This is a genomic window from Haloarchaeobius marinus, from assembly GCF_051207415.1.
Taxonomy (GTDB): domain Archaea; phylum Halobacteriota; class Halobacteria; order Halobacteriales; family Natrialbaceae; genus Haloarchaeobius.
On record NZ_JBPKGD010000002.1, the window covers coordinates 434559 to 492229 of the forward strand.

A 57671-nucleotide genomic window follows, 5' to 3' on the forward strand; every position below is an offset into this window, starting at 1 on the left:
CACTGTTCGGACGGGTCGCCGACGTCGTGTTCCACGTCGGTCGAAGTCTGCTTCGCCATACCAGCACCAACGGGGGCCAGTTGGATAGGATACCCCCTCCGTACGGCTATGCTTTTATGGGAAGTGTGTGATTATGTGACTATGTACGAGGCCGTGTTCCGCCTCGTCGGTGACGGACCGTACGAGGTCGCCACCGACGGGACCAGCACCACCATCGAACTGTGGTGTAACGACCACTGTGACCTGTTGCACGTCAGTGGCGAGGGTGGTGCGCGCGTGCTCGACGAGGTGGAACGGACCGTCGGCGTCAGGGAACGACTCTCCCAGGGCCGAGAGCAGGTGGTCGTCACCGGTGACTGTCTGAAGTCATACTTGGAGCACAACGTCGAGGGATACCTTTCCAGCCACGGTTGTCTCCTCGTCCCGCCGCTGAAGTACGTCGATGGGGCGAAACACGTTCGCGCGCTCGCCCTCGACGCGAAGTCGCTGTCGGCGGTTTACCGGGACCTCACGGGGGAGTACCGGGTCACTGTGGAGTCGAAACGGGAAGTCCGCTCCGTGACGCCCAACGCACCACTGCTCACGGTGGACGCGCTCTTGCCGGACCTCTCGGCGCGCCAGCGGGAGGCATTCGTCACCGCCTACGAACGCGGGTACTACGAACTCCCCAGGGGGACGACGACGGACGAGATCGCTGATGCAGTCGGGGTGCAGCGACGAACCGTAGAGGAGCATCTACGGCGAGCCGAGAAAAAACTCGTCGATTCGCTCGTCGAGTACCTATAGCAGGCCGAGCGCGTCGACGACGTGCGTGATTCCCGCGATCAGCGGAACGAGGATGACGGTCCGCATGACGAAAAGCGCCAGCAGGTCCCGGAATCGAATCGGAACGTCGTTGAACATGTCCATTATCATCGGGCCGACGCTGGAGAAGAAGATGAGCTGTGAGACGGCGAGGACGGCCACGAAGAACTTCGCCTTGGTCGCGGTCTCGGTCACCAGCAGCACTGGCACGTACATCTCGGTGACGCCGACGATGGTCGCAGGCGCGACAGCCGCAGCGTCTGGTATCCCGAGCGCAGCGATGACCGGCGTCAGCGGTTCGCCGAGCACGTCGAACACCGGCGTGTTCGCCGACAACAACGTGGCAGCCAACCCGACGGTGAGGATGGTCCCGAGTATCAGACTCGTCAGCTTCAGGCCGTCGACGAAACCCCGCTTCGCTGCCGCCCCGAACGAATCGCCTGCTTCGGCCTTCCCGACGGCCTCGCTGAAGGCCAGTCGTACGTAATCGACGGGCGAACCGGAGAACGCGAGTTCGGGGTCGGGCTCTGCGATGTACTCCTCCGGCGTCGTCGATATCGGCGGCACACGGACGAGTATTGCCGCGGTGACGACGACACAGACGAAGTACGCGACGAATATGAGCGGGAACAACGGGAGCATGTCCAACGTCGCCGCCACGACGCCCACGAAGCCGATGGACACCGTCGAGAAGCACGTGGCGATGGTGAACACGTCGCGCTTGTGGTACCCACCCTGTTCGAAGACGTTCCGGGTGACGTACAGGCCGACGCTGTAGGAGCCGACCCACGACGCGAGACTGTCCAGCGCGGCGCGACCGGGTACCTTGAACAGCGGTTTCATCACCGGCCGCGCCAGCGTACCGACGAACTCCAACCCGCCGAGTTCGACGAAGATGGTGATGAAGATTGCCCCGATAGGGATGATGATTCCGACGCTGTAAACCAGCGTGCCCCACATCAGTCCACCCGTCCCGGGGGTGTGCAGGTCTCCCGGTCCGAGCTTGAAGAACATGATGGGGGCGAGGACGAGTCCGAGAACCCGGAGTGCCCAGAACACGTACGAGGTTTCGAAGTAAGAGAGCTCGTACCCCGCAACCTCGCTATCACCGACCATCGCCAGCGACGTCAGGACGCCCCCGGCGACGATGATGGCCAGCGAGTAGACGCCGACGGCGTCCGGAAACGTCTCGGTTATCGTGCTCACGACGATGTCGAACGGGACGGTGACCTCTCCCTGGTACGGCACCGGCAAGAGGAAGAATACCCCGCCGATGAGGAACGCGACGACGAACTTCATCACCGGTCGCATCGCGAACTCCTGGAGGTCGACGTCGTCGATGCTCTGTGCTGTCGGTTCTGTATCGACCGTGTACGTGCCACCTGTTTCGGTAGACATTGACACACTATACAGAGATTCCCGGGATAGTCCTGAGACCACCGTTCGGAGTGGGTTTTATGTACCCGATGGCACCGGGCCGCGACGTCCGACCGTTTATCAGTCGTGACGGGACCAGAACCGGCACCATGTCATCGAACAGCACTCGCGGACGGGGGGCGTGACCGTGGGCCATCGGGCACTCGTCGCGTACGAACGGACGGACGGGTCGTACTCCTTGCATCACTCCCAGTGGGGTGCGCTGGGATACGTACTGCTCGACGAGCTCGACAGCGACCACCCGTTCGGGGCCGGCGAGGACTGGGAACGACGCGCGCACGAGACGATACTCGACGGCTCGGACCCCGCCGTGCCGGAGGCACACGACGCACGTGTCGACCCACGTCCGCGAGGGTCGGCCGACTCGCTCGACGCCCTCCCGGGTCGATTCGACTTCCTCGAGTACGAGGCGCTGTTCGTCGTCTCGACCACGGTTCTCGTGACGGCCTACCAGCCACTCTGGTTCGCCCGGGCACTCGACGATGCAGCACCGTCCGGGGACGGCGCGCTCGTCTCGATTCGACGCGGGAGCGACCCGGTTGCGGACGCAGCGCGAGTCACAGCCTGGTTCCGGGGGGTCGCCGACACGGTCCGCGCGATGCATGATAGTGGCACACTCTCAGCCGAGTCGGCACGCGAGCACCTGCGAAGTCGGGTGCTGGAGTGGGAAGCAGAGAGGCGGACGGTACTCGTCGGAGATTGACCGCAGGTCTCAGGAGGTTGGCCGTCCCGGGGGCACTGCTGGCACGTGCCGCTTTTATACCGTCGGGGCGCTACACCCGAGCGTGACCAGCGAGCGAACGGACGACGGCGTCGCGACGGTCGTCCAGCCGAAGCTCCCGGAGGCTTCCCAGGCCATCGAGGAGGCCCTCGACCGCGGCGACCTGTTGACCGTGTTCGGACGCTGCACCGTCGACTACGAGGGACGGGCGTCGAGCACGCTCGGTCCCGGCGACCGACACGTGACGTGCAAACCCGACGGGACGGTCCTCGTCCACACCGACGAGGGCCAGCAACCGGTGAACTGGCAACCGCCGGGGTGTACGCAGTCGGTCGAACTCCGGGACGGCCAACTCCTGCTGGTGAGCGAGCGCGAGACCCCCGACGAGGAACTCCGCGTCGCCTTCGACGCCGTTCGACAGGTGTCGGCGTTCGCCGTCTCCGACGCCGAGTCGCTGTCGCTGGTCGGGAGCGAGGCCGACCTCAAACAGTACATTCTCGACTCCCCCGCAGTGGTCGAACCGGGGTTCCAGCCGCTGGTGACCGAACGCGAGACGGCGGTCGGCGCGGTGGACGTCTTCGGCGAGGACGCGGACGGGAACGTGGTCGTCCTCGAACTCAAGCGCAAGCGCGTCGGGCCGGACGCCGTCGGGCAACTCGACAGGTACGTCGACGCGCTCGAACGCGACCTGCACGCGGCAGCGACGGTCCGTGGCATCCTCGTCGCGCCGTCGGTGACCGACCGGGCGCGCCGGATGCTCGCCGAGCGCGGACTGGAGTTCGTCTCGCTCGAACCGCCGACCGACCGCGCCTGAACCGCCGGTCGACCCGTCCCCGTCGGCCGGTTCGCCGCTTCACCGGGATTTTTCACGTGCCGAACCCCATGCCTTCGCATGGAAACGGTAGACATCGACGACGTGGAACCGGCGTTCTTCGCCGATTCGGACGTCGACCGACGTGGACTCTCCGACCACCTGAACACGCAGGACCTCTCGATCAACTACTACGCGCTCGAACCCGGCCAGTCGCTCTCCGGCGGGATGCACACCCACATGGATCAGGAGGAGGTGTTCTACGTGGTCGACGGTACCGTCACGTTCGAGACGCCCGACGAGGAGGTCGCCGTCGGCCCCCACGAGGCCGTCCGGTTCGCCCGTGGCGACTTCCAGACCAGCGTCAACGACGGCGACGAGGACGCCGTCGTCATCGCCCTCGGCGCACCACGCGACAGTCGGGACGTCCGCGTCCCGATGGAGTGCCGCGAGTGCGGGGAGTCGGACACCCTCCAGTTCGTCATGGACGAGGACGGCCAGCGCCTCCGCTGTCCGGAGTGTGGGAACGAGTTCGACGCGAACGTCTGAGACGGGCGCGAGAGAGTGCCCCGGCGGCGTCTCCGTCGCGGTCGACGTCGGAGCGGTCGACCACCGACGCCGGTGCGTCCAGCAGCAATCTGAGACGTGCGACCGTGTTCTCGAACGGGAACGTGCCGCCACTCGCTGCGACGACAGTCACTCGGACACTCGCTGACTCAACTCGTCGAGCAACTGGAGTGCCTGCATCGGCGTCGTCGCCGCCACGTTGACCTCGCGGAGGCGGTCGACCACGTCTGGTGGCAGGTCGCCTCCAGTCCCCCCGTCGGACGCTTCGCCGCCGTCGGTGACGCCGCCGGCCCTCTCTGCGGGCGCTCCCGCATCGGTCGGCGGTTCGTCGGTCCCGTCCCACACGTCGGACCCGTACCGGCCGTCCGTCGCCTCGGCGAGCAGTTCCCGCGACCGGGCGAGGACCGAGGCCGGGACGCCGGCGGCCCGGGCCACCTCGACGCCGTAGGACGCGGTCGCCGGGCCGCGACCGACCTCGTGCTGGAACCGGACCTCGTCGTCGGTCTTGGTCGCCGAGAAGTGGAGGTTGAACGCGCCGTCGAGGGTCCGTGCGGTCTCGGTGAGTTCGTGGTGGTGCGTCGCAAAGAGCGTCGTCGCCCGTAGCTCGTCGTGGACGTACTCGGTGACGGCACGGGCGATGGCGAGGCCGTCCGCCGTCGACGTCCCCCGACCGACCTCGTCGAGCAGGACCAGCGAGTCCTCGGTGGCGTCCCGGAGGATGTCGGCGAGTTCGGTCATCTCGACCATGAACGTCGACTGCCCGCCCGCGATGTCGTCGCTCGCGCCGACGCGGGTGAACACGCGGTCGAGGATGCGGAGGTCGGCCGAGGCCGCCGGGACGAAACTGCCCGCCTGCGCCATGATGCAGATGCAGGCCACCTGGCGCATGTACGTCGACTTCCCGGACATGTTGGGGCCGGTGACGACCGCGAGGAACTCGTCGCGGTCGAACGACGCGTCGTTCGGCACGAACGACTCCTGCGTCCGCTCGACGACGGGGTGGCGGCCGGCCGCGACGTCGATGCCCGTCTCGGAGAACGTCGGCCGACTGTAGTCGTACTGGGCGGCGACCGTGGCGAAGGAGACGAACACGTCGAGCGCGGCGACCCGGTCGGCGAGTGCCTGGACGCGCTCCGTCTCGGCGGCGACGGTCTCGCGTACCTCGCGGAACAGTTCGTACTCCAGGTCGTCGGCGCGCTGTTCGGCCCGGAATATCTCGTCCTCGCGGTCCTTGAGTTCGGGCGTGTAGTACCGTTCGGAGTTCTTGAGCGTCTGTCGACGCTGGTAGTCGTCGGGCACCCGGTCGAGGTTCGGGTTCGTCACCTCGATGTAGTAGCCGTGGACTTGGTTGTGCCCGACCTTGAGCGAGTCGATCCCGGTGCGCTCGCGCTCGGCCGCCTCCAGGTCGTCGATCCACGCCTTGCCGGAGCGTTCGGTCTCGCGGAGGTCGTCCAGCGTCTCGTCGTACCCCGCTTCGATGACGTCTCCCTCGGTCACCTCTATCGGCGGTTCCTCGCGGATGGCGCGACCCACGAGGTCGCGCACGTCGGCGAGGTCGTCCAGGCCTTCGCGCAGGTCGACCAGCCGGTCCGTCTCGAGGTCGGCCATCGTCTCCTCGAGTTCGGGGACCACGTCGAGCGTGTCCTTCAGCGACCGGAGGTCGCGTGCGTTGGCCCGGCCGCGGGAGACGCGCGTGATGAGTCGTTCCACGTCGTACACGTCGCGCAGGAGTTCGTGGAGGCGTTCGCGGGCGATCGGGTCGCGGACGAGTTCGCCGACGGCCTCGTGACGGCCGGCGATGCGGTCCGCGTCGACGAGCGGTCGTCGCAGCCAGTCGGTCAGGGTCCGTCGGCCCATCGCACAGGCCGTCTCGTCGAGGACGTCGGCGAGGGTGGCCCCCTGGACGCCGCGGACCGACCGTCGCTCGAACAGTTCGAGGCTGGCCAGTGCGGTCGGGTCCAGCACCATGTACTCACGGGGGTCGTACCTCGTGAGGTGGTTGAGGTAGTCCAGGTGACCGGACTCCGCGTCGGGGCCAGCGTCCGGGGCAGTCGCCTCGTCTCCGTCGGTCGCTGGGACGCCGGCCCCGCCACGTGCGTACTCGGCGTAGGCCAGCAGCGCGCCACAGGCGCGGACCTCGGCGTCGTCGGCCAGCAGGGCCTCCGGGTCGCCGAAGTACTCCCCCACCTTCTCGGCGGCGGCCCCGACCTCGAAGGCGGTCCGGTCGAACGGCGAGACCATGCAGTCAGTCGGGAAGACGTCCGTCGTCACCTCGGGGCCGACGATGGCCTCGGCCGGGTCGAACCGGCCGACCTCGTCGGCGACGGCGGCGGGCGAACCCGGCGCAGTGGCGTAGAAGTCGCCGGTCGAGACGTCGAGCACCGCGAACCCGTACGCGCCCCCGGTCCCGGGGTCGTCGTCGGAGTCGGCGCCCCGCGTGAGGCAGGCGACGAAGTTGTTGTCCGGCGACGCGAGCAGTTCGTCCTCGGTCAGCGTCCCCGGCGTGACGACCCGGGTCACGGCCCGGTCGACGACCCCGCTGGCGTCCTCGGGTTCCTGCACCTGGTCCGCGATGGCGACGCGATAGCCCGCGTCCAGCAGCGTCTCGACGTACGATTCGGCGTTGTCGATGGGGACGCCGGCCATCGGGTAGCGCCCCGTCGAGTCCTCGCGCTTGGTCAGCGTGACCTCGCAGATGCGAGAGGTGGCCTCGGCGGCCGCACAGAACGTCTCGTAGAAGTCGCCGACCTGGAAGAGCACGAGCGCGTCGTCGTAGCGCCCGGTCAACTCGAAGTACTGGCGCATCATCGGCGTCAACTCGTCGGCCTGCTCGGCCATCTTCTCCGGCGGTCCGAGCGCTCCGTTCATGCACGACGCGAGGCGGTCGAGTCGCAAGAAAGGACCGGTCTCAGAGCGTCGTCGGTCGGACGTGAACCGCCAGTTCGACCGGCCGGCGCTGGCCTTCGAGGTCGGCGACCGCCCGCGAGAGCACCTGCTTCGCCTCGCGTTTCGCCACAGGCTTGACCCGTCGGAGGAGCCAGTCCGTCGAGACCAGCGGTGGCAACTGGAGGCCGCGGGCCGACGACCGGTCCCGGTCGAACTCCACCCGGAGACGGATGCGGGAGGCGGGGCCGCCGTCGGAGGCGACCCCCGAATCGCCGGCCGCCGAACTGGCACTGTCCCCCGCGTCCACCTCCTCGACGGCCCAGTAGCCGTGGGCCCGGACGTCGTCGGGGACTCGCCAGTCGATGCGGTTCGGTCGGTCGAGGTCGGTGACCGCCGTCCGGAGCGTGTACGAGAGCGTCCACCACTGGAGCGTGATGTCGAACCGCGTCCCGACCGACCCGTCCCCACGCTGTGTCACGTCGGCGACGTACTCCGAGTACCGCCCGTAGTTGGCGACGTCCAGCAGGAACTCGAACGCTTCGTCACGGGGTGCGTACACGACCGCCGAGAGTTCGAGCGCGTCCACGGGGTCGCGTTCGCCCCGACCGGTATTGAAACTCCCCCCGGTTCACCCTCCCTTGACGAGGGACGTGACGCCCACTTCTTCGAGGACGAGCCAGACGACGAACAGCACGTACAGCCCGAACAGGAGTCCGGATTCGAGCGTGGAGAGGTGCATCTCGGTCCGCATGACTGTGAAGAGGACGACGGTGGCGAGCACGAGAAAGCCCATCATCGGGGCGGCCCGCGAGAAGTTTATCTGGGTCGCCCCGCCGATGAGGATGCCGACGGGGATGGCGACGAGCAGGTCGAACACGTTGCTCCCGAAGACGTTGGCCACGCTCGTCGAGTCGCGGCCGCCACGGGCGGCCTGGACGCTCACGACGGTGTCCGGGAGGCTGGTCCCGGCCGCGACGATGGTCAGTCCCCAGACGAACGACGGCGTCCCCAGCGCGTCGCCGAGTTCGATGGCGCTGGTGACGAGCAGTTCCACGCCCACGAGGATGACGGCGAGTCCGGCGAGCAGCGTCAGCCACTCCCGGGCGATGGCGACGTCCGACGGCGGGTCGTCGCCGTCGTAGTCGTTCGTGTCCTGGTACTGGTTGAAGACGTAGAGTCCGTAGAGCGCGATGGGGATGAGTGCGAGCGACCGGGTCATCGACCCGGTGAGGACTGCGCCCGTCTCGACCGGGTTGTAGATGACCGCGAACGAGAACGTGAGAAAGAGGACGGCGACGGCGAGCATGTAGAACTGCGCCTCCTTGTAGACGAGGTCGCGGTTCGCCGTGAGTCCGTCCTCGCCGTAGATGCCCGCGATGGCGGGGATGATGAGGATGTTGAACACGGCCGACCCGACGATGGCGGCGACGCCGAGTTCGAACTCCTGGTGGACGAGCGTCGAGACGACGACGCTCGACAGTTCGGGGAAGCTCGACCCGACGGCGGCGACGATGGCGCCCTGCACGACCGGCGGGAGGCCGTAGTAGGCGCCGATGCGACTGCTGGCCCGTTCGAGCCAGGTCGACCCGGCCCAGACGACGGCGGTACCGACGACCGCCACCCCGAGCAGTAACGCGATGCCTGTCATGTGGTCAGGGGAGTATCGTGACCGGGTAGGCGTTCGACTTGAGCACCGCCTTCGCGGCGCTCCCGAGGATGTACTCGTCGACGCCCTCGCGGCCGTGGGTCCCCATGACGATGTGGTCCACGTCTCGCTCGTCGGCGATGGCGAGCAGTTGCGCGCCGACCTTCGAGGCGTAGCGGAGTCGGGACTCCTGGCTGTCGGTCTCCGCGACTGCTTCGAAGGTCGCGTCGACGTCGTGACCCGCACAGACCTCGCGTGCCGTCTCGAGCAACTGTTCGGTCGCCTCGGCGTCCGGGTCGCCGACGTGGACCACGTCGAGGGTCCCGTCGAACCGCTCCGTGAGTTCGACGGCGAACTCCAGCGCGTGCAGACTGCACGGGGACCCGTCGACAGGTGCGAGTACGTGCATGTCGGAGGAACAGGTTGCACGACTGTTAACTGTTGCGTGATTCGGGGCAGTCCCGTGCCCGCACCTGACGCGTACCCGACGGACCGGACTCCCGAGTGCACAGAGACGGTACCGTCGGCAGGGTCGAGGAGTTCACGACGTGACCGCCGATTCGACACGGTCCGACCGCGCCCGGTGATAGCTGTCGGACATAAAGCTAAGGAGCCGTTAGTTCGCAGCGACGCGTGTATAACGACCGATTGCTGGGCCCTCGTGGATTCCAGGTGCGTATATAAACGTGTTGGCCATCCAAGGAGTAGAGCTATAGGGGAGGGCGGTCTCTCGAACGCTGGGGGAGAGTTCACGTGTCGTTAAGTACGCCTTCGCTACGGAGTAGTAACGCAACCAGTCATAGAACGAACAGACTGGACGAGGGGGAGATCCATTCGATACTCAGCAACGAGCGACGTCGGCTGGTGCTCAAGCACCTCCGACAGCAGGGTGGCGAGTCGACGCTCCGCGACCTCTCGGAGTGGATCGCCAGCGTGGAGACCGGGGAGTCTCCACCGCCTCGGAACATCAGGGATAGCGTCTACGCGTCGTTGCACCAGACGCACCTGCCGAAACTCGACGACCTCGCCGTCGTCGAGTACGAGTCGGCCACGAAGACGGTCACGCTCACCGACCGGGCGCGGGAGCTGATACCCTACACGACCGTCATGAGCGGGACCGGCCTGCCGTGGTCCCAGCACTATCTCTTGCTCGGACTCGCCGCGATGACCGCCGTCATCGGCGCCGGACTGGGAGTTCCGGTGCTGAACGCCGTCGGCCCGACCCTGCTCGCGGTCGTGTTCGCGGCCGCGATGGTGGGTTCCCTGGTCGTCCAGTGGACGACCGGGACGAGACCGCTCGCCCGACTCAGCGCCAGTCTGCGGGGTCGGCAGACCGACTGAACGACGGTACCGGAAAGCAACGTCACCGGGGGGAACGGTCTTGGTGGCCTGCTTCGATGTGACGGACGTCCGATGAGTGCGATTCGAACCGAGAACCTACGAAAGACGTACGGCGACGTCACGGCGCTGGCGGACCTGACGCTCGACGTGGACTCGGGCGAACTGTTCGGAGTGCTCGGGCCGAACGGGGCCGGCAAGACGACGACCATCGGTATCCTGACGGGACAACTGACGCCCGACTCCGGCACCGCAGAGGTGCTGGGCCACGACCCGGTCTCGGACCCGGTCGAGACCCGGCGCCACGTCGGCATCCTCCCCGAACAGGAGTCGCCGCCGAGTTTCATGACGCCACGGGAGTACTTCGACTTCGTCGCCACCGTCCGCGACGTCGACCAGCGAGTCCTCGACGAGGCGGTCGAGACGTGGGCGCGGCGCCTCTCGTACGCCGACAAACTCGACACGCTCAGCACCGACCTCTCCCGGGGCCAGCAACAGAAGGTGATGATAACGCAGGCGTTCCTGCACGAACCGGAGGTCGTGTTCATCGACGAACCGCTGGCGAACCTCGACCCCATCGTCCAGGAGCGCATGAAGCGCTTCCTCGTCTCCTACCGCGAACGGGGGAACACGGTCGTCGTCTCGACGCACCACATCGAGGTCGCCGAGGACATCTGCACCCGCGTCGGCATCGTCTACGAGGGCCGCCTCATCGCTGACAGCCGGCCCGCCGACCTCGGCGCGGGCGAGACGCTGCTGGACACGTTCGTCGCGAACGTCGACGACGGCGACGACTGGACCGAACCGGAGGCCGCCGTGAGCGATGACTAGTCTGGACCGACGGCTGTTCGTCGAGATGGTCCGCGAGGAGTGGCGCCTCCACAGCGAACTGTTCGGCGGCGTGCGCTTCGGCGCGTTCCCCGCCTTCGTCGCGTGCATCACCGCCGGAACGGTCTCCCTGTTGACGACCACCGGGACGGCCATGCACTCCATCGTCGCCGGCGTCCACGCACTCGCGTTCTTCTTCGGCCTCCACACCGGTTCGGTCGGGTTCGTCGGCCGCGACGCGATGCGCGACGTCCTCGGAGACGTGACGATGGTCGTCTTCAGCGCACGGACGCTCCCGATATCCCAGCGCAAACTCCTCGGCATCTTCCTCGTCAAGGACGCCGTCTACTACGCCCTGCTGTTCCTGCTCCCGCTCTCCGTCGGGTTCGCCCCGGCGGTGGTCACCGGCGGCGACCTGACGTGGCTCGACCTCCCGACGGCGTGGGCGACGACGACGGCCTCGTTCCTGCTCGGCGTGAGCGTCACGTTCGCCGCCATCGGACTGTCGACCCGTGGCGTGTCCGGGCGGGCACTCCTGGTCGGCCTCGCGGCCGCGGTCGGACTCGCCTACACCGGCGGCGTCGACGTCGTCCGGTTCACCCCCTACGGACTGTTCGACGGCGGCACCCTCGCGGAGTTCGTGGTCGCGCTCGTCCCGATTCCGGTGCTCCTCGGCCTCGGCGTCGCCGTCTACGACACCACCTACGTGAAACCCGCCCGGACCGGCGGTCGGACGTTCCAGCGCTGGCAAGCCGTGCTCCCGTTCGACCCGGACGGCCTGACGGTCAAGAGCCTGCTCGACGTCCATCGCTCCAGCGGCGGGTTCGTGAAGGTGCTGTTCTCGGGGGGCGTGCTCTTTGCCGTCTCGGCGTTCCTCATCGACCTCGCGGGGATCATCACCGGCGTCCAGCCGTCGACGGGAGTCTCGTTCGGGGCGATTCTCGGGCTCTCGGCGTTCACGACGTACAACTGGGCGACGCAGTTCGACGACGTATCCGAGTACCAGCACTATCCGGTCTCCGTCGCAGACGTCGTCCGGGCGAAGTTCCGGGCGTTCGCCGTCCTCGCGCTCCCGACGGGCGTCGGCTACTTCCTGCTCGCCCTGGCCTGGCGCGGGGCGCGACCCGCGGAGGCCGTCGTCGGCCTCGTCCTCCTGCTGGGCCTGGAGTGCTACCTGTTCGGCGTCACCGTCTCGCTCGCCGGCTTCGACCCCAACGAGTTCCTCTTCGATACGCTCCTGTTCGCCGGGTTCGGGCTGGCAGTCGCGGTGGTCCTGGTGCCCGTCCTCGTGGTCGGACTCGTCCTCGCACCGGTCTCGCCGACGCTCCTGGTGGCCCTCGGCGGCGTCGGCGTCGTCGCGGGAGCGGTCGGGTTCGGACTCTACCGGCGCTCCATCCCGAGGTGGGAGCGCCACTACCGGACCTGAGCCGCCGTCTCCCGTCGGACGGACCACCCGTCGACGAACCGCGACCCCGTCCCGCTGGGGCAGCTATATTCGTGTCGAAGCGCTAGCTCTTCACATGGCAGGCGACGAGATACCCGTCACCGCGGAACGCCCGGACAGCCCGGTCCAGACGACCGGAACGGACCACGTCACCCTCATCGGGAGCAACGAGGCGGACACGGTCGCGTTCTACCGCGACCTGCTCGGCATGCCACTGGTGCTCCGCCAACCGAACCTGGACGACCCGTCGCAGACGCACCTGTTCTTCGACACCGGAGACGGTCGCATCCTGACGTTCTTCGTGAACGACGAGCGCCAGTCCAACCCGGGTCCCCAGCGCACCGGCGTCGGTGCCGTCCACCACCTCTCGTTCAAGGTGGCCCCCGACCGCTTCGAGGAGGTCGTCGAGGCCATCGAGGCCGACGGCAGGGGGTACAACGTCTTCGACCGGGGCATCTTCCACTCGCTGTACACGACCGACAACAACGGCCTCGTCATCGAACTCGCGACGGACAAGTACGAGATACCCGACGAGCGCCGGGGCGAGGTCCTGGCGACGACCCAGCGCATCCGCGAGGAGGCTGGCGCCCGGTACGCGAAGGACGAACACCTGGAGGCGGCGCTCGAGGAACTCGGCATCGAGGTCGAGGCACACGACCTGCCCGACGCGGAAACCGGTGTCGGTGACGTCGACTGACGGGTCGATGTGGACGGACGGAATCGGATGGAAGTGGAGGCCCCACGCGCGCCAGCTCGTGAAGCCCGGTCCGACCGACGGTGGGAGGGTTTATGAAAGCTATCCGCCCAGCAACTGTTGCCGAGTGTCGCGTCCACGGACCGTATCCGAACGCTTACGGTGGGGTTGCCGGAACAGTCCAGACATGAGACGACTCGATAGCGTCCGGCCTTCCACGAACGGAGTGATGGCGACGTGAGCGGTAGCATCACCGCCAGCCTCATCGACCTGCTCGCCGTCTTCATCGTCGCCGGCGGCGTCGGCGTCTTCGTCGCGAAGGTCGGTCGCTTTCCTTACACCATCGCGCTCCTGTTCGCTGGCTTTCTGGTCTCCATCGTCGTCTCGCTGTCGGGCGGAGAGGGACTGTCGGCCCAGCAGGCGCTGAACGACATCCCGCTGTCGCACGACATCATCCTGCTCGTGCTCCTGCCGCCGTTGCTGTTCGAGGGTGCGGCGACGACCGACCTCGACGAGTTCAGGCTCAACTTCCCCATCATCGCGACGCTGGCCGTCTTCGGTCTCATCCTCTCCATCCTCCTCGTCGGCGTCGCGTCCAACGTTCTGCTCGGGTTCCCGCTCATCATCGGACTGCTCTTTGCGACCATCGTGCTCCCGACGGACCCCGTCTCGGTGCTCGCGCTGTTCGAGGACATCGGTGCGCCCGAACGACTCTCCGTGCTGGTCGAGGGCGAGAGTCTGCTGAACGACGGCGTCGCCGTCGTCATCTTCGTCGCGCTGTACGAACTGGTCCAGGAGGGCGCGAACATCGAGGAACTGCTCACCCTGGACGGACTGGCGACGTTGATCGTAGACATCGCGTTCTCCAGCATCGGCGGCGCGCTGGTCGGATTCCTGGCGGCGTACGCCGTGTACAGCGTGATGCGCGACATCGACGAGCACATGACCGAGATAGTGCTGACGTTCATCCTCGCCTACGGGAGCTTCATCCTCGCGGAACACTACGTCGAGCAACTGATCGGGTTCCCGTTCTCGGGCGTCATCGCGACGGTCGTCGCCGGCCTGTTCATCGGGAATCGTGGCGCCAAGGAGGCGATGAGCCCCCAGACGAAGATGTCCGTCTTCGACACGTGGGAGACGGCCGCGTTCATCGTCAACACGTTCATCTTCGTCGTCATCGGCGCGCGGACGCCACTCGACCAGATCGTCGCGAACATGGGACTGCTCGTGCCGGCGATACTGCTGGTACTGGTCGGACGCGCTATCCCGGTGTACGCCCTCACCAACGCGCTCAACGTCTTCCTCCCCAGGAAGAACGTCTCCGTTCCCTACCAGCACGTCATCGTCTGGGGCGGACTCCACGCCTCCATCCCGATCGCACTGGTCCTCGGTATCCCGGGGGGCGATGCGAGTCCGCTGCTCCAGTACGGGAGCGTGACGACGGAACAGCTACGGGTGGTGGTCTTCGGCATCGCCGCGTTCAGCCTCGTCGTGCAGGGGCTGACGATGAAGCCGCTCATCCAGCGACTGGGCATCATCACCACGAGCGACGCCGACGAGTTGTACCAGCTCCTCACCGGGCGCGCACGGGCCGTCGACGCGGCCCTGGAGGCGGCCGAGGAACTGCAGCAGCAGGGCCGCATCCCCACCTCCGTCTACGAGCGGTTCGAGTCGGAGTACCAGGCCGAGAAGGAGGAACTGGGCAGCGCCATCGGCGACCTGCTCGAGATGCATCCGGAGATACGGGACCGACAGCAGCTGGTCGGGGAGCGTCAGGTGCTCAAACGGGAGCAGAGTGCCATCAAGACCGCCGAACTGGACGGACTGCTCAGCACCGACGTCGCCGAACGACTCTCCCGGGAGGTCACGCTGAAACTCGACCGGGTCCACGAGGGCCAGTCGACGGTCACGCGCGACCCGGACGAGGAGGGGTACGCCGAGTTCTGGCGCCAGGAGGCCGAGGAGTTCGGACTCCGGGGTTCCGACCGAGAACCAGAAGACGAAGAGGAGGAGTAGGGGGCTGCACGGGGGCCGTTCCCCGCACCGTGGCCGCCATCCGGGCAGGTCGTCTCGCAACCCGAGAATCACCCCCCAAAGATAAGCCGTCCACCTGAGTAGCCAGTCGTATGTACGAGGTACTGCTCGCAGTCGATTCCGACGAGGAACGTGCACACTCACAGGCAGAGGCCGTCGCAGACCTTCCGGAAGCACCGAGCGCGGTCAGGGTCACGATATTCCACGTGTTCAGCGACAACCCAGAGGGGGCCTCCGTATCGCAGGTCGCCACCGTCCGAGAGGTGAAAGACGTGCTCGAGGAGGCCGGCATCGAGACGGACATGGCCGAATCGAGCGGGGACGCCGCCACGGAGATAATCGACCAGGCGACGGAGATGGACGCCGACTGCATCTGCGTCAGCGGTCGCAAGCGGTCGCCCGCCGGCAAGGCGCTGTTCGGGTCTGTCGCACAGGGCGTCATCCTCGACGCGGAGCGCCCGGTGCTCGTCGCACCACCGACGGAATAGACGGTCCGCCGACGCCGAACTTTTTCTTCGCAGACGTCACCCGACCAGAGCCCGGAATAATGTAATCTGGCTTACCGGACTACCGACAGAATAAAATGAATAGGGTCTGGTTTAAAAATTATGTCAGGGCATCGGTCGCGTGCGATGCGGAGCGGGGACGAGACGGCCGCGGATGGCGTCGGGTACGTCGCCGTCTCGAACGACGGCGTGGAGGTCCGGAAGGCAGTGCGAGACGTGGACTCGTCACTCCCGGTCGTCCGGTACGAACTGGCGTCGTCGGCCGACGACGAGGTGAAGGTCGTGCTCAGGGACACCGTCCCGGAGAGCCTGTCGCTGTCCGACGTCGGCTTCCACGCCGACTACGCCGGCGACCAGTGGCGAAAGACCAGCGACGGCGTCGAGTTCCGATGTTTGCTCGACCCGGGCGAACAGATAGCGACGGTGTACGGCATCCGGACGTCCGACCTCGGCGACACGGACGCGTTCCAGACCGAACCGGCGCTCGAGGTCGTGACGTCGACAGGTGACGACGCCGAGATAGAGACGGACTCCGGGGCGTCGTGGGAGCAGTCGATGGACCTCGGTCCGATAGAAGAGTCCTTCGACAGGTCGTCGGACGACAAAGAAACAGCGGCTGACGGTGCGACGACGACAGCTTCCGCCGGGACGGCTGGAGGCGGGAGCAGCGACGGTGGGTCGGACGACGAGGAGGACCCGATGACGCTGGACCTCGACGAACCGAATCCGTCCGGTGGAACGTCGGGGGGGTCGAAGTCCACCGACTCCGAAGACCTCGAACGGCTCCTCTCGAACGTCGAGTCCGCCAAGGCCGACCTCGACCGGATCGACGCGCTCGTCAAGGCGGTCGCCGAACTGCGGAGCAGGAAGGCGAACGTGGACGACCTGAAGACGGTCTCGGCCCGGGTGGAGGAACTCGGGAGTGACGTGGCGTCGGCCTCGAACGTCGAGCGTCTCACCACGGCCGCCAAGGAACTCGACGAGCGGAAGGCCGACGCCTCGACGGTGACGGAACTCGACGAGCGTGTCGACGCGCGCGCGAGGAAGCGCGAACTGGAGGAACTCCAGGAGACCGTGTCGGACCTGTCCGACCGGGTGGCCGCACTCGAGGACCGGTCCGTCGAGGCCGAGGAACTGGAGTCGGCGACCGACCGACTGGCGACGCGTATCGACGCCCTCCACGACCGGACCGCCAGCGAGAAGGACCTCCGTGGCCTGAAGACCGAACTCAAGCAGACGTACGTGACGAACGAGGACGTGAAGGCGGTCATCGAGAGCCGGTTCAGACGAGGCCTCGGACGAATCACGCTGCTCGGACTAGGGGGTGCTACGGTGCTGTCGAGCGCGTATCTGGGAGAGATGTACGGCCCAGAGCTCGGTGGCGGCGCGTTCGCGGTCGGAGCGCTGGTGCTCGTGGGCTGGTGGTACCTCGGGTAAAGAATCCGAGACGCCCGGTCAGGTGGGGGCTGACCGGCGTCGGCGACGTGCTGTCGGGTAATCGAGCGGACCGTCGACGTACCGTGGGTGGATGGCAGACGATCGTGACGACGTGGGCGATGCGCGAATCGTCAGCGTCGACGGCTTGCGGTCTGGGCAAGACCACGCTCGACCTGTGGTAGACTCCCCCAACCGTGGGTCGGGCAACCCACACGTGAGTAATCAGTCGACAGGTGGTTAGTTATTCACTCTATAATGCCGGTTCGACGGGCCGAACCCGGTGACCGGCCGAGCGAGACCGGGAGTTCGACCCATCAGTTGCTGGCCGGTCCCGTGACGACGGGCACGACCGACGGCGCGACGGGAAGCAGGGCGCTACCGTAACACCTGGGAGCTGCCGATTCGCGGGCGGGTGCGGCGAGGCGGGTGGAGAGCCGAGGGCAGCGGGGACCGTTATGCCGTCCGTAAATCCACGCACGGTTCGAAACCGCCGCCGACGACGGTCTCGGCATCGACGGCACGACGTTCGTACCGCTGGCGCTTCTGGGGCGGCACCGACTCCCAGCGGGTGGAGAGCCGACGGTTCGTCGTCGAGAGCGACCCGAGTTCGTCCCGGACGAAGCACTCGCCGAGTGCGACCGCCACCGCGGCGGGCGTCGAGCGAGCGAGACACGCGTGGCGTGCGGCGGCCTCGTTCACGTCGTCCGTCGGTCGGTCGTCGACGTCGACGCGCTCGGCGAGTCGGTCGCGGAGCCACACCTCCTTGCCCGACAGCGGGAGTCGCTCGACGGCGACGCGCGGGTCGCCGGTCCAGGCCGGGAACTGCGGCGCGCGCCGGTAATCGTCCCCGAAGGAACCGATACGGTCCGGGGAGTCGGCGTCCAGCAGGTCGTAGCAGGGCTCGCAGACGGCGACGAGGTTGCGGAGCGCCCACCCGTCGACGTCGGCGTCCTCTCGACCCGTCGTCAACTGGTAGAGGTAGGCGACCCCTGCCTCGTCGCAACCGGTGCCGATCTCTGCACTGCACCGGCCACAGCGGTGCCCGTAGAACTCGACGATGGCGGCTCGTCGAGCGCTGTAGTCCGGCGGCGCGTCCGCGACCTCTGTTTCTGCGTCGTCGACGCCGTCGTCGAACGAGGGGTCGACGTCGAACGAGTCGTAGAGGTGACTCCGGTCGTCGACGACGAAGGCGAGGTTGTACGGCGTGCTCTCTGCGTCTACCGCGAAGGTGAACTCGGTCATGGGTACGTGGGCTGTGTTCGTGACTGGTCGGTCGAACGTCGATGCGCCCACGCGCAGGCCGACGGAGCGAGGACTCCCGTCCGGTCGCTCGTAGGGACCACGCGCTGCCGACTCCCTCCCGGAAGCCGGCGGCCGGGATACTCGTCAGCGAGAAAGCGGCGTACCCGTCGCCGAGGTCGACGCTTCGTCTCCGTGAGCGGCGTACCGGTGGTCGCCACCGGTTCGCGCTTCGTTCCGCACGACGAGGCTACGGGTCATACACGTCGACGTTCGCATACATGCATCTTAAATTTTTCTATCGTCCAGTTGCATCCCTTATAAGTGGACACCGTCCAGTAGTCAGCCGTATTTCTGGAAGGCGTCAACCACGCCGCGTCACGGACCACGCCGAAAGAAACAAGTAAATCGTGGTATAGTTTCTACCGATGAGAGAGGCAGTCATCGTCGACGCGGTCCGGACGCCGTTCGGCAAGCGAGACGGCGCGTTCCGCGACACGCACCCACAGGAACTCGCGGCAGAACCGCTCCGGGCGCTCGAAGAACGGGTCGGCTTCGACCCGGGCGTGGTCGACGACGTCGTGTACGGATGTGTCACCCCGAAGGGCGACCAGGGGTCGAACATCGCGCGAATCGCACCGCTGGTCGCCGGGTGGGGTGGCGGGATAGACCCCGACGCCGGTCCCGGTGCGTCGTGGGAGAGTCGACAGGGACCGCCCGGCGTCCAGTTGAACCGGATGTGTGGCTCCGGCCAGCAGGCGGTGAACTTCGCCGCCGGACAGGTCGTCTCCGGGTTCCAGGACGTCGTCGTCGCGGGCGGCGTCGAACACATGACGCGAGAACCGATGGGGAGCGACGCGGGGTCGATGGCCGAGTCGTACTTCGAGCAGTACGACGAACTCGTCGGTCAGGGCGAGTCCGCGGAACGGATCGCCGAGACGTGGGGGTTCACCCGCGAGGACCTCGACGAGATAGCCGTCGACTCGCAGCGACGCTGGGGCGACGCGTGGGAGGCCGGCCGGTACGACTCGCAGGTCGTCCCCGTCGAGACGGAACTCGACGGCGAACCGACGACGGTCGACCGGGACGGCCACGCCCGACCGGAGACCGACCTCGACACCCTGGCCGGACTCCCGCTCTCGTTCCGCGAGGAGGGCGACGGCGTCGTCCACCCCGGGAACGCCTCGGGCATCGTCGACGGTGCGTCCGCACTGCTGGTCTGCTCGCGTGACGTCGCCGAGGAACGGGGCTGGGAACCGATGGCCCGCATCGTCCAGACGGAGGTCGTCGGCGTCGACCCGGTGATGATGCTGACCGGTCCGATTCCGGCGACCGAGCGCCTGCTCGACGCCGAGGACATGTCTGTGGACGACGTGGACCTGTTCGAGGTGAACGAGGCGTTCGCGAGCGTGGTCGCCGCCTGGCTCGAGGAGACGGGCGCGCCGTGGGAGCGCACGAACGTCAACGGCGGTGCCATCGCTCACGGTCACCCCCTCGGCGCGACGGGGGCGGCGCTCGTGACGAAACTCGTCCACGAACTGGAACGGACCGGCGCACAGACCGCGCTCTCGACCATGTGCATCGGGTTCGGGCAGGGCATCGCGACGTTGCTGGAGCGCGAGTAACGGGCCTCGGCCGGGACGTCACCACTCGACCGGGTCGCGGTCCCGCCAGAACCGTCCGGCGGGGCTCCCGGGTTCGAACGACGCCAGCCAGACGGGCGTGTCGGCACCTTCTTCGGGACTCTTCGGTGCGGCCTCGGACCCCATGTCGGTCCGGACCCACCCGGGACAGGCGCTGTTCGCGAGCAAGCCGTCGCTCCGGTACTCCCCGTGCAGGTACGCCGTCAGGCCGTTCAGTCCCGTCTTCGAGATGCGATACGGACCGTGGCCGCCGCCCATCCCACCGGTCAGCGCACCCATCCCGGAGGAGACGTTGACGACGCGTCCGCCACGTCGCTTCAGGAGGAGCGGGAGTGCGAACCGGCTCAGTACGACCGGCCCCCGGAGGTTCACGTCGAAGACGGCGTCTATATCCCCGACGTCGTTCTCGTGGAGTGGCCCGGTCGGGCCGCCGACGCCGGCGTTGTTCACGAGCACGTCGAGGCGACCGGTCTCCCTGTCGACGCGTCCGACGGCGTCGCGCATCGACTCGTCGTCGGTCACGTCGAGTTCGACGGGCCGCAGGTCCGGTGCCGTCACGGCGGTCGAGTCGCGCGTCCCGGCGTAGACCGTCGCGCCCCTCGACGCCAGCGCCGACGCTATCTCGGAACCGATGCCGCGGTTCGCGCCCGTCACCAGCGCGACCTGCCCGTCGAGGCTGTCGTACACGTCGACGTCCATACGTGCAGGTAGCGGTTCGCGTGGAAAATAACCGTGCTTGCGACTGCTATCGTGCGAGAACGGGAGCGTCACCCGTCAGTCCGGGCGACACCAGCCACGACCGAGGTTCAGGCGAGTCGGGCGAACGCGAGGGTCCCGCTGATGTTCTTGATGTATATCTGGACCACGTCGCCCTCCTGTGCGCCGGGGACGAAGATGGTGTACTTGCCCTTCTCCGCGACGCCGTCGCCCTTGCGACCGGTACCGGTTATCTTGACCTCGTAGGTGCGCCCCTCCTCGACCTCGTCGGGGTTGGCGGTCGCACTGGAGGTGCTCTTGCTCTTCGAGACCGGCTGGAAGGCACCACACGCCTCACAGCGGAGCATGTCGACGCCGTCCTCGGTGACGAGGTTGGTGTCCGGCAGGCCGCACTCGCCACAGGTGACGTACTCGTCGACGTACCGCTGGATGGCCTCGTCGAAGTCGGCGACCGAGAACGAACCGTTGTACCGGGCACGAGAGCCGTCGAACTGGCCGTTCGTGCCGAGTTCCCGCTGGATGGTCCGGTGGAGGTGACGGGGGTCACGCGAGAGCGCGTCGGCGATGGCCTCCAGGTTCGTCAGGCGTGTGAACGCCCCGTCGGTCTCGCCGGCCGGGTCGGGAATCGAGAGCCGGCTCCCTGCGTCCTGTGGTCGTTCGGGTAGTTCGTCGTGGGCTCGGTCGAGAAGAGCGTCGTATTCCATACACGGAGGAGGGGACCGCGACGTTTCAATGTTCGGAAACCGTGACCGGTCGAAAATCGCCGGAGAGCGCTCCTATCGACGGCCGAGTAGAGGCAGATGCCAACGTATAACACGGGGTTCGACCGCACGGTTTTCCCCGGTGGAGACCGTTCGCCCCCCATGAACGACGTCGAGGCGATCTCGGAGCGAGTCGAAGCCGCCGAGGAGGTGGTCGCGCTCACCGGGGCGGGACTCTCGACTGCGTCGGGGATACCCGACTTCCGGAGCGAGGGCGGTCTCTGGGACGAGTTCGACGAGTCCGCGTTCACCATCCGCCGGTTCCACGCCCGTCCGGAGGACTTCTGGCGGGACTGGCTCTCCCTCCACGACCACTTCTTCGAGGAGTCGGTGATGCCCAACCCGGCACACGACGCGCTCGCACGGCTGGAATCGGCCGGGCACCTCGACGCGCTGTTGACCCAGAACGTCGACGGCCTCCACGTCGCGGCCGGGTCGGACGCCGTCGTCCACCTCCACGGGACGGGCACCGAGGCCACCTGCCAGGACTGTGGCGCGTCGATACCCGTCGAACAGGCCCGCGAACGCGTCCAGAACGGCGAGACGCCCCTTCGCTGCGACTGCGGCGGCGCGCTGAAACCCGACACCGTGCTGTTCGGCGAGCGGTTGCCCGTGGCCGCGCTCCAGCGAGCGCGCGAGCGCGCCGAATCGGCCGACGTGTTCGTCGCCGCAGGCTCGTCGCTGACGGTCGAACCGGTCGCCTCGCTGCCCCGGACGGCGCTCCGCGCCGGCGCGACGCTGGTCGTCGTGAACCTCGACGAGACCACCTACGACGACCGGGCCGACCACGTCGTCCACGAACCGGTCGAGGAGGTCCTGCCGGCGGTCGCAGACGCCGTGCTCGACGTGCAGTAGCCGACGTCGGTGGGCAATCGGCCGCGTCGGTTGCCCCCGGTCCGTCCTCCGGTCGCCCCCGCCTGCAGTCCTACACGCACGCCGATTCCGTCAGAGCACCGATAGAACGATTAGCCACTGGCACCGACCCCATCAGCACGATGTGTCCCTCCAGACGAACGTTCCTGCGGACGGCCGGCGGCGGCCTCGGAACCGCCGGACTCGTCGGCCTCGCCGGCTGTTCCGGGCTGCTCGACGACGACAGGCGGGGGATCGACGGCACGCTCGGCGTCCCCCGGACCACGGACGTCGCACGCGATGCCGAGTTGACGGCCGTCGACCCACCGACGGACGGCGAGCCGACGTACGTCGAGTGGCTCCCCGCACCGGCGGCCCTTCCCACGTCCCGTGAGGACTACGCCATCTCGTACGTCTCGTTCGACGCGTTCCGGGACCACGCCGACCGGTTTCCGGTGGACGGGGGCCGACTCTGCACGACCTTCGACAGGACGCGCTGGTTTCGGTTCTATCTCGGCCTGTTCCCCGACGAGGTGACGTGCGTGACGGGGTTCGGTTTCAGCGTCGTCGTCGAAGGCGGGTTCGACGCGGCCGACGTATGCGAGACCCTCGAAGCGAGCCGGTTCGACCCGGTCGGCCGGTACCACGGGTACGACATCTACGAGAAATCGGTCGAGGTCGTCGGTGGCTCCGACTCGACCGCCGGCGTCGTCGCGGTGGGCGCGGACGCGGTCGTCTCCGACACCAGCACCAGGGCATCCGCACGCGATGTCGTCGAGACGGTCGTCGATGCGAAGCGCGGGGCCGTCGACCGGTACCCCGAGACCGACGACACCTGCGGGCGACTCGTCGAGGCCGTCGGAGCGCCGGCGTACGCCTTCGTCGTCCCCTACCAGTCGTCGGAGCCGACCCGGTTCGCGGCATCCACCGGTTCGGCGACCATCGTCTCCCTCGACGACGAGGGGTACTACGTGTCGTTGGTCCTCCCGTTCGACCCGGACGACGACCGACGGGGCGAGCGTGCGGACGAACTGACGGACGAACTCCGCGACCAGTCGCTGCTACGGGAGCACGCCGAGCAACGGGACGTCGAGACCCGTCAGTCGCTCGTCCGACTGGACGAGCGTACGTCGTACGAGGGCTACGCCGCCGAGGCGCTGGACTGGGACGCGCCCACCCGCCCGGTCGTGACCTGGGGGGTCGCGTACGACGCGACCGACCGGACCGTGACGATTCGACACGACGGCGGCCAGCCGGTCGCCGCCAGCAGGCTCGGCCTCGAAACCTCCATGGACGACCCCATCGAGACGCAGTTCGCCGACGAGTACGAGACGGTCGAACGTGGGGCCTCGGTCACGGTCGACGTGGCAGAACTCGGATCAGAGCCGACGCTCTCGCTGGTCTGGCGGTCCGAGTCCTCGTGGGTCCATCTCCTCGGGTTCACCCCGAACGAGTACGAGTGAGCGGCCGGGTCTGTCCGTGCGGTTCCGACTCGATTCGTCTCCCGTCCGGTCGGTCAACGGGTCGGGAGCGTCCCCGCTCCGGGTCACGGTCGGCGCCCGGTTCGCAGCGCCGACCCGTCGACGTCGTCGACGTCGTCGTACCCCGCCAGCGCGAGCGTCAGGTCCAGGTCCGCCAGGAAGTTCTCGCAGACCTCGCTGACGCCGTCCTGGCCGGCGATGGCCAGTCCGTACACCCACGGTCGGCCGAGCGAGACGGCGTCGGCGCCGAGCGCGAGCGCGACCAGCGCGTCGGACCCGCGTCGGATGCCGGAGTCGAACACGACGGTGGCCTCGTCTCCCACGGCGTCGACGACGGCGGGCAACTGGTCGAGGGCGGCCACGGCGCCGTCGACCTGCCGACCGCCGTGGTTGGAGACGACGACGCCATCGGCGCCGTGTTCGACGGCGGACCGGGCGTCCTCGGGGTGGAGGATTCCCTTGCAGACCACCGGCAGGTCCGTCAGGTCACGGAGCCAGTCCAGGTCGCCCCACGTCAGCGTCGGGTCCGAGAACACCTGGACGAACTCTTGGGCGGCGGCGCGGGGGTTCTCCGCCGGCGACTGGTCGAGTCGGTCCCGGAACGCCGGGTCGGTCACGTAGTTGGCGATGCCGTCGCCGTCGAGGAACGGGAGGAACCCCCGTTCGACGTCGCGCTCCCGCCAGCCGAGGTGGGGCGTGTCGAGCGTGACGACGAGCGCGTCGTAGCCGGCGTCCTCGGCCCGGGTCACGAGGCTCTCGGTCAGGTCGCGGTCCTCGCTCCAGTAGAGCTGGAACCACTTCGGGACGTCCCCGAGCGCGTCGGCGACGTCCTCCAGCGGTTCCGACGACTGCGTCGAGCAGACGTAGGGGAGGTTCCACTCGCTGGCGGCGCGTGCGCTCGCCAGGTCGCCGTCCTCGTGGAGGATGCCCTGAGCGCCGATGGGTGCGAGCAGGACCGGTACGTCGACCGTCCGACCCAGCAGTTCCGTCGAGAGGTCCCGCGTCCCGGTGTCTCGCATCACCTGGGGGACGATGCGGTAGGACTCGAACGCCCGCCGGTTCGCGTCGACGGTCGACTCCGAACCGGCGCCGCCGGCGACGTAGTCGTAGGCCCGGCCGTCGAGTTCCTCGCGGGCGCGTTCTGCGAGTCGCTCCGGTGCGACGGGCAGGTCCGGCGTCTCGCCGGTGAGCATCCCCGTCGTGTAGACGCTCGTCTGGCGGTACCGACCGTACGGTGTCGAGGCGTCCTCGTCGGTCATGGACCCGGATTGGGGCGGTCGTCGCTTGAGTGTAGGGGCTGGCACCCACGGCCCGGAGTCAGAGCGCGTCGAGGGTGTCCGGGGCGGACGGGTCGTGTCCCGTCACGACGGTCGCGTCGTGTCGTCGTCGGAGGTCGTCGAGCAGGTCGAGGCTGTCGTACCAGTCCGCCTTGCTCCAGAGGAGCGCGCCGCCCATCGGTCGGCGGTCGTCGACGTTCTCGTCCACGTAGCCCACGTCGCCGGCCAGTATCACGGTGTCGTCCGCCCGGTGGAGGACGGTGGCGACGATGCCAGGCGAGTGCCCGGGGAGGTGGACGAGGCAGACGTCGCGGAACGGCCACGCTCGTTCGCCGGAGACGAGCCGCCAGTTCAGGTCGTGGTCGAAGTCGCCGGCGACGTAGGCCTCGTCTCCGGCGTCGGTCTTCGCGCTCACGTACGCGAACTCGAACTCCCGCCGGTGGACGTATATCGGAACGTCGGTGCCCGCGAACGCACCGAGGCCCCCGGCGTGGTCGAGGTGGAGGTGGCTCGCGACGACGGCATCGACGTCGTCGAGGGCGTAGCCCGCCGATTCTAGGTCCTCGGCCAGCGGTCGGAGTCCCTCGTGGGTGAACGCGTCGTACAGTTCGGCAGGCCAGTGACCGTCGGCGGCGTCGGGGTGGGACCCCGTGTCCCAGAGGACCGTCGCATCGGGGTGTTCGACGACGACGTTGTAGACGGGGCGGCGGACCCGCCGGTGGTCCGGCGACGGGTTCGACCCCGAGGCGACGCCCACGTCCTCGAACAGGAACGACTCGTCGGCGACGATGTGGCCGCGCCGGACCGGTTCGAGCGAGATGTCGGTCATGGCCTGACACTCGTGACCCAGTGCCGTGAAAGCACTGTTCGGGTCCTCGTCTGTCCGCCCTCTCGTCGTTTCGGCACCGATTTCTACCACGGAACCGTGGGTCGAACCATGCTCGACGGATTCGACCACGCCGCCGGCGAACACTGTGGGTCCACCTCCCTCCACGACGTCGCCACCTTCCGGCGCTGGAACCTGTCCGAACCGGTCTGTTTCGGCGTCGGTTCGGGCCTCGGGTTCAGTTTCATCGAGAGCGACGACAGTCCGAGAAAGCAGTTCGTGGGTCGGACGCCGTGGCTCGAGACGGCGTTCCACGAGCACCTCGGCATCGCCACCGAGGAGCGACGGGGACAGTCGTTCGAGGACGCGTGGGCTGACGTGACCGCACACGTCGACGCCGGCCGCCCGGTCCTCCTGTTCGTGGACATCTTCTACCTGGAGTACTACGACTCCGACGTCCACTTCAGCCCGCACGTCGTCGTCGCGGTGGACTACGACGACGACGCCGTCGTGCTCGCCGACAGCGAGTTCGACGACCTGCAGCGACTCCCCCTCGACCAGTTCGGGGACGCGTTCGACTCTGACTGGGGGTTCTACGGTCCCACGAGGAACCACTGGCTGGTCGCGCTCGACGACCCGACGCGGTCCGTCGCCGAGGCCGCCAGGGACGGCATCGAACTGACGGCGCGTGCCATGCTCTCCCCCGACGCCGTCGACGGGTGGGGCGAGGCCGCGACGAACGGACTCGACGGCGTCCGGGCGTTCGGTCGGTCGCTCCCGTCGTGGCCGGACCTGCCGGACGCCACCTGGTGTACCCGGTTCGCCTACCAGAACGTCGAGAAGCGTGGCACCGGTGGCGGGGCGTTCCGCGGCCTGTTCGCGCCGTTCCTCGACGCGATGGTCGACGAACTCGACGCCGTGACGGCGGACCACGTCGCCGAGGCGTACGCGGTCGCCGACGACTGGTCGGCCGTCGGTCAGAGCCTCAAGCGAGCGGGCCTCGCCGGCGACGAGTCGGCCCGCCAGGCCGCCTACGACGCGGCGAGCGAGCAGGTGTTCGCCGTCGCAGACCGTGAGGAGCGCCTGTACGAGTCGCTCCTGGACCGACTCTGAGTCGTCGTCGACGGCCCGGAACGGCAACGAGTGGAATCGGAGTAAGCGTCTTCTTCTGGCCATATAGCGGTCCTAACGCGGGTTCCTTGTGAACCGATAACAGCATCTTTTATAATCCTCGGGTCGTTATGGCTGTATAACATGAAGCGACGGCACCTGCTCGGGGCGTTCGCCGGAACGGCGTCGCTCCTGAGCGGGTGTATCAGTGCTGTGAAGGCACCTCGGGTCGAGGAACCGGAGGCCTATCGTCGCATCCTCGAACGGGACGACTTCGTGGAAGACGCGAGTGACCGCGTTCGACGTCCGGACGAACTACCCCTCGTCTCGCTGAAGGCCGCCCCCTCGCCGCCGGCCGAGTCATCGGCGACGGGTGACTCCGGCGACGTCGGGACCGGAACGGATGGCGACTCGACGGCGACCGACTCGACCGACGGGTCACAGACACGCACCCAGGCGACGGCCGACGGCAAGGGGGACATCGGACCGGAACCGACCTCGACTCCCTCCGACGGCGACGGCCACATCGCCGTGAACGACGAGTACTGGCGACACCGGACCCACATCTCGTCGTACAGCATCGACCACGTCACGGTCGACGTGTACCCGAACCAGCCGGCGGCCGACACGGAACTGGCGAAGGTGTACGTGGCCGCGCTTCGCTACCCCAGACAGCGCGTCGTCGCCGAGACGACGAGCGAACGGTTCCGCCGGTCCGGGTCGCTGGAGTCCATCACGGTCGACCTCGACCTCACGGACGCACCGCGGAACGAGCGCCTCCACTACGTCGCCATCCTCATCCCCGGCGAGATGGACATCGAGGGCGTCTCCGACGACCGGTCGCACTTCGTCATGGAGACGGACCCGTTCCTCGTCTACGCGGGCGAGGACCGGATTCGACGGGCACCCCGGGAGGACGACCCCGTCGCGAGCCAGGGGACCGGCTTCAGCCGGGTTCCGATCGAGGGGGCGTTCCTCCAGACGCTCAGGTGGCGCGCCGAGGGCCGCGAGTACCAGGTGAACTTCCTGGCGTTCAAGTCGGCGTACGAACTCGCGTGGCGGGCCTCCCGCGGCCGGTCCAGGGAGGAGTACGTCGCCGTCGAACTGATGAACGGGACGGCGGGGGAACTCGCCAGTCTCCTGTGGGACGCGGCCGAGGCCTACGGGCTCGGCACGACGTACGAGAAGGTCGGGTTCGCACTCGACTTCGTGCAGTCGCTCCCGTACGTCTCCGACGACGTCTCCATGGGCTACGACGACTACACGAACTTCATCCTCGAGACGCTGGTCGGCCTCGAAGGCGACTGCGAGGATACCTCCATCATGTTCGCGGCGATCCTCGAGGCCGAACCGTTCAACCGCGACGCCGTCCTCATCCAGCCACCCGGGCACATGGCCGTCGGCATCTGGGGGCCGGAACTCGACGGCTACCAGTACCTGAAAGACGGGAAGCGCTACTCCTACATCGAGACGACCGGTGCGGGCTGGGGCATCGGCGACATCCCCGACGACTACCGGGGCGAGGACGCAGAGGTCCACCAGGTGTGAGGCCACGGCGGCCCGGAGCGAACCACCTCGACCGGGAGCCACGGCGACGGCGAATCGCAGCCGGGCGGGCGGACCACGGAAAGATACAGGTGCCCAGCGCGAAAGTATCACCTGAAACCGGGTATGAGCCAGAGGAAAGAGATCGTTCTCGGGGAGGCGGCGGACGGGTCGACGGTGGACGTGCCCGTCGTGGAACTGCTGACCGGTCGAGGCTTCGTGACTGGCAAGTCCGGGTCGGGCAAGTCGAACTCGGCGAGCGTCATCGCCGAGGAGTTGCTGGAGTCCGGGTTCCCGCTGCTCATCGTCGACACCGATGGCGAGTACTACGGACTGAAAGAGGAGTACGAACTCCTGCACGCCGGCGCGGACGAGGAGTGCGACATCCAGATCGCCCCCGAACACGCCGAACGGATGGCACACCTCGCACTCGAGGAGAACATCCCAATCATCCTCGACGTGTCGGGATACCTCGACGAGGAGCAGGCGAACGAACTCATCCTGGAGACGGCGAAACACCTCTTCGCGAAGGAGAAGAAGCTGAAGAAGCCGTTCCTGCTGGTCGTCGAGGAGGTCCACGAGTACATCCCCGAGGGCGGCGGGATGGACGAGACGGGGAAGTTGCTCATCAAGATCGGAAAGCGGGGCCGGAAGCACGGACTCGGCATCGTGGGCATCAGCCAGCGCCCGGCCGACGTGAAGAAGGACTTCATCACGCAGGCGAACTGGCTGGTCTGGCACCGCCTCACCTGGGAGAACGACACGAAAGTCGTCGGTCGCATCCTCGGGAGCGAGTTCGAGGAACGCGTCACGGACCTCGACGCCGGACAGGCGTTCGTGATGTCGGACTGGGCCGAGGCCGACATCGAGACGATACAGTTCAGGCGAAAGCGGACCTTCGACGCCGGGGCGACGCCCGGACTCGACGACTTCGAACGGCCGGAACTCAAGTCGGTCAGCGACTCGCTGGTCGGCGACCTCCAGGAGATAACCGAGGAGAACGACCGTCGGGAGAGTCGCATCCTCGAACTGGAGTCGGAACTGGAGACGAAGGAAACGCGCATCGAGACGCTCGAGACCGAACTCGAACGGGCGCGTGACATCTCGACGGCGGCCGAGCAGATGGCCGATGCGCTGGCCGGCAACACCGGCATCGAACCGCCTGGCGAGCAGTCGACGCTTCCGACGGCCGACCGGGACGACGCCGACCAGACCAACGCCGAGATAGAGGCCGAGCGCAACGAGTACAGGCGGCGGGTCCGGGAACTGGAGAGCGAGGTCGAACGACTGGAGGCCAGGAACGAGCGCCTCCACGAGGAGGCCGAGACACTCCGCGAGTCCGACGGCGACGCGGACGTGATCCAGAGCCAGCGCGACCGCATCGCCTTCCTCGAGATGGCCGTCGAACAGTTACAGCGCCGACTCTCCCCCGACTGACGGGCGGGCTCCCGTGACCGGACCCCGGACGGCGGGGTCCCCGAACTGGTCCACACCAAACCTGTGGCCGGGCGCATCGAACGGGCCATCGCGGAGGCGAACTGCAACGAGCAGTACACCTGGGGCGTGGTGACCGTCCTCGGCGAGACGGCGCCGATGACGGTCGACGGACTCGAACGGGTGGTCGGCACCGACGGCCAGCGCATCCAGAGCGCGCTGACCGAGTTGCGACGCGAGGGCGTCGTCACCCGCGAGAAGTCGAGCGGGGCGTCCCGACTCGACGGCCCCTCGCTCCGCTCTATCGTGACCGCACACCGCGAACGCGAGGCGGTCGCGGCGCTGACCGACCGTGGCGACCGGGAGCAGGCTACGCCAGCGTACCCACTTCGTCGATGGGCATCACGGAGTAGTCGACGGAGAGGATGTCCTGCGTGGCACGAATCTTCCCGACGAACGTCGAGATGTCCGAGAGACTCCCCTCGAGGATGAACAGTTCCATGCAGTAGTGGTCGCCGACGTGGTTGTGGACGTTCGAGGCGACGAGGTCGTCGTGTTCGTGCCGGAGGTTCATCATCCGGTGTTCGACGTTGGTGGACTCGTAGTCGAACAGGACCGTCACGACCCCCATGAGTTCGCGGTCCTCGAGTTTCTTGTCCTCGAACTCCCCGAGGAGGTTCCGGGAGGCCTCGCGGACGACTTCGCTTCGACCCGTGTAGCCGTGTTCGTCGGCGAACTGGTCGATCCGTTCGAGGAGTTCCTCCGGCATAGAGACACTGACGACCGTCATGTAATAACCTGCGGCGTCAGAAATATTAAGGATTCGTATATCCGGCGGCCCTGACCGAGTCAGTTGCTAGCACCGAGTGCATCGCGACGGTCACGGTAGGTCGCCGCGCTCTCGGCAGCGCCCGCGCGTTCGCACGCGGCGCTGAGTTCGTCCAGGGTCTCCCGGAGGTACCGCGTCGCCCCGAGCGCCTCGTACTGGTCGCAGGCCGCCTCGTACTGGTCGCAGGCCTCGGAGTGGTCCCCGCGGTCGTCGAGCGCACGGGCGAGTGCTCGCCGGACCCGGGCGAGGCCGGGCGTCCTGTCGACCGATTCGAGCGACTCGACGGCGGCTTCGAGCGACTCGACGGCGTCGTCCATGGCACCACGCGCGTGCTGGAGCTGGCCGCGCTCGGCACGGACGAGCGCCGAGTCACGCTCGTCGCCGACGTCGTCGGCGAGGGCCTCACAGGCGTCGAGGTGCGTCGCCGCCTCGTCGAGACGGCCCTGCTCCCGCCGGGTGGCCGCGAGCCCCCGGAGGCAGAGGAACTGTCCGTGCCGACGCTCGTCGGCACGGGCCAGTTCGAGGGCGCGTTCGAGCCGCGTGGCCGATTCGTCGAGGTCGCCCTTCCGACGAAGCACGTTCCCCAGCGCCCGACTCGTGTGCGCCTCGCGCTCCCGGGTCCCGAGCAGCTTGCTCTCCTCGATGGCGACGTGAAGCCACCCGACCGCGTTGTCGAGTTCGCCGCGGTCGCGGGCGACGACCGCCAGGTTGTTGGCGCTGTCGATGGCCATCATGCGCGCGCCGACCTCGCGGCGTCGTTCGTGGCACTCGCGGAACCGGTCGGCGGCGGCAGCGAGTTCCCCCCGCTCCCTGAGCTGGATACCCAGGTTGTTCAGCAGGTCGGCTTCCCCTTTCGGGTAGTCGAGTCCGTCGCGGTGCATCGAGAGCCCCTCGGTGAGGAGTCGCTCGGCCTCCTCGACGTCGCCGCGGAGCCACGCGACGACACCCGCCCCGTTCAATGTCCTGGCCTCCACGTGCGGGTGACCGGCCTCCCGGATTCGTTCGAGCGATTCGAGGACCAGTCGCCACGCACGGTCGAAGTCGCCCCGACGGTGGAAGACGAAGCTCTGGACGCGCAGGTTCCGTGCCTCCAGCACCGTCGCCTCGCGCTCGTCGTCGAGACTTGCAGCCACCCCGTCGATGTGTTCACACTCCTCGAGTGCGTCGTCGTACTCCCCGGCGTCCGCGTACATCCGGGCGCGGGCGACGAGTGCCAGCTGTCGAGTCGTCGTCGAGACCGACTCCGGGAGCCGTAGCTGACTGTGTTCGCCACGGCCGTACAGCGGTGCCAGCCCCGGTGCGTTCCGACCGAGTTCGAACACCCGGTCGACGACGACGTCGGCCCAGTGGTCCGGTCGGTCGTCGATGGCGGACACCGTGGGTGCGTCGCCTTGCCGGTGGGCGACGACTGCCTGCCGTCTGTCGGCCGACTCCAGGAGGGTGAACAGCGACCCGACGGCGCGTGCGAACGTCCGGTGCGCGCTCGCGTCGTCCCGGTCGGCGACCAGTCGCCGGAGGAAGGCGTGGGACCACGAACCGTGGACGGAGTCGCCCGCCCCGGTGTCGAAGATGACCCGTCCACGGAGCGACCGGAGCGTCGACTCGACTGCCGCCGGGTCGGGACCGTCCGGGTCGACGGCGATGGCGTCCACCAGGTCGCGTTCGACCGGGAGTCCGGTCGCGTTCAGGACGTTCACGAGCGTCGCGACGGCAAGGGCGTCACCGTCGGCGGAGACGGAGTCGTAGACCTCGTGGACGTCCTGCTGCAGGGAACTCACGCCGTGTCCGCCGTCGCCGTCCGAGGAGTCGGCGAACAGCCCGTACCGGTGCGTCAGCGAGAGCAACTCGCCGGCGCCGTCGTCCGTGGTGCCGTCGTCCAGCGTCGCGCTGTCGGTCAACTCTGCTCCCTCGGTCGAGACGTCGAACTCCGACCGCGGTGGCAGCGGTTCGGCGACCAGTCCGTCGACGTGGGCGTGGAGGCGGTCGCGCTCCCGGTCGTCGAGCCGTGGGACCGGCACCGTCTCGACGGCCTCCCGCCGGAGCGATTCGCGGCGGGCGTCGAGTGGGGCGGGCGGGTCGGACCACTCCGACAGTCGAGCGTCGAACAGGAACGAGACGTCGGCATCGGCGCCGACCTCCTCCAGCACCTCGAACACCGCGCTGGCGGTCGGTCTGACCGCGTCCTCGACGACGACGAGGACGTGTCCGTCAGTCGCATCGAGGACCGGGACGAGCGACCCCGGGTCGTCGAGGACGGCACGGGCCCCGCTCTCGCGGTAGCAGACCGGGCCGAGTCCCCGGTCGCGCCAGCGACAGGCGACCGCCTTGCAGGTCGTGCTCTTGCCCGACCCCGGCGGGCCGACGACGGCGACGTCCGTCCCGGCCGAGAGCGCGTCGACGAGGTCGACCGCGAACTCGCGCCTGGCGCCGTCGACGGAGTGCTCTCGGCAGAGCGACAGGCCCTCGTCGACGGCCGCGAGCGTCGGGCCGGTCCGGAGCATCGTCCCCACCGACTGGGGAGTCTCCCGTGCCAGCGTGGCGTCGCTAACCGGAACGAACCCGGCGGACCTGAGCGTCTCCCGGGCGTCCGGTGACCAGTCCTCGGTTCGGTGGTCCGCGGTGTCGGTCCCGTCGGCGGGCGCGTCCGACGCCAGTTCGGGCATCCCGACGTCCGCGAAGACGGACTCGGCCCACTGCACTGCGTCCGTGCCCCGGAGGCGGACGACGGCGTGGACGGTCCCGTGGTCGCCGTAGACGACGGCGAGTATCGTCCGACCGTCGGGCGTCCCGAGGTCGAAGACACCCAGTCGCGTCGGGACCGAGTCGTACTGGTCGACCCGGCAGGTCTCCGGCCCGTCGCACCCGAAGGTGCACGCGTCGACCGACTGGAGCGTGTCGGCGACGTCCCCGGTCACCGCGAGGGCGACGGGGCCTCCCTCGCTGGCGAGGGTCGCGACGGTCTCGACCGTCCGGTCGTCGCCGATGGTCGGCCAGACCCCACGGAGCGACGTCGCGCCCTCGATGCTCTCTCTGACCGACGCGGCGAGTTCGAACGACTCCCAGTCGCCGATGGACTCGACGTGGGCGTCCGGTAACAGCGCCGGGTCCAGCGGCGTGTCCTCCGGAAGCGGGTCCAGCGCCTCGGCGTGTTCCTGCACCGCGCCGAGGGCCGATATCTGGTCCTGGTACTGCTCCAGTGCGAGGGCACCGGACGTGGTTCTGACGTAGCCGTTGCCCGTGCGACGTGCCCACCCGACGTCCTCGAGTTCTCGCAACGCCCGGTTCACCGTCGACCGCGACACCTCCAGCGATGCGCACAGGTCCCTGACCTGCACCGGACTGGTGCCCAGTCGCGTCAGTACGTCCCGCCTGCGGTCGAGGACGTCGACCGTCGTCTCGGTGGCGTCGGGACACATGGTTTCGTACCCACTCACGTGTCAAGGTGATATAAAATTCACGTGGTGACACACTGGGTCAGCCGATGAGTTGAGTAGGGAGGGGTGTCTCAGGGTGAAATGGACCAGCGGTCGACGGTCACGCTGACGTGATGGGGGCTCGGGGGTCGGATCACCGCCTCTGACGTAGCCCCGACCGGTTCCGGGGGGATACCGGTCGCACTGCACGCCCCTGGTCCTATTTCCACCATCGAACGCCTGGACTTCGGGCCTGCCCGGTCCGAACTGACGGGTCGGATATGTGCCTGTCCCCACCGTCGTCCGGGTGTTTCGACTCGACACCAGTAGCCGGGAGAAAGCTGGCTCGCTTCACTGACTCGCTTCACTGCCCGTACGATTCGAACTGCTCCTCGACCGTCGCCAGCTGGTCGTCGGTCAGCTCGTGCGGGTCGCCGTTCGCCACCGCCTGAAGGTACACCTGCGAGAGGTTCTCGACGTGACCGGTGTTCTCGACGGCCGTCGGCAGGTTCCCGGCCGTGACGACGAGTCCGTGGTTCTCGACGAAGCAGGCCCGCGAGTCGGCCGCCTCCATGGCGTCGACGATGTTCCGGGCGAGTTCCTCGGTCCCGTAGGGCGCGTACTCTGCGACGGGCACCTCGCGTCCGACGGCGACGATCATGTAGTGAACCGGCGGGAGGGGTTCGTGCAGGACGGACATCGTCGTCGCCCACGTCGAGTGCGTGTGGACGACGGCCCCTGCGTCGAGGAACCGGTAGAGGTGGCGGTGCATCGGGACCTCGCTGGACGGGTCCAGCTCCCCCGCCAGTCGCTCCCCGTCGAGCGAGACGACGGGCACGTCCGCCGCGTCGAACTCGTCGTACGGGACGCCCGTCGGCGTGACGGCGAAGGCGTCGCCGTCACGGACGCTGAGGTTGCCGGTCCGGCCGGGCGTGAGGTCTGCGAGGGCGGGCGCCCAGTCGACGACGGCCCGACGCTGCGAGTCGAGCATCAACTCACCACCTCCGCGACGTCGGCGAAGGCGTCGACGCGGTGGTCGGGGCGACGACGGCTGGTCAGTCCCGTCTCGTCGTTGTTGAAGAGAACGGTCGTCAACCCGGCGGCGTTACCGCCCTCGACGTCGGCGGCCACCGAGTCCCCGACCATCACGGCCTCGCTCGGACGCAGGTCGAGTTGCGAGAGCGGGAGCGTGAACATGATGGAACTCGGCTTCTCGTTCCCCGTCTCCTCGGACGTCACGACGAGGTCGACGTACTCCTCGATGCCGAGGTGCTCGATCTTCTTCAGCTGAATCCGCGTCGTCAGGTTGCTGACGACGACGATGGAGACGCCGGCGTCGGACAGCGTCTCGAACACCTCGACGACGCCGTCGAACAGGTCCATCTCCTCGATGTAGGCGTCCCAGTAGGCCTCCCCGAGTTCGAGCGCGTGGCGGGACTTGTGCGTCCCGGTGTGTATCTCGATGACGCGCTTGAAGTAGAGAAAGCGCTCGTGGGCGGACGCCGTCCCGGCGAGTTCGCGTTTGACCTCGTTCCGACCCTCCTGGTAGACCGACTCGAAGGAGTCCCGGTCGAAGTCGTAGCCGAGTTCCCGGGCCGTCCGCAGTGCGCCACGCTTGCCCGCCTCGTTGCAGGGCGGATACGGGTAGAGCGTGTCGTCGAGGTCGAAGAAGACTGCCTCGTAGTCCATGACTTCCCCAACTGTCGTGCCCGCGCTACATTACGCTGTTCGTTCGGGACCGGACCGGCCGTCACGCACCTGCGCCTGCTGGACTCCGTCACGGGGGAGCAGTCCCGGTGACGGTGGCGTACAACCAGAGCATCCAGAAGAACCCGTAGAACCCGCCGACCCCCGGAACGACCGTCCCGAGTCGAAGCGGGACTGCGAGGGCGACGCCGAGCGGTCTGACCGGCCAGGGGAGCGCCCACGCCGTCTCCAGCAGCGAGTCGGTGTCGGCGTGACTGGGGAAGGCCGTGAGCGCGAGCGTGCCGCCGACCCACGCGAAGACGGGCCAGGCCGGCGTCCCGTCGAGCGCCCCCGCCGCGACGAACGCCGTCGCCGCGAGCACCGAGTTCACGACGAGGGGCGCGAACGCGATGACGGCGTCCGCACCGAACGACTCCACCGTCTCGTGGTCGACGTACGCTGCGTCGGAGACGGGGTCGAGGTAGGAACTCCCGAGGACGCGGACGCCGACCAGTCGGCAGCCGAGTTCGTGGGCGAACTCGTGGGCCACGATACCCGGTGCGAGGAGGACGGTCACCAGCAGGTTCGACCCGGCGGCGAATCGGGACACTGTCTTCGACTGAGGGTTGGTCTCGCAGAGGAAAACGGTTGCCATCCCGCGACAGTAGACCCTTGTGTACGGGCACTGAAGGTCAACGCATGACCCGCGGGCGCGACCTCTACGAGTTCCTGCAGGACCGGTCCACGCTGGCAGTGGTCTCCCACAACAACCCGGACCCGGACAGTCTCGCCAGCGCGATGGCGCTCGGAGAGGTCGCCGACGAGGCAGGCGTCGACGAGGTGGACGTCTTCTACAGCGGCGAGATAACCCACCAGCAGAACCGCGCCTTCGTCAACCTGTTCGACCTCGACCTGACGGCGTTCTCGGTCGACGCCGTCTCCGGGGCCGACGCGGTCGCGTTCGTCGACCACTCGACGCACGGACGGAACAACGACGTACCGGACCACGTCGAGGTGGACATCGTCATCGACCACCACACGGCCGACGAGGTCTCGGCACCGTTCGTCGACCACCGGGAGGAACTCGGGGCGACCGCGACCATCCTGACGGAGTACCTGACGGACCTCGAACTCCCCGTCGACGAGAGACTGGCGACGGCCCTCGTCTTCGCCATCCGGCGCGAGACGCTCGCCTTCCTCCGGGGTACCACGCGTGCCGAGTACGAGGCGGTCGCGACCCTCGACCCGAACGTCGACGACGAACTGCTCCGCACGCTCACCAACCCGGCCATCAGCGAGGCGACCGTCGACGCCATCGGCGACGCCATCGAGAACCGGAAGACGTACGGGTCGGCGCTCATCTCCCACACCGGCCGGACCACGGAACGGGACGCCCTCCCGCAGGCCGCCGACTACCTCTCCGACCTCGAGGGGGTCCAGACCACGGTCGTGTTCGGCATCATCGACGACGAGGTCGAGTTGAGCGGTCGCTCCGCCGACTCGCGAGTCCACATCGGGGACACGCTGCAGGACGCCTTCGGCGACGTCGGGAGCGCGGGCGGCCACCGGGAGATGGCCGGCGGGACCGTCCCGCTCGGCCTGTTCTCGGACTACTCGGACGACGACGACCGGCTCGTCGAGATGGTCGAACAGATCGTCACGCGACGGCTGGTCGAGGCGATGAACCTCACCGAGCGCGACACGACGGAGGAGTGAACCGCCCCGGGGTCGACCCCGGGACACTCGGCACTCGGCTACCTCGACCGCAGGCGTTCGGGACGCGACTCAGCTCTCACAGGCCGCACGCAGGGCCTCGAGGTCGGCCTCGGTGTCGACGTCGCGGTGGATGCCCGGGTCGTCGACCGGGACGCGCTCGACCGGGTAGCGCTCGAAGAGGACCCTGCCGCCGGTGTCGCCAGAGACGTCCTGCAGGCGGTCGAAGTGCTCGGCCCCGAACAGCACCGGGTTCCCCCGTCTCCCCTCGAACGTCGGCACGACGATGCCGGCGTCGCTCCCGTCGGCGGCGTCGAGGAGCGCCCGTATCGTCGCCGGTCGGACGCACGGCATGTCCCCGAGGTGGAAGACGGCGGCGGTGGCGTCGCGTTCGGCCGCGACGCGCGCACCGACGGCCACCGACGTCGCCTGTCCGGCCGCGTAGTCGGGGTTGTGGACCGTCTCGACGTCGAGGTCGGCGAGCGCCTCGGCCACCCGGTCCGCCTCGTAGCCGAGGACGGCGATCCGGTCGTCGACCGGTGCCGAAAGCAGCGCCCGCGCCGAGTGACGGACCACGTGGTCGCCGTCGAGGGGTGCGAGCAGTTTGTTCCGCCCGTCGAAGCGGGACCCGGTACCGGCCGCGAGCAGGACGCCGAGGACGCCGGGCATCGTGCGCCCGACTCACCCCATCTCGACGCCGCTCTCGCCGCGGGCGAGGTAGTCGCGTCCGCCGGGGTCGACCTGCAGTTCGTCGTGTTCGACGACGACCGCGCCGCCGACGACGGTGTGGGTCGGCAGGCCCGTCAGTTCCCACCCGTGCATCGTGGAGTACCGCGGTTCCATCGTGTGGTAGAAGTCGTCGTCGACGACCTTCGACTTCTCCATGTCGACGACGACCATGTCGGCGTCGCTCCCCTCGACGAGCGCGCCCTTCCGTGGGTAGAGTCCCCAGCGCCTGGCGTTGTTCTCGGCACAGACCTCGACGAGGCGCTCCATGCTGATGCGGTTCCTGTTGACGCCCTCGCTCATCATCACGGGCAGGAAGTACTCGATGCCGTTGTTGTCGCCGGGGATGGCGTCCCAGATGTCGCCGTGTTTGCCCGTGTCCTTCTCCTTGAACGCTATCTTGTGCGGGCAGTGGTCGGTGCCGAGGTAGTCGACCGTCCCGTTGCGAAGGCCCTCCCAGAGGCGCTTCTTGCTCTCCTCGCCCCGGAGCGGCGGCGATATCTTCCCCCAGACGCCGAGTTCCTCCTCGTCCTTGGTGTGCGTGAGGAACGCCGGCAGCGTCTCGGCGTGGAGGTTGACACCCTGCTCCTGGAAGCGCTCGCAGATGTCGACCCCCTCGCCCGTGCTCATGTGGACGATGTACGCGCGCGAGTCAGTGTACTCGGTCATGCGACCGATCTGTTCTATCTGCATCGCCTCGCAGATGTTCGGGGCCGACTCGGACCAGGCCTCGAGGTCGTTCCGCCCCTCGGCCTGGAGTTCCTGCCGACGCTCGTAGGCGAGGTCCTCGTTCTCGGCGTGGAACATCACGACGCCGTCGTTGACCTCGGACACCTTATCGAGCACCTTGTAGACCCGACCGGCGTCGGAGTGGTCGATGCCGAGTTCGGGCGAGGCGTGCTTGTACCAGTTGAAGAACACCTTGAACGACCGGACGCCCTCGTCGACGAGGTCGTCTATCTCCTCGACGTGGTGGTCCTTGTGGACGATGGCGTGGTACGCGAAGTCGATGTACGAGTTCTCCTCGCCGGCACGGCGGAAGAAGTCCATGTCCGGCAGGTAGGGGTCCGGCTGGAGCAGGAAGTTGACGACGGTCGTGACGCCGCCGTGGACGGCGCCGCGGGTCTCGGTCTCGAAGTCGTGTTCGAGTCCCTCGTGGTAGTCGAACTCGTAGCGCGACAGGCCCCAGTGGACGTGGGGGTCGATGAACCCCGGGACGAGGTAGTTCCCCTCGGCGTCGATGGTCCGGTCGGCATCCGGGAGCGACGCGTCGCCGCCGACCGAGACGATGGTCCCGTCCTTCGACGCGACGCCCCCGTTGAGGGTTCCCGACGGCGTCACCACGCGTGCGTTGCGGATGCAGAGGTCTGCTCGTTCCATGATGCTCGGTCACGCTCCCCACACTTAGCTATTGGTCTCGCGGAGTCGTCCAGTCGGCGGATTAGACGGCCAGTACCCCCGCGCGTGCCCGTCGCCGTGACCCCCCGTAGCTGGTAACTCCCTGCTACCTCGCCAGCGGTCGACTCTCGCGGACGGGCCCACCAGCACGACCGCCGAAAATGCCGGACACGGAGGCGAACCTATAAGTCGCCGACAGCGGAACTAGAGCGGTATCGACTATGAGCATGGATGACACATCTCACTCGGCTGCGGCTCCGACCAGAGAGGTCTCGGTGACGGTCAACGGCGAGACCGTGACGCGGGAGATAGAGCCGCGTCTGAAGCTCTCGGACTTCCTCCGACAGGAGTGCGGACAACGGGGCGTCCGCGTCGGCTGCGAACACGGCGTCTGCGGCGCGTGCACGGTCGCGCTCGACGGCGACATCGTCAAGAGCTGTCTGCTCTACGCCGTCCAGGCCGACGGGAGCGAGGTGGGCACCGTCGAAGGACTCGCTCCCGAGGGGGCCCTCCACCCCATCCAGGAAGCGTTCCACGAGGAGCACGCCCTCCAGTGTGGCTTCTGTACGAGCGGGTTCGTGATGGCGACGAAGTCGCTGCTGGAGGAGAACCCCGACCCGGACCGGGACGAGGTGAAAGACGGCCTCGCGGACAACATCTGTCGGTGTACCGGCTACCAGAACATCTACAGCGCCGTCCAGCGCGCCGCCGACCGCCTCGACGAGGAACCGGCGACCGACGGCGGCCTCGCGGAGGGAGAGTGAATGTCCGAATCCGACGCCCGACCGGAGAGCCAGTCCGAGACGGAGACGGAGGCGGAGGTCGGGGGGCAGTCCTTCACCGGCCAGAGCGTCCGCCGGTTCGAGGACCGCCGCATCCTCACCGGTGAGGCGGAGTACATCCACGACGTGACGCCGCCGGACTGCCTGGAGATGGCCATCGTCAGGAGCGTCCACGCCCACGCGAACGTCGTCGACGTCGACACCAGCGAGGCCGAGGACCACCCCGACTGCGAACTCGCCCTCACCGTCGAGGACATCAAGGAGGAGTACAACCCACAGCCCTGCGGACTGGCCGGGTTCGAGGAGTGGTCGCTCGCCGACGGCACGGCGCGGTTCGTCGGCGAACCCATCGCCGTGGTCGTCGCCAGCGACCGGTACGTCGCCGAAGACCTCGTCGACCTCGTCGACGTGGAGTACGAGACGCTCGACTCCGTGGTCGACGGGATGGCCGCCCGCGAGGACGAGGTCCTCGTCCACGAGGAGCAGGGGACGAACGTCGCCGACAACGAACGCCTGGAGTTCGGCGACCCCGACGGCGCGTTCGAGGACGCCGACCACGTGGTCGAAGGGAGCTACCGATGGGGCCGTCTCTCCGGGGTCCCGCTGGAGACGGCCGGCGCCGTCGCCCGGTACGACGAGGACGGCGACAGCTTCCACATCGACTGCAACATCCAGTTGCACACGCTGGTCGACGACACCGTCTACGAGACGCTGGGCCGCCCGGAGGACCGCGTCCACCTGAACGTCCCCGCGGACGTCGGCGGCAGTTTCGGGACGAAGATAGCCATCCACCGCTACGTCAACCTCGTCTCGATGGCCGCCGAGCAGACCGGGCGACCGGTCAGGTTCGTCGAGGACCGCATCGAGAACCTCCAGGGCGGGGACGTCCACTGTTCCGACCGACAGTACGAGATGCGACTCGCCTGCGACGACGACGGGACCATCAGGGGCCTCGACGTCTGGTTCGTCGACGACTTCGGCGCGTTCCCCCACTACCCCGTCAACCAGGTGCTCAAGCCGCTCTCGGTGCTGACGAACTCCTACGACGTCGACGACGTGCGCTACGAGTACGACCTCGTGTTGACGAACAAGACGGCACAGACGGCCTACCGCGGGTTCGGCGTCGACCCGCACCACTACGCGCTGGAGATGATAGTCGACGACGCGGCCCGCGAACTCGGCATCGACCCGACCGAGTTCCGCCGCCGGAACCTCGTCGGTCCCGAGCAGATGCCGTACAGGCTCCCCTCCTACAACATCTACGACTCCGGGGACTACCCCGCCGCCATGGACCGGATGGAGGAGATACTCGACGAACGCGTCCGGTGCGAGGGCGGCCTGCTCGACCCCGAGGTCGTCGAACGACGCCGCGAGGAGGGGTTCTATCGCGGGACACAGCCCTCGGTCCTCATCGAACCCGGCGTCTCCGGGTCCGACTGGACCGACCGTCAGCGCACCGGGGACGACGAACTCGCGGCGCGTCACCGCGAGGACGTGGCGGAACTGCCCGAACACCTCCGGGCCGAGGTCCGCGAGGACGGCACCGTCCAGGCCTGGCTGGCGACCGACAGTTCGGGACAGGGCCACCAGACCCTCGTGGCGCAGTTGCTCGCCGACGAACTCGGTCTGCTCCCGAGCGACATCGAGGTGGGCTACCTCGACAGCGTCGAGGCGCCGACCGAGTACGGGAGCGCCGCGTCCCGGATGGCGGTGATGCTCTCCGGTGCCGCCGTCGGCGTCGGCGAGCGATTGCGCGAGACCCTCGCGTCGCTGGCCGCCGACCACTGGGGCGTCGAGCGCGACGCAGTCACCTACCGCGACGGGTCGGTCGAACGGACCGGCACCGACGAGCGCCTGTCGCTCGCCGAACTCGCCGCCGTCGACGCCGATTCGGGCGACGGTCGCACCCGCGTCAGCTACGACTACCAGCACCCTGCCACCGCGGTGTCGGACTTCGACGAGGCGCTGACCGGCAAGTTCCCGGTCTACCCGACGGCGGCGTACGCGGTGAACGCGCCCATCGTCGAGGTGGACGTCGACACGGGCGAGATAGAGGTGCTGAAGTTCTACACGCTCCGCGACTGCGGGACGATGCTGAACCCGATGATCGTCGAGGGGCAGGCACACGGCGGCATCGCACAGGGTCTCGGTGCGGCGCTCATGGAGGAGTTCGGGTACGACCAGGAGACCGGCCAGCCCCAGGCCATCACGATGTTCGACTACCTCCTCCCCTCGACCAAGAACGTTCCCGACATCGAGATGGAGCACACGGTGACGCCGTCGCCGTTCACCGAGACCGGTGCGAAAGGCGTCGGCGAGGGCGGGATGATAGACGCACCGGCCGCCATCGCCTGCTCCATCAACCGGGCCCTGGAGGAGTTCGACGTGCGCGCCGACGAGATTCCGTTCACCGCCCACCGGGCACGGGCGCGGTTGCGGGAGTCGGAGTAGCGACGACGCTTCTCTTCACGGCGACGATTCGGTGAGACCCGGAGTGGGTCGACGTCACACGGGTGGGACACCTTCAAAAGGACCCGCCACCGACGGGAAGAGGAATGGCGATAGAAGTCGACGGGACGTACACGACTGCCCGGGTGCTGGTCGACGACGAGAGCCTGGTCGAACCGGCGACGGTCGACCAGATACAGACCCTCGTCGACCACCCGGCGTTCACCGAACCGGTCCGCGTCATGCCCGACACGCATCCGGGTGCGGGCGCACCCATCGGGTTCACGATGCCACTCCCGGACCGCGTCGTCCCGAACGTCGTCGGTGTCGACGTCGGGTGTGGCATGGCCGCGACGAACCTCGGTCCCGACCTGCCCCTCGACGGCCCGGAGCGCGAACGGCGCGTCCGCGAGGCCGTGCCGATGGGCCGGGCCGTCCACGACTACGACGACGCGCCCCACCTCGTCGACGAGTTCCCGTTCGACAGGGCGAACGAGGCGTTCGACCGGTTCGCCGCGGCCTACGAGGAGCGGTTCGGTCAGCCCGTCGACCCCGTCGGGTTCGACTTCGACGGCTACGACGGTGACTACTTCGAGTCCCTCTGTCGGCGCGTCCTCGGCCGCCAGCGCCAGGGGATGGGGTACGTCATCCAGAGCGCGGGGACCCTCGGCGGCGGCAACCACTTCGTCGAGTTCGCGAGGGCCCGCGAGTCGGGCGACTACTGGCTCGTGATACACAGCGGGTCGCGCTACCTCGGCAAGTCCGTCGCGGAGTACTGGCAGCACCGGGCCAGCCAGTACCGCAACGCCGACGCCATCCGGGACGCCATCCCCGGGGAGTACGCGGAGTACCTGAAGTTCGACCCCGAGACCGTCGGGGACGCCGACCTCTACCGGTGGGTCACGGGCGGGATGGGCGAGTCCCACCTTCGAACCGAGCGCATCCGGGCCGACTTCGAGGGGAGCGAGATAGAGGCCGTCTTCGACGTGCTCTCGCGGCCCCTGCAGGACGTGCCGGACCGCGAGGAGTCGCTGGACTGGCTGGACGGCCGGGAGGCCCACGGCTACTACGTCGACATGCTGTTCGCCCAGCAGTACGCCCGCTGGAACCGCGACCTGATGAGCGAGGCGGTCTGTGCGGCCCTCGACGTCGACCCGGTCGACCGCTTCCAGTCCGTCCACAACTACGTCGACTTCCAGGACCTGACCATCCGGAAGGGCGCGACGCCGGCGCGAGACGGGCAGCGACTCGTCGTCCCGTTCAACATGGCCGACGGGTCGGTGCTGGCGCGCGGACGCGGTAACGACGCGTACCACCGGACCGCACCCCACGGGGCCGGACGCGTGATGAGCAGGCGGGAGGCCCACGAGACCGGTTCGGTCGAGGCGTTCGAGGCGGCGATGGCGGACGTCTACTCGGAGTCCGTCGTCGAGAGCGTCCTCGACGAGGCGCCGATGGCCTACAAGTCAGCAGAGGCCATCGCCGAGGCCATCGAACCGACGGCCGAGGTGGTCGACTGGCTGGAGGTCGTCCACAACCTGAAGGCGAGGAAGTGAGTTCGGCTACGACTGGGCGGAGATGGACCCGTCTCGTGCGATGGTCCCGCCCGTCAACTCCGCCAGCGTCGCGGTCACGGTGTAGGCCGGCGTCTCGATGCGGACGGTCGACTGCCGGTCGACCTCGTAGAACTTGAGGTGGAGTTCGTAGCTCCCGTCGGCGCCGATCTGGGTCGCCTCGCGCTGGTTCGAGTCGGTGTGGTAGGCCCACGCCGTCTCGCCGGCGTGTCGCTCCGGGACGACGCCGTCGACGACCCGGACTGCGGGGGCGCGACCGACGTCCGACCCGGCCATCGGGAACTGGTTCTCGCGCCACGCGGAGAACCCCTCGTCGAGGGCGTACACCTCCTGGTAGCCGCGACTCTTCAGCGACGCGGCGCGGAGCGACGACAGGTGGTGCGGACAGTCACAGTAGGTGATGATGCGGTCGTCCTCGGGCCACTGGAGCGCCGGGTCGTCGGGCAGGTCCTTCCCGTCGCCGGCGGGACTGAGCACGGAACCGAAGACGTGGGAGGCGTCGAACTCGGTCTGACTCCGCGCGTCGGCGAAGCGTGCCTCCCCCCGGGCGTACCAGTAGTACGCCACGTCGGTCGGGACCAGTCGTATCTCGTAGTCGCCACGCTGGAGCGTGTCGAACGACGTGGGGTCGACGTCCAGTCCCTGCGGGACCGTCTGGAACTCGGGCGGGTAGCCGTCGTCCGGAGTGGTGTCGGCCGGCAGGTCGTCGCCGTGTCTCGGGCCCTCCAGGTCGACGGAGCCGGTCGCGTCCGTCGTCCCCTCCTCCGACGTGGCCGTCCCGGTGCTGGTGTTCGCGGTCGTCGCTGGCGAGGACGGCGACCCCTTACTCGTCGTGGCCGTCTCTTCGCCGGTCCCGTCGCCGAGACCCATACAGCCCGCGAGTCCGAGGAGTGCGGACGTACCCGTGATCTTCAGCGCTCGTCTGCGTGTCAGCTGTCGGTCAGTCATCGCACTGGCCTACCCGTCGGATACCGTTTATTATAGTGCAGGTAAGCAGTCACGGCACCGCGAAGCCGCGTCGACCGGCGCGAGAGCGCCCCGGACGACGCGGTCGAGCCGGTTCCGTCCCCGGCCTCGTGCGGTTTAGGCTCCGAATAGTTAGGTCGAGGCTCCCGATTGTCGGACTATGTTCGGAACGAGCGGTATCCGGGGCGAAGTCGGGAGCGACGTCACCGCCGACCTGGCGCTGTCGGTGGGTCGGGCGCTCGCGTCCGAGGGCTATCGACACGTCGTCGTCGGTCGAGACACGCGCGAGAGCGGCGCGATGCTGGCCGACGCGCTCTCTGCCGGGGTTCGGGAGTGCGGTGGGACGGTCGTCGACGTGGGTACCGCGGCCACGCCGACCATCGCACGGAGCGTCGGCTGGCTCGACGCCGACGCAGGTGTCGCCGTCACCGCGTCGCACAACCCCCCGGAGGACAACGGCCTGAAGCTCTGGAACCCCTCTGGACAGGCGTTCGACGGCGACCAGCGCGCCGAGATCACCCGCCGACTCGACGAGGGAGCGTACGAACTCGTCGGCGCGGACGGCGTGGGCGGCGAGCACCGCTGGGAGGAGAGTCACGAGCGGCACGTCGCCGCGCTGTGTGACGCCTGCGGGTCGCTGGACGGCGTCCACGTGGCGGTCGACGTCGGCAATGGCGCGGGTGCCGTCACGGCCACGGCGTTGCGGGACCTCGGCGCGACGGTGACGACGCTGAACGCACAACCCGACGGGACCTTCCCCGCCCGCCCGAGCGAACCGACGGCAGAGACGTGCGAGGACCTCTGCCGGTTCGTGGCCGCGACCGACGCCGACCTGGGGGTGGCCCACGACGGCGACGCGGACCGGACGATGGCCGTCGACGAGACGGGAGCGTTCGTCCCCGGCGACCACCTGCTCGCGCTCTTCGGTCGGGCACGTGCGGGCGACGGCGACCGTGTCGCAGCCCCCCTGAACACGAGTCTCGCGGTCGACGACGCGCTCGCCGAAGTGGGCGCGTCGGTCGTCCGCACGAAGGTCGGCGACGTCTACGTCGCGGAACGGGCGACCGAGGCCGACGTCGTCTTCGGCGGCGAACCGAGCGGCGCGTGGATCTGGCCGGACGAGACGCTCTGTCCGGACGGTCCACTGGCGGCCTGCCGCCTCGCCGAGACGGTCCACGACCGGGGGCCGCTCTCGACACAACTCGACGCCATCGGGGGGTACGTCACTCGCCGCGAGAGTCGACCCGTCGACGCGAAAGACGAGGTGATGGACCACGTCGGCCGACTCGCCGCGGCGTCGTACGACGAGGTGGACGCCTCGGACGGCGTCCGCGTCGACCGGGGCGACGGCTGGTTCCTCGTGCGCGCGAGCGGGACCCAGCCACTCGTCCGCCTCACGGCCGAGGCGGCCGAGGCCGAGCGTGCGACCGAACTGTTCGAGGCGGCGCGGTCCCTGTTCGAGGAGGCGGCCGACGCCGCCGAGTCGGCGACGCTGCAGTCGGAGTGACCACGTCCGGGGCGGGTCGCCGGGCACCGTCGGCGGTCCCGACCCCGGCGATCAGACGCGATTTCCGCAGGAGAGCGGGGCGAAACCCCCTTATCGTCCCTATAATAAAGCCTCGAAGGGCGATAGACGCGCCCAATGCAAGCAGTCGTTCTAACCGCCGGACGAGGGACACGAATCAGGCCGCTCTCGGACGCCGTCCCCAAACCGATGTTACCGGTCGCCGACCGACCTATCGTCGCCCACGTCGCCTCCGCGGCGGTGCAGGCCGGGGCCGACGAACTCGTGTTCGTGGTCGGCTACGGCGCCGACGCCGTCCGGGACTACTTCGGGTCGGAGTACGAGCGCGTCCCCGTCCGGTACGCCGTCCAGTCCGACCAGAACGGCACCGCCGACGCGGTGCGTGCTGCCAGCCACCTGCTCGAGGACGACTTCGCCGTCCTCAACGGCGACAACCTCTACGAACCGGACGACGTGGCGGCCCTGTTCGAGGCCGGACCGAGCGTCGCCGCGGTCCACCGCGACGACCCGTCCTCCTACGGCGTCCTGACGACCGATGGCGAGCGCGTGACCGGTATCGAGGAGAAGCCAGAGAACCCGACGAGCACCCTCGTCAACGCCGGGGCGTACGTGTTCCCGGCCGAGGCGCGGGACTGGCTGGACGTCCCGCCGAGCGAACGCGACGAGCGAGAGATAACCGACGTGCTCGCCCGGGCCGTCCGGAGCGTCGACGTGACCGCGGTCGAACTGGACCACTGGCTGGACGTCGGGAGACCGTGGGAACTCCTCGAAGCCAACGAGTGGAAACTGGCGGACCTGGAGGGTCGCATCGAGGGGTCGGTCGGCGAGACCGCCAGTGTCGGCGACGACGTGGTCGTCGAGGCCGGCGCGACGGTGGCCGACGGGAGCGTCGTGGAAGGGCCGACGCTGATACGGGCCGGTGCCCACGTCGGACCGCACGCCTACGTCCGGGGCGCGACGCTCGTCGGACCTGACGCCTCGGTGGGCCACGGCGTCGAACTGAAGAACAGCGTCGTCATGGCGGGGACGAACCTGAACCACCTCTCCTACGTCGGCGACAGCGTCCTGGGACCCGGCGTGAACGTCGGGGCCGGGACGAACGTCGCGAACCTGCGCCACGACGACGACACCGTCGCGCTCACCGTCAAGGGCGACCGCGTCTCGACGGGCCGCCGGAAGTTCGGCGTCGTCGCCGGGGCCGGTGCGAAGATCGGCATCAACACCAGTCTCGACCCGGGCGTGACGCTCTCGACGGACGCGACGACCGAACCAGGTGAACGTGTGAGCCGTGACCGCTGACCCGACAGTCGTGCGCTCCCGCCGCCGCGTCCCGGTGGTCCGGCGGCGCCGCCCGGAACTGGACGACGCCGACGCGGGGGTGGCCTGACCCGTGGAGCGAAGTATCACGAGCGGGTTCCTCTCGCTCGTCAGCACGAAGGTCCTCCTGCTCCTGCTCGGACTCGCGTCCTCGCCCCTGCTGACCCGACTCCTCGGGGCGAAGTACGGCGACTACGCGTTCCTGATGTCGGTGTTCGCGATATTCATGATATTCGTCAGCTCTGGGGTCACCGACGGGGTCCGCAAGTTCCTGGCCGAACAGCGCGACGACCCCAACTGGGAGGAACACGTGGTCGGGTTCTACCTCCGCCTCGCGGTGTTCCTGGCCGCCCTCGGGGCCGCGTTTCTCGTCGGCGTGGTCCAGGCCGACGCCTTCCTGCCGGTCCTCCCGGGGGAGAACTTCGAGGCGTACTTCTACCTGCTCGCGGTGCTCGTCGTCGCCGCGCAGTTCAGGGAGTACACCCGCCGGACCCTGATGGGGTTCGGCCTCGAAGCCCACTCCGAACCGCTCAGGGTCGTGGGGAAGGTCGTCTTCCTCGGGAGTGCCCTGACGCTGGCGTACCTCGGACACGGCGTCGTCGGCGTCCTCGTCGGCCACGTCATCGCCAGTTCAGTCGTGGCGCTGCTCGGGTTCGCGCTCATCCACCGGCAGGTGTCGCTCCGCTCGGTACTCCGCGTCCCGTCGCTGGAGTTCCCGCGCCGCGAGATGCTCGCTTTCAACGGGTTCAGCATCCTGCTGGTCCTGCTGATAACCTCGCTGTTCCACGTAGACATACTCATGCTCAGACCGATAGCCGGCCGCCGGCAGACACAGTACTACAAGATCGCACTGACCCTCGCCGAGTTCCTCTGGTTCGTCCCGCTGTCGATGCAGATGGTGCTGTTGCACTCGACGTCGAAGCTCTGGGCGAACGAGGACGAGGCGCGCATCAGTTCCATCGCGGCCCGCGTCACGAGGTACACGCTCCTCCTGACCGCACTGCTCGCCATCGGACTCGCCGCGCTGGCCGCCCGGGCGATTCCCATCCTCTACCCGGACGAGTACCTCGCCAGTCGGGTCCCGCTGCTGTTGCTCCTGCCCGGTGCCCTCGGGTTCGCCGTGGCGCGACCGATCCTCGCCATCGGGCAGGGCAAGGGCGAACTGCGGGTCCTCATCACCGCCACCGGCGTCGCCGCCGGTCTCAACCTCGTGCTGAACTGGGTCCTCATCGGCCAGTTCGGCATGAACGGGGCCGCCGTCGCGACGAGCATCAGCTACGGGTCGATGTTCGTCCTCCACGTCTGGGGCGCGCGCCGACTCGGGTTCGACCCGCTCTCGGACGCCCGCCTGGTCCGGACGATGGCCACGATACTCCTCTCCATCGTCCCCATCTTCTACCTCGCGACCGTCCTCCAGAACGACGTCCTCGCGCTGGCCGTCGTCCCCCCGGTGGGGCTGGGTATCTACCTCTCGTTCGCGCTGCTGACCGGTGCGCTCGGCGCGGACGAGATACTCTCCGTGCTCGCCTCGTTCCCCGACCCGGTCGGGCGGTGGACGACTCGTCTCCGGACCCGGGGCGACGGGAGGCGCACGCGCGGCGGCACGGACACGGTCACGGTCGTCCAGACTGTGCTCCTCGTCGCCGGTTCGCTCCTGTTCCTGACCGGTCTCGGCGTCGCGGTCGCCGGTCCCGGCGTCGGAGACATCGGCGTCGGACTGCCCGGCGACGACGACGAGACGACGGCACCGCCGGGGACCGGTACCCAGACGCCGACGCCGACTACCGCGCCCCCGCCGACGGACACGACGACTGGGACAGCCCAGGAACCGACGCGGACCGCCACCCGGACGGGGACGTCGACGGGCACCCAGACAGGGACGTCGGAACCGCCGACGCGGACCGAGACGTCGACGACGCCACCTCCGACGCGGACGGCGACGCAGACACAGACGCAGACGAGCACCGCGACGCAGACCCAGACTGCGACCGCCACGCAGACGCAGACGGAGACCCAGACGAGCACCACGACGCAGACGCAGACGGAGACCCAGACGAGCACCACGACGCAGACGGCGACGCAGACCAGCACGTCGACGCAGACCAGCACCGCGACCCAGACGCAGACCAGCACCGCGACCCAGACGCAGACCGAGACCACCACGCAGACGACGACCCAGACCAGCACGTCGACGGACTCGACCTCGACCGACGGGGTGCTCGGCCTCTTCGACGGCCTCTTCACCGGCACGTTCGGCCTTCACGGTCCCACGCTGGTCGCCGACGAGTACGGCGTCGCCCGCCACGCGGTGACGGTCGCTCTCGGGTAGGGTCGCAGGACGGGCGTCGTCGGTCGACGCGACACCCGTCGCTCCGGAACGGATCTACGCAGAGGTCGGGTCGAGAAGGGCTCAGACGGGCGAGCAGAGCGCGTCGGACGGGACGCCTTCCCGGTCGTCGGTCGTCGCGTCCAGCCACGTGCTGATGTCGTTGATGCGGAGTTTGAGTCGCGGCGGCAGGTCGTGGACGTCGGGGTCGTCGGGGAAGAGTCGCTCGTCGAAGTGGTTGCGGTCGTAGTGCTCGGACCAGTTGGCCCAGGGGCCCTCCAGGTCGGGCACGAACGGGAGTTTCCTGCGGAGGAAGTTCTGGGCCGTGTTCAGGTGCATCGAGTCGTACGGTCGGTCCGGCGGTCGATGCCTGAGGACGTCCGGGTCGATGCGACGCATCGCCTTCAGGAGCGTCCGCGAGTTCCGGTGCTCCGGGGGCGTCCGCAGGTGCCAGTCGATGAGTTCCTGGTCGGCGACGACGAACGACTCGATGTAGTTGTCCGCCAGGTGGTTCCGGAACGGCATCGTCGGCTGGTTCAGTATCCCGACGAGGTCGATGGCGTTGTAGATGGTGTCGTAGCGGTCGGACTGGCCGTCGAGTTGCGACTCGACCGCGTCGAGCGCCATCGCACGGCCGTCACCGGCCACGTCCGCGTCGGCGACGAGGTCCATCTCCGTCCCGATGAAGCCGAACTTCTCGTCGACCAGCGTCTCCGCGAGACCTGGGTCCGGTTCGAGGCGCGTTCTCGGCACCTCGAACCCGAAGACCTCGAACCGGTCTCTCGGGTGGAAGTGCCCCCTGAAGAAGGTGTCCCAGAGCAGGCCGTGGTACATCGTGTCCACGTCCATCTCGCGGTCGTAGGCCGCGTGGTGGATGTGCAGCGACTCCTTGATCCCGTGGCCGTACCGGATGACGTCGTCGACCGGGGTCAGGTAGCGCTCGTCGACGCGGAGCAGTTCGTGTGGCACGTCGTACTGGCCGGCGACGCGCCGCGCCGCCTCGACCTCCGCGCTGTGTGGCGTGCCGACGGTGTAACACTCGTCGATGGTCGGCAGGCCGGCGAGTATCGTGCGGGAGTCGTAGCCGCCACTCAGGAGCAGGCCCTTCTTGCCGGGGAGTTTCGACCGCCGGGCGAGGGCGCGCTGGAGTCGGGACGCGAGTTCGTCGACGTAGTCGAACTCGGCGGGGTCGTAGACGAACCGCCGCAGTTCCTCGGTCGAGTCGCGGTACAGGCAGCCGTCGAACGGCGTGCGACGGAGCTGTTCGATGGTCGTCCGGTTTCCGAGGACGACGCCGAGGTGGAGGAACTCGAGGAGCGCCTGCGTCGACGGGTCCGGCGACCCGATGTGGGCCACCACGGCGTTCGGGTCCGTCCCGAAGATGCGCGACCCGTTGGCGTCGGCGTAGTAGCACTCCCAGGTCCTGGCCTGGTCGGTCGCGACGAGCGCGTCGTCGCCGTCGTCGACGAAGGCCACGTACGACCCGTTCAACTCGGACAGGGCGTCGGTCCCGGACCGGGAGTACCGGTCGAGGAACCACTCGGCGGTGCCGGTCCGGGTGTGCCGCGACGGGAACACCTCGCCCCAGAGGACGCAGACGCCGTCGTCGCCGTCGTAGACTGTCGTCCGCCCCGGGATGCCGTGTGCGACGTCGCGGACGCCGACCGTGGCCGAGTCGCCCTCAACGACTCGGTCGAACTCGGTCTCGGACCGGTACCGACGGAACTCGGACCGGTCGCCGAAGACGCCGAAGAGTTCCTTCTTCATGGTATCGGTCCGTCGGATGGACGGGAGCTCATTCGACTGTAACACTCTTGGCGAGGTTCCGTGGTTTGTCGATGGATCGACCGAGTTCGTTCGCGGCGTGATACGAGAGCAACTGCAACTGGACGTTCGCGAGCAGCCCCGCCCACATCGGATGGGTCTCGGGGAGGGGGAGATGGGCGTCCGTCTCGTCTATCGCCGGGTGGCCGTCGGGCGCAACCGCGACGACGTCGGCACCGCGCGTCTGGGCCTCCTTTGCGTTCATGAGCGTCTTCTCGTCGTGACTCCCGGTGAAGATGGCGAACACTGGCGTCCGGGGGGTCACCATCGCCAGCGGACCGTGTTTCAGTTCGCCGGAGGCGAAGCCCTCTGCGTGCTCGTAGGTTATCTCCTTGAACTTCAGTGCGGCCTCCTGGGCCACGGAGTAACCGAGCCCCCGGCCGATGAAGAAGAACGCGTCGCTGTCGAGGTAGTAGTTCGCCAGCATCGACGCGCTTTCGCTGTCGACGACGCGTTGCAGGTCGCCGGGGAGCGACCGGACCCCGTCGAGGACGGCGTCGAGTTCGGGGTGTGGCGTGCCCGATTCCATGTACTCGGCGAGGTGCTGGGCGAGCAGCGAGAGCGTGACCGCCTGCGACGAGAACGTCTTCGTCGCGGCGACGCCGATCTCGGGGCCGGCGTGGATGAACAGCGACTCGTCGGCCGTGCGGACCGCGGTCGAACCGGCGACGTTCGTGACCGTCAGCACGTGCGCTCCCGCGCTGGAGGCCGTCCGCATCGCACCGAGCGTGTCCGCGGTCTCGCCGCTCTGGGTCACCGCGACGACGAGCGTCTCCTCGCTCACCGGGTCGGCGGCGACCTGGTACTCGCTGGCCCGGAACGCCCGGGCGCGGATGCCAGCCTCGTTCAGCACGTTGGCGGCGTACAGGCCGGCGTGGTAGGAGGTGCCGCAGGCGACGAACTGCACCTCCTCGAACCCGGCGATGGTCGCCGGGTCGAACACGTCGACGTCGATGGCGTCGCCCGCATCGGTGAGGTGGCTCTCGATGCTGTTGGTCAGCGAGTAGGGCTGTGACTCTATCTCCTTCAGCATGTAGTGGTCGTAGGCACCCTTGTTGACCTCCTCGGGGTTCCAGTCGACGGACTCGACGGAGCGGTCGACCGGCCTGCCCTCGACCGTGGTCACCGTCACGATCTCGGGGCGGACGGTGGCGACGTCACCGTCCTCGAGGTAGACCACCTCGTCGGTGTACTCGAGGAAGGCGGACACGTCGCTGGCGAGGAAGTACTGGTCCTCGTCGATGCCGAGGACGAGCGGCGACCCCTGTCGGGCCGCGAACACGGCGTCCTCGCCGTCGAACATCGCGGCGACGGCGTAGCTCCCCTCGAGTTCCCGGACGGCGCGGGTGAACGCCCACTTCGGGTCGACGCCGTCGTAGTAGTGGTCGACGAGGTGGGGGATGACCTCGGTGTCGGTGTCGCTCGTGAACTCGACGCCCTCGCGCTCCAGGCGGCGGCGGAGCGACGAGTGGTTCTCGACGATGCCGTTGTGGACGACGGCGATGTCGCCCGTCTCGTTCGTGTGGGGGTGGGCGTTCTCCTCGGTGGGGGCACCGTGGGTGCTCCAGCGCGTGTGCCCGATGCCGACGTTCCCGTCGGCCGACTCGACGGTGAGCTGGTCCTTCAGTTCCTGGACCTTGCCGGTGGACTTGCGCACCTCGAGCCCCGCGCCGTTCTGGAGGGCCAGTCCGGCCGAGTCGTAGCCGCGGTACTCGAGGTTCTCCAGTCCGGCGACGACCCGTTCGACGGCCTCGTCGTCGCCGACCCTGCCGACGATACCGCACATCAGACGGCCCTCCGGCGGCGGGACGGCCGCGAGTGACGAACGGTCGGGTCGTACCGGGGCGTGACGACGGCGTTCGGGTCGTGTCGGCCACACGGCGTCGGGGAACGGTCTGGGGTGGAAGTTCGTATCATTGGTGGGGATACTCAGGTTTCGGCTGTTTCGAGCTGGTACTCGAACGTCTCGTCCCGGGATAGCGCCCTGTACCGCATTACTATAGACCGGGTAAGCGAGCCGTTATCATCCCGATAAGCCAGCGAGCAGAATCGCGCCCCCGTCGTGGGTTCGCCGGGCGCGACGGTTGCGACGGTTTACGACGTCGATAGTAATGACCGTCGCGGGCATCACCCCGTACATGCCGCACGAACGCACGAGACGGCGAATTCTAGGAACGCTCGGAACCGTGACCGTCGCGACGCTCGGTGGCTGCACGAACGTGGTCGACCGGGCGTCGAACGACGACGGGACGACCGCGACTGGCGGGACCCGTCGGCCCACAGCGGCCTCGACCACGACGCGGACCGACCGACCGGAGCGGACGAGCACGGCCGACGAGACGACGACCGGGGAGTCCGACGGGTGGTCGACCGAGTCGGTCACGGTCGAGCCACCAGAGGTGTCCTACGCCGGCGTACCGGTCCCGGATGGCGAGAGCCAGTACGCCCGGATGGGCCACGACGACGCGTCCGTCACCGCGACGCTGTACGGCAACTGGAAGTGCCCGTACACCCGGGAGTTCGTCCTGACCGACCTGCCGACCGTCGTGGAGCGGTACGTCGAACCGGGGCAGGTTGCACTCGAGTTCCGGGCGGTCGCCTACCGGTCGGGAGAACCGTTCCTCGGCCCGGACGCGCCGAGGGCCGCACGGGCGGGACTCGCGGTCTGGGACGTCGACCCCGCGTCGTTCTGGTCGTACTTCTCGTACGTGTTCGGCAACCAGCCACAGGAGCGGTACGAGTGGGCACAGCCCTCCCTGTTGCTCCGGTTCGCCGAGTCGAGTGGCGTGTCCAGCCGCCGGACGGTACGGCAACGGCTCACCAACGGGTCCTACGACGACCCCGTTCGCCGGACCGTGACGGCGGCGGCCGAGCGCGGCGTCTGGTCAGTGCCCCGGGTCGCCGTCGACGGGCGCGTCACCGCCCCGACGGTCGACTTCGAGGAGACGCTCTCGCAACTCGACGAGGCGGTCCAGAACTGACGGTGGGGCGTCTGCGAGCGACGTCGGAACGGGGCGAGAACACTGCTGACGCGCACCGACGGTCGTCGAACTGACCTACGCCGCGAGGCGTTCGCTCACGAGGCGGACGGAGGTCGTCAGGGTGAACAGGAAGAGTATCACCATCCCGAGCACGAGGTCGGGCGCCGGTGCGAGCAGCGACAGTCCGAAGGCCTTGCCGGCGACGAGGAACGTCCCCAGGGCCGAGAGGCCGATGTAGGGGTACTCCCACCTGAACTCGCCCTCCTCGGACTCCTCGTCCCGTGCCGACCGCTGGTCGGCGAACTCGAAGGGGTCCAGGTGCGTGTTCAACTGGTCGGCGAGGGGCTTGCGCTCGACGATGCCCCTGCTCTGGTTGTAGTCGATGACGCCCAGTTTGTCCAGCTTCGGGAGGTGGTTCTGGTAGAGGGGGATGTAGACGCGCTGGCGCTGGGTCGAGGTCAGTCCCTGGACGGTCGTCTCGTGCTCCCACGCGGCGACCTGTTCGGCCACGTCGCGCATCCGGACGGGACCGTCCTCGCCCTCCAGGTACTTCAGGACCCAGCGGCGGCGCTGGTTCTGTAAGACGTGGAATACTTCGTCCTCGGAGAGCAACTCACACTCGGCTGCCGTGCGTTCGGGAGGTTCGATCTCGGCGTCGGTCGTTGCGGCGGTAGCGAGCGTCGTCATGGTTCCAGGTTACCCCTTAGACCCAGCCATCATAAATCCGGAATTTAGTCCCGCCATTTGCAGACGTTTGCAGACCCATTCCGACCGTTGCAAACCTTTGCATCCTCTGCTTGAACCGTTCTACGGCCGGTTTGGTGAAGCGCTGACGACGGCCGAGAACCAGCCACGAAAGAGTTCAGGATTCGGACAGTTGCAGGATTTCACCCCCGTTCGACGGCCGCTGAGCCACCCGCGTCTCCGGCCGGCCAGGCAGGCCGAACTCGGACGGTCTCCCCCCACCGTCGAGACGGGGGGAGAACGGTACTCGAACCGACAAGTAGGGCCATTTCGCGTCCCGGACGCAGAAATTAATGTCTGACCCACCGGGAGGCCGGGCGCTGAGTCGGTCGAGAGGCGGCTCGAACGAGCAACCGATAGTGATGGGTCCTCCAGGTGCTCGAGCCCGACAGGAGCGAGCCTGTGGCCTCTCGCCGGGTGTGGCCGATTCGACCGTCCCGGAAGACGGGGTCGGACTCACGCTGGTGGACCGGCCCGTCGCTCCTGGCGACCGTCGGGGTTCGTCGGGGTATGGACGAGAGACGCCATGGCCGAGAGACGGGACGAGAGACGGTTTCGGAGACGCCACGGCCGAGAGATGCGACGAGAACCGCGACGGCCGAGAGACGCGACGAGAGTCGCGACGTGCTGGCGTGCAGGCCGCTACACGGTCGTGGACGTGACGCGAGGAAGCGGCCTTCGGCGGATCACGGACGGGTCACAGGGTGCTCGCTGGCCGGGTGCGGGACCCGTGACCCGCGTCCCCCGCGTGTCGCGACCGCTCTCTGGGCGGCGCGTGTGGACGGGAAGAAGCGGCGGAACCGAACGGAGGAGTCAGGTCAGGCCGCAGCGGTCGGCGTGCACAGGCGGACGTCGCCGTTGGCGTAGACGTGGTTCGCCGAGTCGAGGCAGACGTCCCCCCGGTCGGGGTTCCGGATACCTGCTCCCTCCCCGATCCGGAAGAACGACCCGCCGTCGGACTGGTACTCCCGGTAGAGCAAAGGCCCGTCCGGGACGGCCCGGCCGTCCTGCAACCGTATCGCCTCCGCCTCGTGGGCCTCCGTCCGGACGAACACCGTCGCGTAGGGGTGGTCCGTGTAGATGGGGCCCGACTCCTCGGCCAGCACGTCGTCGAGGGTCTGGACCGCCGTCAGTTCCGTCTCCGTGTAGGACAGGCGCTCGTGCTGCGTCTCGAAGACGGGGCTGTCGGGCGTCCCGTCGCTGGAGACCAGCATCACGCCCGGGAACACCAGCACGAAGACCAGGAGGACGGGGACGACGGTTCGGGTGTCGAGGGACCGCCCGAGGTGTCTGAGTCCCAGGGCGCTCAACAGCGCCATCGGCGCGTACAGGAACGCGAACCACCGACCGGGGACGAAGTTGTCGACGTTGAACAGCGGCAG

47 protein-coding genes and 1 pseudogene (2 of these 48 cut by a window edge) are annotated in these 57671 nt (G+C 68.3%); 25 read left to right on the forward strand and 23 right to left on the reverse strand.

Going from position 1 to position 57671, the window contains the following annotated elements; genetic code table 11:
* Positions 1–59 carry the 5' portion of a urocanate hydratase gene (gene hutU / locus ACSC1W_RS08330; RefSeq protein WP_435346552.1) on the reverse strand. Its footprint begins 1702 nt before the window's first position, so 59 of the gene's 1761 nt are visible here — the first part of the coding sequence; the start codon lies at positions 57–59; the stop codon falls past the left edge of the window.
* A gap of 82 nt (positions 60–141) precedes the next feature.
* Between hutU and ACSC1W_RS08335 the strand changes: the two genes are divergently transcribed.
* The gene (locus ACSC1W_RS08335; protein WP_435346554.1) at positions 142–786 is read left to right on the forward strand and encodes a helix-turn-helix domain-containing protein; all 645 of its coding nucleotides are present in this window, start codon (positions 142–144) and stop codon (positions 784–786) included.
* On the opposite strand, the gene ACSC1W_RS08340 is transcribed toward ACSC1W_RS08335, so the two are convergent.
* Positions 781–2202, reverse strand: coding sequence for a YjiH family protein (locus ACSC1W_RS08340; protein ID WP_435346556.1), 1422 nt, complete (start codon positions 2200–2202; stop codon positions 781–783). The genes ACSC1W_RS08335 and ACSC1W_RS08340 overlap by 6 nt on opposite strands.
* Positions 2203–2362: 160 nt before the next feature.
* On the opposite strand from ACSC1W_RS08340, the gene ACSC1W_RS08345 reads away from it, so the two are divergent.
* The 3 genes from ACSC1W_RS08345 (at position 2363) to ACSC1W_RS08355 (ending at position 4322) form a co-directional block, all read left to right on the forward strand.
* Positions 2363–2944: a DUF6735 family protein gene (locus ACSC1W_RS08345; RefSeq protein ID WP_435346558.1), complete on the forward strand. Its 582-nt coding sequence runs from the start codon at positions 2363–2365 to the stop codon at positions 2942–2944.
* Between the two features lie 82 nt (positions 2945–3026).
* On the forward strand, positions 3027–3776 hold the full coding sequence (gene nucS / locus ACSC1W_RS08350; protein WP_435346560.1) for an endonuclease NucS: 750 nt from the start codon (positions 3027–3029) through the stop codon (positions 3774–3776).
* Between the two features lie 78 nt (positions 3777–3854).
* Positions 3855–4322, forward strand: coding sequence for a cupin domain-containing protein (locus ACSC1W_RS08355; protein ID WP_435346562.1), 468 nt, complete (start codon positions 3855–3857; stop codon positions 4320–4322).
* Between the two features lie 147 nt (positions 4323–4469).
* Here the strand turns inward: ACSC1W_RS08355 and mutS are convergent, their stop codons facing one another.
* From mutS to ACSC1W_RS08375, 4 genes are read right to left on the reverse strand one after another with little or no spacing between them, the layout of a single operon-like run.
* Positions 4470–7208, reverse strand: coding sequence for a DNA mismatch repair protein MutS (gene mutS, locus ACSC1W_RS08360; protein WP_435346564.1), 2739 nt, complete (start codon positions 7206–7208; stop codon positions 4470–4472).
* Positions 7209–7248: 40 nt separating this feature from the next.
* Positions 7249–7812, reverse strand: a complete 564-nt coding sequence (locus tag ACSC1W_RS08365; RefSeq protein ID WP_435346566.1) for an SRPBCC family protein — start codon at positions 7810–7812, stop codon at positions 7249–7251.
* A 42-nt stretch (positions 7813–7854) separates the two neighbouring features.
* Positions 7855–8874: a sodium:calcium antiporter gene (locus ACSC1W_RS08370; RefSeq protein ID WP_435346568.1), complete on the reverse strand. Its 1020-nt coding sequence runs from the start codon at positions 8872–8874 to the stop codon at positions 7855–7857.
* Positions 8875–8878: 4 nt separating this feature from the next.
* Positions 8879–9280, reverse strand: a complete 402-nt coding sequence (locus ACSC1W_RS08375; protein ID WP_435346570.1) for a universal stress protein — start codon at positions 9278–9280, stop codon at positions 8879–8881.
* A 344-nt stretch (positions 9281–9624) separates the two neighbouring features.
* Here ACSC1W_RS08375 and ACSC1W_RS08380 point away from each other — a divergent pair, with 344 nt between their 5' ends.
* The 7 genes from ACSC1W_RS08380 to ACSC1W_RS08410 all read left to right on the forward strand — a co-directional run bounded on the left by ACSC1W_RS08380 (position 9625) and on the right by ACSC1W_RS08410 (position 17152).
* A complete protein-coding gene (locus tag ACSC1W_RS08380; protein ID WP_435346572.1) occupies positions 9625–10212 on the forward strand; it encodes a DUF7344 domain-containing protein in 588 nt (195 codons plus the stop codon).
* Between the two features lie 72 nt (positions 10213–10284).
* The gene (locus ACSC1W_RS08385) at positions 10285–11040 is read left to right on the forward strand and encodes an ABC transporter ATP-binding protein (RefSeq protein ID WP_435346574.1); all 756 of its coding nucleotides are present in this window, start codon (positions 10285–10287) and stop codon (positions 11038–11040) included.
* Positions 11033–12463, forward strand: coding sequence for a hypothetical protein (locus tag ACSC1W_RS08390; protein ID WP_435346575.1), 1431 nt, complete (start codon positions 11033–11035; stop codon positions 12461–12463). Before ACSC1W_RS08385 ends, ACSC1W_RS08390 begins: the two co-directional genes overlap by 8 nt.
* Before the next feature lie 94 nt (positions 12464–12557).
* Positions 12558–13178: a VOC family protein gene (locus tag ACSC1W_RS08395; RefSeq protein ID WP_435346576.1), complete on the forward strand. Its 621-nt coding sequence runs from the start codon at positions 12558–12560 to the stop codon at positions 13176–13178.
* 234 nt (positions 13179–13412) lie between these two features.
* Positions 13413–15191 carry a cation:proton antiporter gene (locus ACSC1W_RS08400; protein WP_435346578.1) on the forward strand — a complete coding sequence of 593 codons (1779 nt, stop codon included), beginning with the start codon at positions 13413–13415 and terminating at the stop codon, positions 15189–15191.
* 110 nt (positions 15192–15301) lie between these two features.
* Positions 15302–15697 carry a universal stress protein gene (locus ACSC1W_RS08405; RefSeq protein WP_435346580.1) on the forward strand — a complete coding sequence of 132 codons (396 nt, stop codon included), beginning with the start codon at positions 15302–15304 and terminating at the stop codon, positions 15695–15697.
* Between the two features lie 120 nt (positions 15698–15817).
* Positions 15818–17152: a hypothetical protein gene (locus ACSC1W_RS08410; protein ID WP_435346582.1), complete on the forward strand. Its 1335-nt coding sequence runs from the start codon at positions 15818–15820 to the stop codon at positions 17150–17152.
* Positions 17153–17605: 453 nt separating this feature from the next.
* Here the strand turns inward: ACSC1W_RS08410 and ACSC1W_RS08415 are convergent, their stop codons facing one another.
* Positions 17606–18394 (reverse strand): hypothetical protein, encoded by a 789-nt coding sequence (locus ACSC1W_RS08415; RefSeq protein WP_435346584.1) that lies wholly within the window; start codon positions 18392–18394, stop codon positions 17606–17608.
* A 425-nt stretch (positions 18395–18819) separates the two neighbouring features.
* On the opposite strand from ACSC1W_RS08415, the gene ACSC1W_RS08420 reads away from it, so the two are divergent.
* Positions 18820–20016: a thiolase family protein gene (locus tag ACSC1W_RS08420; RefSeq protein WP_435346586.1), complete on the forward strand. Its 1197-nt coding sequence runs from the start codon at positions 18820–18822 to the stop codon at positions 20014–20016.
* 18 nt (positions 20017–20034) lie between these two features.
* Here ACSC1W_RS08420 and ACSC1W_RS08425 read toward each other — a convergent pair whose 3' ends face one another.
* Together ACSC1W_RS08425 and ACSC1W_RS08430 are read right to left on the reverse strand one after the other, a co-directional pair.
* Positions 20035–20733: an SDR family NAD(P)-dependent oxidoreductase gene (locus ACSC1W_RS08425; protein WP_435346588.1), complete on the reverse strand. Its 699-nt coding sequence runs from the start codon at positions 20731–20733 to the stop codon at positions 20035–20037.
* A 107-nt stretch (positions 20734–20840) separates the two neighbouring features.
* On the reverse strand, positions 20841–21455 hold the full coding sequence (locus tag ACSC1W_RS08430; RefSeq protein WP_435346590.1) for a translation initiation factor IF-2 subunit beta: 615 nt from the start codon (positions 21453–21455) through the stop codon (positions 20841–20843).
* Between the two features lie 159 nt (positions 21456–21614).
* On the opposite strand from ACSC1W_RS08430, the gene ACSC1W_RS08435 reads away from it, so the two are divergent.
* Together ACSC1W_RS08435 and ACSC1W_RS08440 are read left to right on the forward strand one after the other, a co-directional pair.
* On the forward strand, positions 21615–22367 hold the full coding sequence (locus tag ACSC1W_RS08435; protein WP_435346591.1) for an SIR2 family NAD-dependent protein deacylase: 753 nt from the start codon (positions 21615–21617) through the stop codon (positions 22365–22367).
* Between the two features lie 140 nt (positions 22368–22507).
* Entirely contained in the window at positions 22508–23827 is a 1320-nt protein-coding gene (locus ACSC1W_RS08440) for a hypothetical protein (protein WP_435346593.1), read from the forward strand.
* An 83-nt stretch (positions 23828–23910) separates the two neighbouring features.
* On the opposite strand, the gene ACSC1W_RS08445 is transcribed toward ACSC1W_RS08440, so the two are convergent.
* Positions 23911–25104, reverse strand: coding sequence for an alpha-hydroxy-acid oxidizing protein (locus ACSC1W_RS08445; RefSeq protein ID WP_435346594.1), 1194 nt, complete (start codon positions 25102–25104; stop codon positions 23911–23913).
* 58 nt (positions 25105–25162) lie between these two features.
* Complete coding sequence (locus ACSC1W_RS08450) at positions 25163–25951, reverse strand: N-acyl homoserine lactonase family protein (protein WP_435346596.1); 789 nt, start codon at positions 25949–25951, stop codon at positions 25163–25165.
* Between the two features lie 108 nt (positions 25952–26059).
* On the opposite strand from ACSC1W_RS08450, the gene ACSC1W_RS08455 reads away from it, so the two are divergent.
* The 3 genes and pseudogenes from ACSC1W_RS08455 to ACSC1W_RS08465 all read left to right on the forward strand — a co-directional run.
* Entirely contained in the window at positions 26060–27061 is a 1002-nt protein-coding gene (locus ACSC1W_RS08455; protein WP_435346597.1) for a BtrH N-terminal domain-containing protein, read from the forward strand.
* Between the two features lie 141 nt (positions 27062–27202).
* Positions 27203–28606: a hypothetical protein gene (locus ACSC1W_RS08460; protein WP_435346599.1), complete on the forward strand. Its 1404-nt coding sequence runs from the start codon at positions 27203–27205 to the stop codon at positions 28604–28606.
* A gap of 123 nt (positions 28607–28729) precedes the next feature.
* A pseudogene (locus ACSC1W_RS08465) lies at positions 28730–29744 on the forward strand (ATP-binding protein); the annotation flags it as partial.
* Positions 29745–30407: 663 nt separating this feature from the next.
* Here ACSC1W_RS08465 and nikR read toward each other — a convergent pair.
* From nikR to ACSC1W_RS08490, 5 genes are all read right to left on the reverse strand, one after another.
* Complete coding sequence (gene nikR / locus ACSC1W_RS08470; RefSeq protein WP_435346601.1) at positions 30408–30827, reverse strand: nickel-responsive transcriptional regulator NikR; 420 nt, start codon at positions 30825–30827, stop codon at positions 30408–30410.
* A gap of 59 nt (positions 30828–30886) precedes the next feature.
* Entirely contained in the window at positions 30887–34282 is a 3396-nt protein-coding gene (locus ACSC1W_RS08475; RefSeq protein WP_435346603.1) for a tetratricopeptide repeat protein, read from the reverse strand.
* A gap of 361 nt (positions 34283–34643) precedes the next feature.
* A complete protein-coding gene (locus ACSC1W_RS08480) occupies positions 34644–35270 on the reverse strand; it encodes a ribulose-1-phosphate aldolase (protein ID WP_435346604.1) in 627 nt (208 codons plus the stop codon).
* A complete protein-coding gene (locus ACSC1W_RS08485; protein ID WP_435346606.1) occupies positions 35270–35968 on the reverse strand; it encodes a ribulose-1,5-bisphosphate 5-phosphatase in 699 nt (232 codons plus the stop codon). Before ACSC1W_RS08485 ends, ACSC1W_RS08480 begins: the two co-directional genes overlap by 1 nt.
* An 88-nt stretch (positions 35969–36056) precedes the next feature.
* On the reverse strand, positions 36057–36575 hold the full coding sequence (locus ACSC1W_RS08490; RefSeq protein ID WP_435346608.1) for a hypothetical protein: 519 nt from the start codon (positions 36573–36575) through the stop codon (positions 36057–36059).
* Between the two features lie 89 nt (positions 36576–36664).
* On the opposite strand from ACSC1W_RS08490, the gene ACSC1W_RS08495 reads away from it, so the two are divergent.
* A complete protein-coding gene (locus tag ACSC1W_RS08495) occupies positions 36665–37681 on the forward strand; it encodes a DHH family phosphoesterase (protein WP_435346609.1) in 1017 nt (338 codons plus the stop codon).
* A 69-nt stretch (positions 37682–37750) separates the two neighbouring features.
* Here the strand turns inward: ACSC1W_RS08495 and ACSC1W_RS08500 are convergent, their stop codons facing one another.
* The gene (locus ACSC1W_RS08500) at positions 37751–38347 is read right to left on the reverse strand and encodes a nucleotidyltransferase family protein (RefSeq protein WP_435346611.1); all 597 of its coding nucleotides are present in this window, start codon (positions 38345–38347) and stop codon (positions 37751–37753) included.
* A gap of 12 nt (positions 38348–38359) precedes the next feature.
* Positions 38360–39784, reverse strand: coding sequence for a dihydroorotase (locus tag ACSC1W_RS08505; RefSeq protein ID WP_435346613.1), 1425 nt, complete (start codon positions 39782–39784; stop codon positions 38360–38362).
* A gap of 239 nt (positions 39785–40023) precedes the next feature.
* Between ACSC1W_RS08505 and ACSC1W_RS08510 the strand changes: the two genes are divergently transcribed.
* The 3 genes from ACSC1W_RS08510 to ACSC1W_RS08520 all read left to right on the forward strand — a co-directional run bounded on the left by ACSC1W_RS08510 (position 40024) and on the right by ACSC1W_RS08520 (position 44588).
* A complete protein-coding gene (locus ACSC1W_RS08510) occupies positions 40024–40566 on the forward strand; it encodes a (2Fe-2S)-binding protein (RefSeq protein WP_435346614.1) in 543 nt (180 codons plus the stop codon).
* Entirely contained in the window at positions 40567–43035 is a 2469-nt protein-coding gene (locus ACSC1W_RS08515) for a xanthine dehydrogenase family protein molybdopterin-binding subunit (protein ID WP_435346616.1), read from the forward strand.
* Between the two features lie 104 nt (positions 43036–43139).
* Positions 43140–44588 (forward strand): RtcB family protein, encoded by a 1449-nt coding sequence (locus tag ACSC1W_RS08520; RefSeq protein ID WP_435346618.1) that lies wholly within the window; start codon positions 43140–43142, stop codon positions 44586–44588.
* Between the two features lie 6 nt (positions 44589–44594).
* On the opposite strand, the gene ACSC1W_RS08525 is transcribed toward ACSC1W_RS08520, so the two are convergent.
* A complete protein-coding gene (locus tag ACSC1W_RS08525; RefSeq protein WP_435346620.1) occupies positions 44595–45554 on the reverse strand; it encodes a rhodanese-like domain-containing protein in 960 nt (319 codons plus the stop codon).
* Positions 45555–45732: 178 nt separating this feature from the next.
* Here ACSC1W_RS08525 and glmM point away from each other — a divergent pair, with 178 nt between their 5' ends.
* The 3 genes from glmM (at position 45733) to ACSC1W_RS08540 (ending at position 50743) form a co-directional block, all read left to right on the forward strand.
* Positions 45733–47079 (forward strand): phosphoglucosamine mutase, encoded by a 1347-nt coding sequence (glmM, locus tag ACSC1W_RS08530; RefSeq protein ID WP_435346622.1) that lies wholly within the window; start codon positions 45733–45735, stop codon positions 47077–47079.
* Positions 47080–47214: 135 nt separating this feature from the next.
* The gene (glmU, locus tag ACSC1W_RS08535) at positions 47215–48396 is read left to right on the forward strand and encodes a bifunctional sugar-1-phosphate nucleotidylyltransferase/acetyltransferase (RefSeq protein WP_435346624.1); all 1182 of its coding nucleotides are present in this window, start codon (positions 47215–47217) and stop codon (positions 48394–48396) included.
* Positions 48397–48487: 91 nt separating this feature from the next.
* The gene (locus ACSC1W_RS08540) at positions 48488–50743 is read left to right on the forward strand and encodes an oligosaccharide flippase family protein (RefSeq protein ID WP_435346626.1); all 2256 of its coding nucleotides are present in this window, start codon (positions 48488–48490) and stop codon (positions 50741–50743) included.
* 81 nt (positions 50744–50824) lie between these two features.
* Here ACSC1W_RS08540 and ACSC1W_RS08545 read toward each other — a convergent pair whose 3' ends face one another.
* Both ACSC1W_RS08545 and glmS read right to left on the reverse strand, forming a co-directional pair.
* Positions 50825–52507 (reverse strand): asparagine synthase-related protein, encoded by a 1683-nt coding sequence (locus ACSC1W_RS08545; protein ID WP_435346628.1) that lies wholly within the window; start codon positions 52505–52507, stop codon positions 50825–50827.
* 28 nt (positions 52508–52535) lie between these two features.
* On the reverse strand, positions 52536–54350 hold the full coding sequence (gene glmS, locus ACSC1W_RS08550; RefSeq protein ID WP_435346630.1) for a glutamine--fructose-6-phosphate transaminase (isomerizing): 1815 nt from the start codon (positions 54348–54350) through the stop codon (positions 52536–52538).
* A gap of 325 nt (positions 54351–54675) precedes the next feature.
* On the opposite strand from glmS, the gene ACSC1W_RS08555 reads away from it, so the two are divergent.
* Complete coding sequence (locus ACSC1W_RS08555; protein WP_435346632.1) at positions 54676–55545, forward strand: DsbA family protein; 870 nt, start codon at positions 54676–54678, stop codon at positions 55543–55545.
* Positions 55546–55620: 75 nt separating this feature from the next.
* On the opposite strand, the gene ACSC1W_RS08560 is transcribed toward ACSC1W_RS08555, so the two are convergent.
* Together ACSC1W_RS08560 and ACSC1W_RS08565 are read right to left on the reverse strand one after the other, a co-directional pair.
* A complete protein-coding gene (locus ACSC1W_RS08560) occupies positions 55621–56232 on the reverse strand; it encodes a DUF7344 domain-containing protein (RefSeq protein WP_435346634.1) in 612 nt (203 codons plus the stop codon).
* A gap of 875 nt (positions 56233–57107) precedes the next feature.
* Positions 57108–57671: the final stretch of a hypothetical protein gene (locus ACSC1W_RS08565; RefSeq protein WP_435346635.1), read on the reverse strand. It continues 1401 nt past the right edge of the window; 564 of the gene's 1965 nt are visible here — the last part of the coding sequence; the start codon falls outside the window, past its right edge — the gene reads right to left on this strand; the stop codon is at positions 57108–57110.

Excerpts from the sequence above, each read along its gene's own strand:
- glmM (WP_435346622.1), top strand. The coding sequence starts at position 45,733 with ATGTTCGGAACGAGCGGTATCCGGGGCGAAGTCGGGAGCGACGTCACC.
- nikR (WP_435346601.1), bottom strand. The coding sequence starts at position 30,827 with ATGACGGTCGTCAGTGTCTCTATGCCGGAGGAACTCCTCGAACGGATC.
- ACSC1W_RS08495 (WP_435346609.1), top strand. The coding sequence starts at position 36,665 with ATGACCCGCGGGCGCGACCTCTACGAGTTCCTGCAGGACCGGTCCACG.
- ACSC1W_RS08405 (WP_435346580.1), top strand. The coding sequence starts at position 15,302 with ATGTACGAGGTACTGCTCGCAGTCGATTCCGACGAGGAACGTGCACAC.
- ACSC1W_RS08515 (WP_435346616.1), top strand. The coding sequence starts at position 40,567 with ATGTCCGAATCCGACGCCCGACCGGAGAGCCAGTCCGAGACGGAGACG.
- ACSC1W_RS08385 (WP_435346574.1), top strand. The coding sequence starts at position 10,285 with ATGAGTGCGATTCGAACCGAGAACCTACGAAAGACGTACGGCGACGTC.
- ACSC1W_RS08480 (WP_435346604.1), bottom strand. The coding sequence starts at position 35,270 with ATGCTCGACTCGCAGCGTCGGGCCGTCGTCGACTGGGCGCCCGCCCTC.
- ACSC1W_RS08560 (WP_435346634.1), bottom strand. The coding sequence starts at position 56,232 with ATGACGACGCTCGCTACCGCCGCAACGACCGACGCCGAGATCGAACCT.
- ACSC1W_RS08370 (WP_435346568.1), bottom strand. The coding sequence starts at position 8,874 with ATGACAGGCATCGCGTTACTGCTCGGGGTGGCGGTCGTCGGTACCGCC.
- ACSC1W_RS08475 (WP_435346603.1), bottom strand. The coding sequence starts at position 34,282 with ATGTGTCCCGACGCCACCGAGACGACGGTCGACGTCCTCGACCGCAGG.
- ACSC1W_RS08420 (WP_435346586.1), top strand. The coding sequence starts at position 18,820 with ATGAGAGAGGCAGTCATCGTCGACGCGGTCCGGACGCCGTTCGGCAAG.
- ACSC1W_RS08395 (WP_435346576.1), top strand. The coding sequence starts at position 12,558 with ATGGCAGGCGACGAGATACCCGTCACCGCGGAACGCCCGGACAGCCCG.
- ACSC1W_RS08555 (WP_435346632.1), top strand. The coding sequence starts at position 54,676 with ATGACCGTCGCGGGCATCACCCCGTACATGCCGCACGAACGCACGAGA.
- ACSC1W_RS08450 (WP_435346596.1), bottom strand. The coding sequence starts at position 25,951 with ATGACCGACATCTCGCTCGAACCGGTCCGGCGCGGCCACATCGTCGCC.
- ACSC1W_RS08505 (WP_435346613.1), bottom strand. The coding sequence starts at position 39,784 with ATGGAACGAGCAGACCTCTGCATCCGCAACGCACGCGTGGTGACGCCG.
- ACSC1W_RS08390 (WP_435346575.1), top strand. The coding sequence starts at position 11,033 with ATGACTAGTCTGGACCGACGGCTGTTCGTCGAGATGGTCCGCGAGGAG.
- mutS (WP_435346564.1), bottom strand. The coding sequence starts at position 7,208 with ATGAACGGAGCGCTCGGACCGCCGGAGAAGATGGCCGAGCAGGCCGAC.
- glmS (WP_435346630.1), bottom strand. The coding sequence starts at position 54,350 with ATGTGCGGTATCGTCGGCAGGGTCGGCGACGACGAGGCCGTCGAACGG.
- ACSC1W_RS08415 (WP_435346584.1), bottom strand. The coding sequence starts at position 18,394 with ATGACCGAGTTCACCTTCGCGGTAGACGCAGAGAGCACGCCGTACAAC.
- ACSC1W_RS08520 (WP_435346618.1), top strand. The coding sequence starts at position 43,140 with ATGGCGATAGAAGTCGACGGGACGTACACGACTGCCCGGGTGCTGGTC.
- ACSC1W_RS08485 (WP_435346606.1), bottom strand. The coding sequence starts at position 35,968 with ATGGACTACGAGGCAGTCTTCTTCGACCTCGACGACACGCTCTACCCG.
- ACSC1W_RS08355 (WP_435346562.1), top strand. The coding sequence starts at position 3,855 with ATGGAAACGGTAGACATCGACGACGTGGAACCGGCGTTCTTCGCCGAT.
- ACSC1W_RS08440 (WP_435346593.1), top strand. The coding sequence starts at position 22,508 with ATGTGTCCCTCCAGACGAACGTTCCTGCGGACGGCCGGCGGCGGCCTC.
- ACSC1W_RS08525 (WP_435346620.1), bottom strand. The coding sequence starts at position 45,554 with ATGACTGACCGACAGCTGACACGCAGACGAGCGCTGAAGATCACGGGT.
- ACSC1W_RS08430 (WP_435346590.1), bottom strand. The coding sequence starts at position 21,455 with ATGGAATACGACGCTCTTCTCGACCGAGCCCACGACGAACTACCCGAA.
- ACSC1W_RS08500 (WP_435346611.1), bottom strand. The coding sequence starts at position 38,347 with ATGCCCGGCGTCCTCGGCGTCCTGCTCGCGGCCGGTACCGGGTCCCGC.
- ACSC1W_RS08510 (WP_435346614.1), top strand. The coding sequence starts at position 40,024 with ATGAGCATGGATGACACATCTCACTCGGCTGCGGCTCCGACCAGAGAG.
- ACSC1W_RS08455 (WP_435346597.1), top strand. The coding sequence starts at position 26,060 with ATGCTCGACGGATTCGACCACGCCGCCGGCGAACACTGTGGGTCCACC.
- ACSC1W_RS08425 (WP_435346588.1), bottom strand. The coding sequence starts at position 20,733 with ATGGACGTCGACGTGTACGACAGCCTCGACGGGCAGGTCGCGCTGGTG.
- ACSC1W_RS08460 (WP_435346599.1), top strand. The coding sequence starts at position 27,203 with ATGAAGCGACGGCACCTGCTCGGGGCGTTCGCCGGAACGGCGTCGCTC.
- glmU (WP_435346624.1), top strand. The coding sequence starts at position 47,215 with ATGCAAGCAGTCGTTCTAACCGCCGGACGAGGGACACGAATCAGGCCG.
- ACSC1W_RS08435 (WP_435346591.1), top strand. The coding sequence starts at position 21,615 with ATGAACGACGTCGAGGCGATCTCGGAGCGAGTCGAAGCCGCCGAGGAG.
- ACSC1W_RS08445 (WP_435346594.1), bottom strand. The coding sequence starts at position 25,104 with ATGACCGACGAGGACGCCTCGACACCGTACGGTCGGTACCGCCAGACG.
- ACSC1W_RS08375 (WP_435346570.1), bottom strand. The coding sequence starts at position 9,280 with ATGCACGTACTCGCACCTGTCGACGGGTCCCCGTGCAGTCTGCACGCG.
- ACSC1W_RS08340 (WP_435346556.1), bottom strand. The coding sequence starts at position 2,202 with ATGTCTACCGAAACAGGTGGCACGTACACGGTCGATACAGAACCGACA.
- ACSC1W_RS08335 (WP_435346554.1), top strand. The coding sequence starts at position 142 with ATGTACGAGGCCGTGTTCCGCCTCGTCGGTGACGGACCGTACGAGGTC.
- ACSC1W_RS08545 (WP_435346628.1), bottom strand. The coding sequence starts at position 52,507 with ATGAAGAAGGAACTCTTCGGCGTCTTCGGCGACCGGTCCGAGTTCCGT.
- ACSC1W_RS08410 (WP_435346582.1), top strand. The coding sequence starts at position 15,818 with ATGTCAGGGCATCGGTCGCGTGCGATGCGGAGCGGGGACGAGACGGCC.